The organism is Moorena sp. SIO3H5 (genome assembly GCF_010692395.1).
In the GTDB taxonomy this organism is placed as follows: domain Bacteria; phylum Cyanobacteriota; class Cyanobacteriia; order Cyanobacteriales; family Coleofasciculaceae; genus Moorena.
In genome coordinates this window covers 1-42,298 of the sequence record NZ_JAAHHS010000033.1, presented here as the reverse complement: position 1 = coordinate 42,298, position 42,298 = coordinate 1, and the positions used below count along the sequence as shown (strand labels likewise).

General features: G+C 43.6%; 29 protein-coding genes. 15 read left to right on the top strand and 14 right to left on the bottom strand.

The genetic code is table 11. The annotated features are described in order from the left end of the window. The first annotated feature begins 109 nt into the window (after positions 1-109). On the top strand, positions 110-931 hold the full coding sequence (locus F6K52_RS06070) for a tetratricopeptide repeat protein (protein ID WP_293075372.1): 822 nt from the start codon (positions 110-112) through the stop codon (positions 929-931). A 138-nt stretch (positions 932-1,069) separates the two neighbouring features. Here F6K52_RS06070 and F6K52_RS06065 read toward each other — a convergent pair whose 3' ends face one another. Then, a complete protein-coding gene (locus F6K52_RS06065; protein WP_293075370.1) occupies positions 1,070-2,512 on the bottom strand; it encodes an MFS transporter in 1,443 nt (480 codons plus the stop codon). 1,283 nt (positions 2,513-3,795) lie between these two features. Between F6K52_RS06065 and F6K52_RS06060 the strand changes: the two genes are divergently transcribed. From F6K52_RS06060 to F6K52_RS06050, 3 genes are all read left to right on the top strand, one after another. Further along, positions 3,796-5,052: an ABC transporter substrate-binding protein gene (locus tag F6K52_RS06060; RefSeq protein WP_293075367.1), complete on the top strand. Its 1,257-nt coding sequence runs from the start codon at positions 3,796-3,798 to the stop codon at positions 5,050-5,052. Between the two features lie 63 nt (positions 5,053-5,115). After that, complete coding sequence (locus F6K52_RS06055; protein WP_293075365.1) at positions 5,116-6,012, top strand: sugar ABC transporter permease; 897 nt, start codon at positions 5,116-5,118, stop codon at positions 6,010-6,012. Positions 6,013-6,026: 14 nt separating this feature from the next. After that, on the top strand, positions 6,027-6,854 hold the full coding sequence (locus F6K52_RS06050; RefSeq protein WP_075897831.1) for a carbohydrate ABC transporter permease: 828 nt from the start codon (positions 6,027-6,029) through the stop codon (positions 6,852-6,854). 182 nt (positions 6,855-7,036) lie between these two features. Here F6K52_RS06050 and F6K52_RS06045 read toward each other — a convergent pair whose 3' ends face one another. After that, on the bottom strand, positions 7,037-7,849 hold the full coding sequence (locus tag F6K52_RS06045; RefSeq protein WP_293075376.1) for a TIGR01548 family HAD-type hydrolase: 813 nt from the start codon (positions 7,847-7,849) through the stop codon (positions 7,037-7,039). A gap of 174 nt (positions 7,850-8,023) precedes the next feature. Here F6K52_RS06045 and F6K52_RS06040 point away from each other — a divergent pair, with 174 nt between their 5' ends. Continuing rightward, the gene (locus F6K52_RS06040; RefSeq protein ID WP_293075362.1) at positions 8,024-8,323 is read left to right on the top strand and encodes a 30S ribosomal protein PSRP-3; all 300 of its coding nucleotides are present in this window, start codon (positions 8,024-8,026) and stop codon (positions 8,321-8,323) included. Positions 8,324-8,584: 261 nt separating this feature from the next. On the opposite strand, the gene atpC is transcribed toward F6K52_RS06040, so the two are convergent. The 6 genes from atpC to F6K52_RS06010 all read right to left on the bottom strand — a co-directional run bounded on the left by atpC (position 8,585) and on the right by F6K52_RS06010 (position 14,389). Continuing rightward, a complete protein-coding gene (gene atpC, locus F6K52_RS06035; protein ID WP_293075360.1) occupies positions 8,585-8,995 on the bottom strand; it encodes an ATP synthase F1 subunit epsilon in 411 nt (136 codons plus the stop codon). Between the two features lie 130 nt (positions 8,996-9,125). Next, entirely contained in the window at positions 9,126-10,574 is a 1,449-nt protein-coding gene (atpD, locus tag F6K52_RS06030; RefSeq protein WP_293075358.1) for a F0F1 ATP synthase subunit beta, read from the bottom strand. A 323-nt stretch (positions 10,575-10,897) separates the two neighbouring features. Further along, positions 10,898-11,215 carry a cell division topological specificity factor MinE gene (minE, locus tag F6K52_RS06025; protein ID WP_293075356.1) on the bottom strand — a complete coding sequence of 106 codons (318 nt, stop codon included), beginning with the start codon at positions 11,213-11,215 and terminating at the stop codon, positions 10,898-10,900. A 76-nt stretch (positions 11,216-11,291) separates the two neighbouring features. Further along, positions 11,292-12,086: a septum site-determining protein MinD gene (gene minD, locus F6K52_RS06020; RefSeq protein ID WP_293075354.1), complete on the bottom strand. Its 795-nt coding sequence runs from the start codon at positions 12,084-12,086 to the stop codon at positions 11,292-11,294. Continuing rightward, entirely contained in the window at positions 12,083-13,060 is a 978-nt protein-coding gene (minC, locus tag F6K52_RS06015; protein WP_364416255.1) for a septum site-determining protein MinC, read from the bottom strand. The genes minD and minC overlap by 4 nt, the downstream gene beginning before the upstream one ends. Positions 13,061-13,066: 6 nt before the next feature. Next, positions 13,067-14,389 carry a four-carbon acid sugar kinase family protein gene (locus F6K52_RS06010; protein ID WP_293075352.1) on the bottom strand — a complete coding sequence of 441 codons (1,323 nt, stop codon included), beginning with the start codon at positions 14,387-14,389 and terminating at the stop codon, positions 13,067-13,069. Between the two features lie 511 nt (positions 14,390-14,900). Between F6K52_RS06010 and lysS the strand changes: the two genes are divergently transcribed. Further along, a complete protein-coding gene (lysS, locus tag F6K52_RS06005) occupies positions 14,901-16,619 on the top strand; it encodes a lysine--tRNA ligase (protein ID WP_293075350.1) in 1,719 nt (572 codons plus the stop codon). 312 nt (positions 16,620-16,931) lie between these two features. After that, positions 16,932-18,566, top strand: a complete 1,635-nt coding sequence (locus F6K52_RS06000; protein WP_293075347.1) for an alpha-D-glucose phosphate-specific phosphoglucomutase — start codon at positions 16,932-16,934, stop codon at positions 18,564-18,566. Between the two features lie 477 nt (positions 18,567-19,043). Here the strand turns inward: F6K52_RS06000 and F6K52_RS05995 are convergent, their stop codons facing one another. Next, on the bottom strand, positions 19,044-19,250 hold the full coding sequence (locus F6K52_RS05995) for a hypothetical protein (protein ID WP_293075345.1): 207 nt from the start codon (positions 19,248-19,250) through the stop codon (positions 19,044-19,046). Positions 19,251-20,473: 1,223 nt separating this feature from the next. Here F6K52_RS05995 and F6K52_RS05990 point away from each other — a divergent pair. From F6K52_RS05990 to F6K52_RS05970, 5 genes are all read left to right on the top strand, one after another. Continuing rightward, on the top strand, positions 20,474-21,790 hold the full coding sequence (locus tag F6K52_RS05990) for a hypothetical protein (RefSeq protein ID WP_293075343.1): 1,317 nt from the start codon (positions 20,474-20,476) through the stop codon (positions 21,788-21,790). 821 nt (positions 21,791-22,611) lie between these two features. Beyond that, positions 22,612-23,910: a hypothetical protein gene (locus tag F6K52_RS05985; RefSeq protein WP_293075341.1), complete on the top strand. Its 1,299-nt coding sequence runs from the start codon at positions 22,612-22,614 to the stop codon at positions 23,908-23,910. A 1,297-nt stretch (positions 23,911-25,207) separates the two neighbouring features. After that, positions 25,208-26,650 (top strand): VCBS repeat-containing protein, encoded by a 1,443-nt coding sequence (locus F6K52_RS05980; RefSeq protein WP_293075339.1) that lies wholly within the window; start codon positions 25,208-25,210, stop codon positions 26,648-26,650. A gap of 1,084 nt (positions 26,651-27,734) precedes the next feature. Next, positions 27,735-29,075: an FG-GAP-like repeat-containing protein gene (locus F6K52_RS05975; RefSeq protein WP_293075337.1), complete on the top strand. Its 1,341-nt coding sequence runs from the start codon at positions 27,735-27,737 to the stop codon at positions 29,073-29,075. Positions 29,076-29,265: 190 nt separating this feature from the next. Next, positions 29,266-29,757 (top strand): thioesterase family protein, encoded by a 492-nt coding sequence (locus F6K52_RS05970; protein WP_293075335.1) that lies wholly within the window; start codon positions 29,266-29,268, stop codon positions 29,755-29,757. A gap of 16 nt (positions 29,758-29,773) precedes the next feature. Here F6K52_RS05970 and F6K52_RS05965 read toward each other — a convergent pair whose 3' ends face one another. From F6K52_RS05965 to F6K52_RS05955, 3 genes are all read right to left on the bottom strand, one after another. Beyond that, positions 29,774-31,450, bottom strand: a complete 1,677-nt coding sequence (locus F6K52_RS05965; protein ID WP_293075333.1) for a hypothetical protein — start codon at positions 31,448-31,450, stop codon at positions 29,774-29,776. A 164-nt stretch (positions 31,451-31,614) separates the two neighbouring features. After that, positions 31,615-32,262, bottom strand: a complete 648-nt coding sequence (msrA, locus tag F6K52_RS05960; RefSeq protein ID WP_293075331.1) for a peptide-methionine (S)-S-oxide reductase MsrA — start codon at positions 32,260-32,262, stop codon at positions 31,615-31,617. A 159-nt stretch (positions 32,263-32,421) separates the two neighbouring features. Further along, positions 32,422-33,021: a thermonuclease family protein gene (locus F6K52_RS05955; RefSeq protein WP_293028170.1), complete on the bottom strand. Its 600-nt coding sequence runs from the start codon at positions 33,019-33,021 to the stop codon at positions 32,422-32,424. Positions 33,022-33,352: 331 nt separating this feature from the next. Between F6K52_RS05955 and F6K52_RS05950 the strand changes: the two genes are divergently transcribed. Both F6K52_RS05950 and F6K52_RS05945 read left to right on the top strand, forming a co-directional pair. Beyond that, on the top strand, positions 33,353-34,090 hold the full coding sequence (locus F6K52_RS05950; RefSeq protein WP_293075329.1) for a pentapeptide repeat-containing protein: 738 nt from the start codon (positions 33,353-33,355) through the stop codon (positions 34,088-34,090). 29 nt (positions 34,091-34,119) lie between these two features. Next, entirely contained in the window at positions 34,120-34,986 is an 867-nt protein-coding gene (locus F6K52_RS05945; RefSeq protein WP_293075327.1) for an SAM-dependent methyltransferase, read from the top strand. Positions 34,987-35,011: 25 nt separating this feature from the next. On the opposite strand, the gene F6K52_RS05940 is transcribed toward F6K52_RS05945, so the two are convergent. Both F6K52_RS05940 and F6K52_RS05935 read right to left on the bottom strand, forming a co-directional pair. After that, entirely contained in the window at positions 35,012-37,513 is a 2,502-nt protein-coding gene (locus tag F6K52_RS05940) for an alpha/beta fold hydrolase (RefSeq protein WP_293075325.1), read from the bottom strand. A gap of 362 nt (positions 37,514-37,875) precedes the next feature. Continuing rightward, positions 37,876-38,208 (bottom strand): DUF433 domain-containing protein, encoded by a 333-nt coding sequence (locus F6K52_RS05935; RefSeq protein WP_293075323.1) that lies wholly within the window; start codon positions 38,206-38,208, stop codon positions 37,876-37,878. A gap of 431 nt (positions 38,209-38,639) precedes the next feature. Between F6K52_RS05935 and F6K52_RS05930 the strand changes: the two genes are divergently transcribed. Further along, positions 38,640-42,298 (top strand): hydantoinase B/oxoprolinase family protein (locus tag F6K52_RS05930; protein ID WP_293075321.1); only part of this gene is annotated, 3,659 nt, incomplete at its 3' end.

Genomic DNA, 42,298 nt, shown 5'->3' with positions numbered 1-42,298 from the left:
CAGCGGCTCGGAAACATTTGGGCTATGAGTAGTTGTTAGTAGTTAGTAATTAGTAGTTAATAGTCAGTAGCAAGGAATATCAAGATTGCGGTCTCAGTTCAAATAATATATGAAACGCTTGATTCGGATTTTACTGATTTTACTGCTTGTCGTTGTATCGGCTGCTACGATAATCACACCCCCAGCAATGGCGCAAACCCAATTCCCAGAATTGACTAAGGCTCAGATCAAACAAATTAACCAGTTAAGGAAAAAGGCATTTGCTGCTACGAATCAGGGGAAATTCCCAACTGCTGAAAATTACTGGACTCAGCTAATAGAGCTGTTGCCAGATAATCCCGTCGGTTGGAGTAATCGGGGTAACCTTAGAGTCAGCCAGAATAAATTAGACGATGCGATCGCAGACTTTACTCACGCCATTGAGTTAGCACCAGAAGCCACTGACCCTTATCTAAATCGCGGTACCGCCTATGAAGGACAAGGGCGATGGGAAGATGCGATAGCTGACTATGAGCGATTGCTAAAACTTGATCCCAATGATGCCATGGCTTACAACAACTTGGGGAATGCTAAGGCAGGACTAGGCCAATGGACAGAAGCGATCGCAAATTACCAAAAATCCATCGAGTTAGCGCCCAAGTTTGCCTTTGCCTATGCTAACTATGCTCTGGCGCTCTATCAAATTGGTGAAACCAAAGAAGCCACGCGCATCATGCGCAACACCATAAGAAAATACCCCCAATTTCCCGATCTCCGAGCTGCTTTAACAGCTGTGTTGTGGGCTGACGGAAAACGGGGGGAAGCTGAGAGTAATTGGGTGGCAGCCGTTGGTCTCGACAAGCGCTACCAGGACTTAGACTGGGTAGAGCATGTCCGCCGTTGGCCACCAATGATGGTTGAGGCGTTAGCAAATTTCTTCAACCTCAAATGAAATTAACCTAATCAACCTTAGCTTTTCTCAAGAGTCATTACTTCAGGACTTACGCAATAATTTTAGGTCTTAAGCATAAGTTTAGGGTGCGTTATTAACGCACCCTAAACTCATAACACTTGACTAAACTATTGCTGTTCAAGCACGGTTACGAAGCAGCAGTTGTTTGAGGTTCCGACCCCGTGGCTCCCGGACAAATGCCAAAGGTAAAAGGGTAGCCAATCGCACCACTGCTGATAGGGCAAATAATGTTGGCAAACCACCGAAGTTAGGCAACTCGGCTAAAAAGCCACCAAACATACTACCTATAGCACCCCCTAATCCGGCTGACGCTGCTGCTGCTGCAAAATAGGTGGAGGGTTTGTGGGCTGGTGATATCTCGATTTGGATGTTATTGGCACACAGGTCAATGGCTGCTGCAGCTGAACCTGTCCCGAAGAATAAAAGCGGTAGCCAAACCCAAAGAGCGAGAGTTGTTGCGCTGCCGATCCCAAGCCAAAGTAAAGGAATCACGGATAGGAGAATCCCAACCATCACTAGTACTGGACGATTTCCGATCAGGTCAGACAACTTACCCCAGTAGATCAGGGTCAATAAACTTGCCCCAGCCATCAGACTAGTATATAGAGTTACCCAACCCACATCTAAGCCCAAATTGTCAAGCAGATAAACATTGAAAAACGGATTGCTGAGGGTGAAGGCAAACATCCACAATCCAAAGTAGAGTACAAAGATTAGGAAGTTTGAGTCTTTCAATAGGGCAGCATAATCAGAGGGCGTCGGCTCCTCAGACTCTAAGGTTTCATCAGTAGTCTCATCAGTCTTCGCAGTCTTCTTTGAGGGTATCTGAGGAGTGATATCTACCATGAAGAACTGAAAGACTAGACTCAGTATTCCAGCTAGGATAGCCAAAATCAAAATTACGCCATAGCCTTGAACTTGGCCACCTTGCCAGTTAGAAACAATGTATCCCAGTAGGGGAACACAAAGTAGGTTGGTTAAATTAGTAAAGCTATTGCGCAGTCCAAAATAGCGCCCTCGCAGGCGAACAGGAACTAACACCGCCATCCAGCTAGACCAAGAGGGACTACCCAAAGCTCCAAAAATGTGAGTGATGAGGTTAATCGCCAGTGTACACAACACTAGATGATGAGCTGGAGCCAGACCAGTGCAGAACATCCCAATGCCTACTAGGACAAATAACCATAGTAGTCGCGAAGGAATGAAGGTTTTGATGATAAACCAGTGGCGACTGTAGGATCGGTCAGATAAATAAGCACCAATAGGCTGTAGAAAATTCGCCAGTAGAGGTATCCCTGAAAGAATACCGATTTCAAAGTTGCTAGCCCCCAGTTGCAGCAAGAAGTTAGTGAGGAAAACCTCAGCTGTGATACAGGAAAAGAAGGTGGAAAACACGCCGTCAAGGGTTGCAGCCCTCAGGCTAGAGCGAATCTCTCCCTTGGGAATTTTTTCAGTAGGGCTAAGCGGCGGTCGTGCTTCCTTGTTTAGGGGCTTGAGCAACTCTGGCAATCGCGGTAAAGACGGAGCTTCTGGGGCGGCATCGGATATGAGTCTGAGCATAGCGGTTCAGGTAGCTAGATAGAGAGGACTTAAATGGCGAATTTGATGGAGACGAGTAAATCGTATGGGCTCAGGTAGCACCTGTACTGGATCGGCAGGCAGGTAGAATCTCCTATGCCATATCCTCCCTTTAGCATCCCCCTTCTTGATGGGCGTAGCGTGCCCATAGCGTAACCCTCTTGGCTTGCTCTTAAATCCCCCCTATACCCTCTTGTAAAACCTCCTTCGGCTAAAAGGGGTTTTACAAGAGGAGTCTATGCCATTTACATCACTAGGGAAGTAAGACTTGCTTACTCTCGCAGAAGACCTACCATAGCCTTCCTTACTCCTGGTAGAGTCCGGGAAGGTCTAGCTCCTGCGACATCTGCTATACACTCCGTTAACCCTTACTTTTCGAGAAGGGCTACTTTTCAATAACACTTATTCTCTAGCCTTCACCCAACCCCTTAGAAATACGAAAAGTAGTACTTTTCAATCATCCCTAAGGGTTACTTCCTAAGGGCTATGCCCTATGGGGAGAGCTATGGTCATGACGGGGTATAGCAGCGGAGGCTACGCTATTCAATTAACGGGGGAGCAAGGGGGATAGACATGGATCATGAGGAAAAATCATGGCCAATGCCTTATTCCCTTGTTTAGGAATCCCGATGTAGCCAGAACCGATATCTATATACCAATATCTGCATATCGATATCTACATATCAATACTGACCTAAGTACAGCTGTTGCCTTTTTTATCCCTGGGGCAACAGGTACCTTAAGAATAATATCTCAAAAAAAGTAAGATATTGCAACAAAAATACAATTAAGTATATTCACTGAAATCTTTCATCTGACGGATCGAGCCAAGAGGTACCACGACCTGGCTAGCGAAAAAAAAAAGGCGGAATCGCCTTCATAGTCTTGATCTCAGGTTTACGTAGTTCAGTTAGTCAAGAGTGTAGCCAGGATGAGGAGCATGGATAATCATAATTAAAGCTAAAGATAAGTGGTGGTATAATAAAGATAAGCAATAATAAAGTTGGCTACTAACAGCTAGCTTTACCCCCATAAATATGGCTAGTAACAGCTTTACACCTTAAGAAATAAGGACACCTTAAGAAATAAGCTGTAGAAAGCCATCTTGGACACCTTAAGAAATAAGCTGTAGAAAGCCATCTTGGATGTCGAGTTATCTCAACAACCATATCTTCTGTATTTACTAATTATTTCTAGGTACATAGCCACCTCCTCAGACGGGAAATAAGTTTTCCAGGGGAGGTGCCCAAGCGTCCTTACTTATCATGAAGCAAATCCTTTCGAGATGCCTAATCTTAGTATCTCTAATTGTGTTCCTAACTGGCTGTAGCCGCAGTATCGCCAGTGACATTTCCACTGTGACCCTGAGCGGGTGGCAGAGCAACCCAGCAGAAAAACAGCTCCTTGAGCAGGTACTGAAAGAGTTTGAAGCATCACATCCTGGTATAAAAGTCAAGTTTGAAGTGATCACTGACCAATATATGGATGTCATTAAGACTCGCTTGATTGGTGATGCTGCTCCTGATGTCTTCTATGTAGATGCCCTAGATGCTCCCTTACTCATGACTCACGGAGTCTTGGAACCTCTTGATGATTACATCACTGAGGACCTAGATTTAGATGACTTTGCTCCCCATCTTTCCGAAGCCTTCCAATCCGATGGCAAAACCTATGGATTGCCTAAGGATTTTACAACCCTTGCCCTTTTCTACAATAAAAAATATTTCGATCAACTCAGTATAACCGAGCCCCCCCAAACCTGGGAAGAGTTAGAAGACTATGCCAATAAATTGACTAGGGATAGAAATCACAATGGCAGAGTTGACCTATATGGGTTGGGCATGACCCCAGAACTCTCTCGTCACTACTTCATGATCAAAGCCTTTGGTGGTGATTTAGTTGACCAGAAAGGCAAGGCTGTCTTTGCGACTCGCCAAAGCCTATCAGGTCTAACCCCTTTGATGGATATGTATCGGCAAAACCATTCTGCTGCCATACCGTCAGACGTTGGAGCCAGTTCTGGGAGCGAAATGTTTGGTCAAGGGAAGGCAGCAATGGTTATTGAAGGTAGCTTTGCAATTCCTTACCTACAACAGACATTTCCCAAGATTGAATTTGCCACTGCTGAAGTTCCCAGTATCGGTAACCGAAAAGGAAGCATGGTTTATACCGTTGCTTATGTCATGAACAAGCAAGCTAAAAATAAAGAGGCTGCCTGGGAACTGATTTCCTATTTGACTGGCAAGGAAGGGATGAAAGCTTGGGCGAATGGAGGACTGGCAATCCCGGCTCGCAAATCGGTCATATCAGAACTTGGCTATGAAAATAATCCTCTGTATACCCCTTTTATCAGTGGTGCTGAGTACGCCACGATTTGGCAAGGGGATGAACAATTGCCAACATTTATGACCCATTTCGACAATCAGTTTCTTAGTGCTTTACTTGGTGAGCAATCCTTGAAGTCAGCCATGAAAAAAGCACAACAAACTGCTAACAAAGAAATTCAAGCAAGTAACTACTAACAAATGTCACTAGCTAACGCTAAACTTGAAGTTGACCAAAACGTCAAATCGAGGGATGTCAAATTGAAGGGATTTTGGCAGAAAGCCAAAGTTAGGGAAGCTATTTCTGGCTACCTCTTCATGGCTCCTACTATTCTAGTTTTAGGAACGTTTTTGATTGCACCAATTATCTATGCAATCTTCCTTTCCTTCCATAAGGTTGAAATTTTAGGAGGGCTGAGTTATCGATTTGTTGAGTTCAAAAATTTCCTTCGTACCTTTGAGGATGAGCGAGTTTGGATTGCCCTAAAAAATACAATTGAGTATGTCCTTATTGTTGTTCCTTGTCAAACAATCCTTGCTCTGGTTTTAGCTCTAGTCCTAAATAAAGAAATTAAAGGAAAAAAATGGTTTAGGATTATTTTCTTTCTCCCGACTGTCACTTCTTCAGCAGTTTTAACCCTAATATTTATCTGGATTTATAATTCTAATGGTCTACTTAATGGATTACTAGACTTCTTTGGTTTACCAACCTATAACTGGCTAGGAGACCCAAGCGTGGCTCTCAAATCCATTATGATTATGAATATTTGGTCTACAGCACCGTTTTTCATGGTGATTTACCTGGCTGCGCTGCAAGATATACCTAGATCCGTTTATGAGGCGGCAAGACTTGATGGTGCCAATGAGTTCGATCAGTTCATAAATATTACCGTTCCTTTACTCAAACCCGTGACATTTTTCGTTATGGTTATGGGTGTCATCGGTACTTTTCAGTTATTCGACCAGTCTTACATCTTCTCCGGTGGCACCGGTGGTCCAAACAACTCAACCCTGACGGTTGTGCTTCTTATCTACCAGTATGCGTTTAGAAGTCTGGATATGGGTTATGCCGCTGCACTAGCATTAATGTTAGCTGGTGTAATTCTAGTGACAACACTGATTCAACGCGGCTTCTTTAGAGAAGAAAAAGCGAATTAGGAGATCAAAGAAGAGTGAATAATTTTCGTTGGATCAGAGGGATATTTTATAGCATTCTTATCCTCTATGCCATTATTACGTTTTTGCCTTTTGCTTGGGCTTTATCAGCCTCCTTTAAACCCCTTGAGGAAATTATCGCTGGCGGGTTGAATTTTATACCCCATGATTTTACCTTCGATAACTACCGGAATATTTTTATTGAATCCCCTTTGTTTGGGCGCTGGTTTTTAAACAGTGTCTTGGTTGGCGTTTTTGTAACAGGATTGAATATTATATTTAACTCAATGGCAGGTTATGCCTTGGCCAGAGTTAAGTTTCCAGGTAATTCATTATTGTTGGGAATAATCTTAGCAGTTTTGATGATTCCTGGACAAGTCACCCTAATTCCTGGTTATTTAATCTTAAAGTCTTTGGGATGGCTCAATACCTACCAAGGATTGATTATACCGAGTGCAGTGAATGCCACCTTTATTTTCATGATGCGGCAGTTCTTTATCAATTTTCCTAAGGAACTTGAAGAGGCTGCTGCCTTGGATGGATTAAGTCGCTGGGAAACGTTTTGGCAGGTTGTCCTACCTTTAGCCAAGCCAGCTTTGGCAGCACAAGCTATCTTTATTTTTATGGGGTCTTGGAATAATTTCTTAATGCCCCTAATGATTACTTCTGACCCAGGAATGTTTACCCTTCCCTTAGGTTTAAATACCTTTAAGGGGCAATACATTAGTTATTGGAACTACATTATGGCAGCCTCAATGGTCTTTACTATACCGGCTTTGGGGATTTACGCCTTCTTCAATCGTTACTTTATCTCTGGGGTAACATTTACTGGCTCTAAAGGATGAGCTGATCAAAGGGTAAAGGGTCAAGTCTCACTACACACACACAGAAAACTTATACACAAATGCCAAGGTCAAGACAAGGAAGCTCTTGACCTTGTCTTTCTTTTTTTGGTGACGCTCTGTATTGTTTAAAGGTTGACTATTGAGCTTGAAGCTCAAGGGCTTTGAATCTTAAAGCATTAACCCTAATGTAGTATTTCCTGAATCTGTTCAGGAGTCAGCTGCTCAACATTATTAAAAACCGCTGTTGCACCAGCAGCTTTTAGCCTCTCTCCATAAGCCTCCCGGTGTTCTGGTATCTCCTGCACATGAGGGGGTAAAATCCCTACCCCAACCCAAACTCGTTCTGGATGAGAGTCTCTAGCTTTTTCAACAGTGTACATGTCAGCAACTGTGTCACCAACGTAGATAACTGGCAATTTCACCTTAACTTGGTGGTTCTGTTCTAGTTGTAGAACTACAGCAAACAGTCCTGTAGGGTCAGGCTTACCAGGAGCATCCTCCATCGCAATTAAAACAGGCCGTTCGAGACCAAGTCGTCCTTCTAGGGCATAGTTCGCTTCCTGTCGTGTTGCGCCACTGAAAAAACCCCAAGGAATCCCTGCTGTTGTCAAACTCTGTAAATAACTGGGTTGTAACAATAACGGTTCGTCACAAATGTAACCAGTCCAATGGTTGGGATCTGTTCCTCGATAGCGAGAATTGAAAAAATCAACAAGGGCTTCATAGTCGAGAGGTAAATGCGAACGCATTTTTCCTTGAGCCTCAAAGTATCGATAAACTAATTCTCGCGATGCCTCCCAGTCGTTATTCCATAGCCCTTCTGATTTAAGTTGGTCAATCTCTACCATAGTCGGTCGATAGGCACCACCAGTGTAATGGTCTACTGTATCTGCGATCGCTCTACGGTAAGAACCACTAACGTCACGCACCACGCCGTCAATGTCGAACACCACTATGGCATTAAAGTTAGGAATAAATGTTTCTGAACTAGGCATCATGCACGCTTGGGCTAGTTGAGCCAATATTGCTGATCAGCACCAATAGTACCAACAATTTGATCACAAACCTATCCCTGAATCTTGATCAAGAACAGTCTTCTTGCGCTAAAATTATCAATTGTACAATAGATTATAGTTAAAAATAACCTGGGATATCTGAGGGAGGCCTGATTGTCAAAATTTCTATTAAAAGTTCTCTGGCTAGATGAGAATGTAGCCTTGGCAGTTGATCAAATTGTCGGCAAAGGCACCAGCCCATTAACTTGTTACTTTTTCTGGCCCCGGAACGATGCCTGGGAACAGCTCAAGGATGAGATGGAAGCCAAACACTGGATTACTGAATCGGATCGCATTGAAATCCTCAACAAAGCCACTGAAGTAATTAACTACTGGCAAGAGGAAGGTAGGCGTAGACCTATGTCTGAGGCTCAGGCTAAGTTCCCGGAAGTCGTTTTTACTGGTAGTGCTTAATCCAGCCTTGCTGATTAATCTAATGATTGAGGGGAATTGGGAGTTGCTAACTGACCACTCATCCGACCTTAGTTGAGATGATTCCTTAGTTGAATAACATCCTTAATTCAACCCCCTTAATCCAACTGAAAGACTGACCGTGACCAACTCCAGAAGCTCCCCTACCCCCCCTGTTCCGGGGGGGTTTGGAGAGCTCGGAGCTTATAGGGTTTACATCCCTTGTTTACTTCGTTTATGGGGTTGGAATATACCCTTGTGTTACTAAACCATGCCACCAGCAGCTTGAAAGCGAGCACGGGCTTTCTTATAGGCTTGAGTTGCTTGGATTTTTTCTTGGGTATTTTCCTCGCTTTGAAGTTCTTCTAGACGAGCTTGTGCTTCGTTGAACTCAGCACCTGCAGCATCCTTGTCAATTTCATCTCCGGACTCAGCACCATTGACAAGAATCGTCACTTCATTATCTTCAACTTCCACAAATCCACCCATAAGAGCAATTGGTATCCACTCTTTGTCCGAGCGAATTCGCATCACACCAGTATCCAGCGCTGATAACAGAGGAGCATGATCACTCAATATACCAAGCTGACCGGTAGTGCTGGGTAAAATTATTTCCTGTGCTTGGTCATCCCAGACGGTTTTGTCGGGAGCAATAATACGAACAGTTAAAGCCATCAGCAGAATGAATTGTGTTTGTTGGACCTTGGAAGTTTAGCAGCTTGAAAGTTACAGGTTACAGGTTGAAGGTTACAGGTTAACAGGTTAACCTTCAACCTTGATAACCTGGCTTTGCATCAAACTTGACTTAACTCTTTAGTTTTTCAGCTTTAGCCATCGCTTGGTCAATACTGCCCACCATGTAGAAGGCTTGCTCAGGAAGGTCATCCAATTCGCCCTTCAGAATCATTTGGAAGCCTTTGATAGTATCGTCCAAGGTAACATACTGACCAGGAGAACCAGTGAAGACCTCCGCTACAAAAAACGGCTGAGACAAGAAGCGCTCAATCTTGCGGGCGCGAGCCACCGTTAGTCTGTCATCCTCGGACAATTCATCCAAGCCCAAAATCGCGATAATGTCTTGGAGTTCCTTGTAACGCTGTAGAGTTGCCTGCACAGAACGAGCTGTTCCGTAGTGGTCTTCTCCCACAATGCTTGGTTGCAGCATGGTTGAATTAGAATCGAGGGGGTCCACAGCCGGGTAAATTCCCTTAGATGCTAGGCCACGGGACAACACTGTTGTACCATCTAAGTGAGCAAATGTAGTTGCTGGCGCTGGGTCGGTCAAGTCGTCAGCTGGTACATATACTGCCTGAATGGAAGTAATTGAACCCTCGTTAGTGGAGGTAATCCGTTCTTGCAGAGCACCTACGTCTGTTGCCAGAGTAGGTTGATATCCTACAGCAGAAGGCATTCTTCCCAAAAGAGCAGACACTTCCGAACCCGCTTGTACAAACCTGAAGATGTTATCGATAAACAGCAACACGTCCTGCTTGTTCACATCCCGGAAGTACTCAGCCATGGTCAAAGCTGACAGACCGACCCGCATCCTAGCACCGGGGGGTTCATTCATCTGACCATAAACTAGGGCAATTTTCGACTCGCTTAAATTATCCGCGTTGATCACGTTGGATTCCATCATTTCGTTGTAGAGGTCGTTCCCTTCACGGGTACGCTCTCCCACACCGCCAAATACTGATACTCCACCGTGTTTCGTGGCGATGTTGTTGATCAACTCCATCATGATCACGGTTTTGCCGACTCCAGCGCCGCCAAAAAGACCAATCTTACCACCACGTCGATAGGGAGTCAGCAGGTCGATTACTTTAATACCGGTCTCGAATACTGAGGGCTTGGTTTCCAGCTCAGTTAACTTGGGAGCAGGCCGGTGAATGGGGAAGCGATCCTCAGATTCTGCCGGTCCTCTGTTATCTACTGGTTCACCCAAGACATTGAAAATCCGTCCTAAGGTAGCCTTGCCGACAGGTACACTAATGGGGGCACCAGTATCAATAACTTCCATACCCCGCACCAGACCGTCTGTACCACTCATGGCAACAGAGCGCACTTGGTTATCCCCGAGAAGCTGCTGCACTTCGCAGGTCACAGCAACATCTTGTCCAGCTTCATTTTTGCCTTCAATTCTCAAGGCATTGTAAATCTGCGGCATTTTGCCGCTGGGAAACTCTACGTCAACAACCGGACCGATAATTTGGGCAATAGCGCCCGTGTTTGTTTGTTCTGCGGTGCCTACCATATTGCGCTTATTTAGTCAAGCTATTGTTACAGATTTTGGAAAACAGTCTTAACATTTAGTAATGCCACTCTCCAGATTACCACTGTTGGGGTTCAACCGTATCAGAATCAGAAGTTGATCCCAAATTAAATATAAACACGACTAATGGTCCGATCGTGGCGGGGTGATCAGGCTAGTATCCCTTCGTTAATAATCACCTTCAGAGGTGATCCGATAATCAAGTCAAGTAATCGGGTCAATTTAAAACAGACACCACACACCCGTTCGCCTAGTCAACTGATCTATTTTTCACGTAGCTTCTAAACCTTTCAGCTACTAGACACTTACTCTTCTTCTTCGTCTTGAGTCAAGGGTTGGGATTCTTCCTTTCGTAGCTTTTCCTTAACTCGTCGGATGGGTAGATTCGCAATTAGTGCTGTTGCCCGTTGGTTGCTTTCTAAGGAAAACTCTGACCCATCGGGATCAATCTCAACGTAGCGAGAGACCACCTCCAGGATGTCTTGCCGCATCGACTCCACCATTGTAGGACTCAGGTCAGAGCGGTCGTGGGCAATTACCAGTTGGAGGCGGCGCTTAGCCTCTTCACGGCTACTTTGAGCACTCCTCCAGGAAAAAAGTTGTTCTAGAATTTCGCTAATCATGGGGATTTTTGGAGTAGTGAATAAGTCACACAGGGAGAGAAGGAAGAGGCTCTTTGGCAATTCACAATGTAAAACCTTATCTGAACAGGCGGCGTAAGCGGCTGATTAGGTTGTCGTGTTCTGCCATCAGGTCGAGGAAGGAAATATTTGCACCTTCTAAGCGTGCAGCAATGTTTTCAATGGCAATTCCAGGCAGGGTTTTCTTTTCTGATAAGATCAAGGGTTCCCCCTGATTACTGGAGACAATCACCCGTTCGTCATCGGGGATCACACCAATTAGCGGAATAGCAAGAATTTCTTGGACATCTTGAACTGACATCATCTGATCCGCTTTTACCATTGTGGCTTTTAGGCGGTTGACAATTAAGCGGGTCTGCTTGATTCCTTCCGCTTCCAGTAAGCCAATAACTCGGTCAGCATCCCGCACAGAGGTAATCTCTGGTGTAGCAACAATTAGGGCTTCAGTAGCTGCCGTAACTGCATTTTTAAACCCGCTTTCGATTCCTGCTGGAGAGTCCACCAAGATGTACTCGTAATTCTTGGCTAACACCCCCAACAACTTTTTCATTTGGTTGGGGTTAACGGCTTCTTTGTTACGGCTTTGGGCTGCGGGTAACAAGACTAGTCCTTCCTGCCGTTTGTCTTTGACCAAAGCCTGGTCTAAGCGGCACTGACCTGTTAAGACTTCAATAGCGGTGTATACTACCCGATTTTCTAGTCCCAACAGCAGGTCTAAGTTTCTCAAACCAAAATCTGCATCCACTAAAGCAACTCGACGACCCAAACGAGCTAGGGCTAAACCTAGATTGGCGGTAATGGTAGTTTTCCCCACCCCTCCTTTGCCAGAGGTGATAACAATAATTCGACTCATGAATTCAACGACAAGTGGGTTTTAGCAACATCAGCAGCTCTAGCAATACGAATCCCAAGGGAAGTCACGTAAGCTACTTCAGGATAGTACTGAAGCGGCGGTGTCTCCGGTGCCCTAGCTACAGCATCAGCAATCCGCAACTGGGTGGGTTCCATTTTTAATGCCATAATCCGACATTTTCGATTACCATTTGCACCGGCGTGGGCAATGCCTCGTAGATGCCCCCAAACAAATATATCCCCAGCTGCGATCAATGCACCACCAGGGTTCAAGTCTCCTATTATAACAATAGTGCCAGGGTGACGAATCTCTATACCAGAACGCACGGTCATTTGTAAGTACAGAGGTTCTGCGAGTAATTCGGCAGGTTGATCAATCTTCTGATTCAAAGAGTACTTAGGAGTTTCTTGTTCTACTGAGTAGCCAGCAGCTGCAGCAGCCACAGCAGTTTGTCTGCGCGTGGTGTAAACTCGCTTTAGCCTTAACTGGACTGCCCCAAGGGCATCAGCGATCGCTTGTAGCTTCATCCCATCCAGCAATTGATCCCCAGCCATCAGATGGACACTGGATTCAGGCTGCCAAAAGCGCTCTCCAGCATTGAGGCGATGCTTAAATTGTTCCCATAGGTCTAACCAATTGGCAATACTAGGGTTTTTAGTGGCTGGTGGCAAAATCAACAACAGTCGTTTCCCTTCACTTTTTAAGCGAACTTGCCCTTGGCAGTTAACTACCGAGTTACGGTCGTCGGAAACCGTTGAAACTTGTGATGGTTGGGCAGAATCAGAAGTCATGCAACAAGGAGCTAGATTGGTTAACGCACCGAAGAAAGATTCTTTCGTGATCATACCTTCTTCAGCAAGTTCTAGTGGATAAGTGTTGAGAATTGTAGCTAATGGTGGTATGGGGGAAAAGGGGAATATACTTAAGAATGCTATTGCTCTGTTACCCCACACCCACAACCGATATCCTGTCAAACATTCTTAGTTTGCACTCAATCGACGGTAAACCGTCACCAAGCCATTCACATCTCCCACATTGCCAGGAAATAGCACCACAGGTAAATTAGGAAACTGGGGATGGTCAGCAGAGGTTAGCACCATTGAGCATCCAGGAAGGATCTGACCCAATAGTCGTGCTGACCTCAAAGCCAAGCCAGTACTTAAGACATCATTAGAGGTAATACCCCCTTTACTGATTAAAAACCCAATATCTTTAGGTAATCCCCTCACGATATCCATCAATAAGCCTGAAACTACTGTTCCAAAGGCCAGCCGTTTCTGGACATCCTCAAAAACCAATTCCTGACGAGAGGTATAAACCACCGGTGTCTTACCAGCACTGTGAATTTCCTGAACCCGATCGAGAATACTTGCCAAAAGTTTTGCCCGTTGCTGTTCGGATTCATCTAGTAAATTGGCTACATTGACCTCAATACCGCCAATCCCAGATGCTCCCAATAGCTGCTCCAGCTGTTGGGTAGTCTTTTTAACATGGGAACCCACAATCACAGCTCCTGGTTTCCCCTCTCGGACATACTGAGCCATATCCATAGCGGCCACGGGTTGGGGGCCAAGACTAGCAAGGGAGGTTAAAATACTAGCAGCAGAGCGAAACAAAAAGCGTTTACCTTGGCCAGCCGCCTTCAGGACATCTGCCGCAAATTGATCTAAATCCCCTTGGGTTTCCCCATCCACAACGCCACACTGGTTATTGGAAAGTTTTACAAGGCGCTCCAAGCTACCGTTACGAATATCTGCTAGTAAAAACCGCTCGACCGCATCAGCCTTGATCTGACCTTTGGTCTTTTCTTGGACATAATCGGGTAAATAACTATGGCGATATCCAAATACCGAGTCACGGGCAAACTCCGTTTCATGCACTGGGGTTCTAATACCATCAATGATTAGGTAATGGACACTATCGACAGTGACTCGTCCGCCCTCAAAGAATGCCGGGACTAAGAAATGGGCATCAAATGGTCCTACTTCCTGAGCAATTACATCAGTTTCGACAGGATAATGCCCCCGCAAGGTGGAGTCAGAGCGACTGACTACCATAAAATCTTTTATTCCTTCAGCGTCTATGGCCATTTTGAGGTTATGGCAAACTTCCCGAGTCACAGTTGCTGCTTGCTCTGGGTTAAGAGCTCTGGTATTAGTAAGAATAAAAAAGATTGGGGAGTTATCCCTTAGTCCCAGCCGCAATGTATCCACATCCCAGTGCATCAGCAACAAGCAGCTGTGAACGGTTTGGGAGCCAGTCGGATCATCATCGAGGACAATAATTTTTGGTTTTTTGCTCATTTCCTAAGCCTGTTATTGAAATCAGTTATTTACGATGGTAATCGGGAATGGGTAATCGGGAATGGGTAATTGCTGATTGTGATAGCAATGGTTCTAATGATTAGGACATAAAGCTAAATTAATCGGGATATTCATATTAAAAATATTAGCACAATGCCATTCCATTAAAACAAAATTACAACCAATAATCAAAATTATTTACTAGGCAAAATCGTGTCCTAATATTTAGTAGCAACTTTCGCTTATATGTTACCAATATTTAGCAATAATTAAAAATATCTATAAAGTTATTTATAGTTGATAAGCTTTCAACAAAATCAGCTATAATTAGAGGTATAGAGCAGTGGTAACTGATTCTTGATAACTAGTTATACTTCCCTGATATTACCCATTACCTATTTTAACGAGGATGTTAACGTTTAAATTATAATTGCTATCTAATAAGGGGTCATCCGGCAGCTATAACTCAAAGTTTATCCAATATTTGTACACTAGATTCTTGCTATCAATTATGTCAGACCAATCCCGTCCAGAACCACAAAGCACTTCAACTTTAGAAGAAATTCGCGCCACACGGCTTGAAAAAGTTGAACAACTCAAAGCAGAAGGATTAATTCCCTATGCCTATAATTGGGAATCTACAGCTCAGGCTGCCGAATTGCAGCAAAACTATGCTGACCTAGGCAATGGCGAAGAAGTAGATGTGGAAGTGGCTGTTGCTGGTCGGATTATAGCTCGTCGTGTTTTTGGTAAATTAGCTTTCTTCAACATTCAGGATGAGACTGGTACAATTCAGCTTTACCTGGATAAAAAAAGAATCACTGCTAAAATGGCGGACCTTCCCAATGCTTTCAATATTCTCAAAAAACTCACTGATACTGGCGATATTATTGGGGCAAAAGGAACCATCAAGCGCACGGAGAAAGGAGAACTTTCGATCTATGTCAAGGAGTATGATATCCTGACTAAATCTCTGTTACCTTTACCAGATAAATGGCATGGTTTGACGGATACAGAAAAGCGCTATCGTCAACGTTATGTTGACCTAATTGTTAATCCTGATGTGCGGGAAACCTTTCGTCGTCGTGCCAAAATAACTGCTTCTATTCGGCACTATTTAAACCAACAGGATTTTATTGAAATTGAAACTCCGGTACTTCAGAGTGAGGCTGGTGGTGCAGATGCCCGTCCTTTTATCACCTACCACAACACCTTACAAATGGACTTGTATCTGCGTATTGCTACGGAGTTGCATCTGAAGCGACTAATTGTTGGTGGTTTTGAAAAGGTGTATGAGTTGGGGCGTGTATTCCGCAATGAAGGAATTTCGACTCGTCACAATCCGGAATTCACCATGATTGAAATCTATCAGGCTTACGCCGATTATAATCAGATGATGGTGTTGACGGAAAATCTGATCAGTAATGCTGCTAAGGAAGTGTTAGGTACACTAACCATTAACTACCAAGGTGAAGTAATTGATCTAACTCCCCCTTGGCGTAAAGTAACGATGCACGAGTTAGTCAAAGAGCAAACCGGTTTAGATTTTGAGCAATTTACCAATATTGAGCAGGCAAAAGCAGCAGCCAAAGATGCTGGTGTGGAGGTTCCCAATGATTGCTATTCTATTGGTAAATTGCTCAATGAAGCCTTTGAGCAGAAGGTAGAAGAAACGTTAATCCAACCGACTTTTGTTCTGGATTATCCTGTGGAAATCTCTCCCCTTACTAAACCCCATCGCTCAAAATCTGGTTTAGTAGAACGGTTTGAATTGTTTATAGTGGGAAGAGAAACAGCAAACAGTTATTCTGAGTTAACTGATCCTATAGATCAACGGCAACGACTAGAAGCACAAGCAGCAAGGAAAGCAGCAGGAGATTTGGAAGCTCAAGATGTTGATGAAGACTTTCTTGCTGCTCTGGAGTATGGGATGCCTCCCACTGGTGGTTTAGGTATTGGTATTGATCGTTTAATTATGCTACTCACTAATTCACCTAGTATTCGGGATGTGATTGCTTTCCCATTGCTGAAAAGTACCAGCGCTGTGATTAAATCCTGCGACTACGACGTAGACAAAAAAATTCTTCGGGTTGAATTCAATAATGGTAGTATCTATAAGTATCGAGATGTACCAGAGGAGATCTACAAGGGTTTGAAAGATAATGCTTCTATCGGTCAGTATTTTAATACCCATATCCGAGAAAAATATGGCTTTGACCGAGAAATTTAGTATAAGGATTCAGCCCAAGGCTCATCAGCCATAATCTAGTCACTTGGTCTTGGATTATAAGTTGAAAGGTCAGATTACAATTTAGTTATTAATCAGCGATTAGCTAACCTTGTGCAAAGCTAATCGCTTCTAGCTTAGATAGATTAAGGTGAAGCATTGACAAATAAACAAAAATGTGAATAGGTAAGGATTGATAGTGCGATCGCTAAAAGTCATCAGTCATTTGTCAAAGACTTTTGAATTTTTCATTAACAATGAACAGGTAACAGTTAACAATAAAGAATTAGCAGTACAACCTGTAGCTAGCTTGTAATGAACATACGCACTGTCTCTACTAAGCCCTTTACAGACCAAAAGCCCGGTACTTCCGGACTCCGTAAGTCGGTCACCGTTTTTCAGGAGCCCCATTACCTGGAAAACTTTATCCAGTCTATCTTTGACTCCCTAGAAGGGTGTGAAGGCCAAACCCTAGTTGTAGGGGGTGATGGTCGCTACTACAATCGGCAAGCAATTCAGACCATTCTCAAAATGGCAGCCGCCAATGGGTTAGGTCGGTTGTTAGTCGGTTGTGGTGGTATTCTGTCTACCCCAGCAGCATCTTGTCTTATTCGCAAGCATAAGGCATTAGGTGGCATTATCCTCTCGGCTAGCCACAATCCTGGGGGTCCAAAGGGTGACTTCGGTGTCAAGTATAACACCAGTAATGGTGGACCAGCACCAGAAAAGGTGACGGAAGCTATCTATGATCGGAGTAAAGTCATCGATAGTTACAAAATCCTGGAGGCTGCGGATGTCAATCTAGACCGACCAGGTGCATTTACTCTGGGAACCTTGAGCGTTGAGGTGATTGACCCAGTTGAGCCTTATACTCAATTAATGGAGTCCCTGTTTGACTTTGAGCGCATTAACCAGCTACTAACCTCTGGGAAATTCCGGATGTCTATGGACTCATTACATGCGGTAACTGGTCCCTATGCCCATGCTATTTTTGAAAAACGCTTAGGGGCACCAGAAGGTACAGTACTTAATGGTATACCGTTAGAAGATTTTGGCGGTGGTCATCCTGACCCTAATTTAGTCTATGCTAAGGACTTGGTGGATATTCTCTATGGTGAGAATGCACCGGACTTTGGGGCTGCTTCCGATGGGGATGGCGATCGCAATATGATCCTAGGAAGCTCGTTCTTCGTTACCCCCAGTGATAGCATAGCCGTGTTAACCGCCAATGCCCATCTCGTACCTGGTTATAGTCAAGGTTTAGCAGGGGTAGCCCGTTCCATGCCCACTAGTGCTGCTGTAGACCGAGTGGCCGCTCAGTTGGGTATTGATTGCTATGAGACCCCAACAGGTTGGAAGTTTTTTGGCAACTTATTAGATGCAGGTAAAGCCACTTTGTGCGGTGAAGAAAGTTTCGGCACTGGTTCTAACCATGTACGGGAAAAAGATGGGCTTTGGGCAGTGCTATTCTGGCTCAATATCCTGGCTGTGCGGGGTGAATCAGTGGAGCAGATTGTCCGTAGCCACTGGCAAACCTATGGTCGTAATTTCTATTCCCGCCATGACTATGAAGAGGTAGATGGGGCACGAGCTCAGGAACTGATGGAGCGTCTGCGTTCAAGTGTCCCAGACCTGAAAGGACAGCAATTCGGCTCTTACCAGGTAGAGTATGGTGATGACTTTAGTTACACAGACCCAGTAGATGGGAGCGTCAGCCAGAAGCAGGGGATTCGGATTGGCTTTACTGATGGCTCTAGGATTGTATTTCGCTTATCTGGTACTGGTACAAAAGGGGCAACCCTACGCCTCTATTTAGAGAGCTATGAGCCAGATTCCACTAAGCATGACGTGGATACTCAACAAGCATTGGAACCATTGATTTCCCTTGCCCATGAAATTGCCCAAATTCGGAAGTTTACAGAGCGGGAGGTTCCCACTGTAATTACCTAAGGTTTTGATGGTAACGTTTGCCTTTAAAGTTTGAAGGGAAATCCTCAAACCCAGTTAAACAAAGCAACACGGGTAATAGGTAATTAGGTAAGCATTCAGCCGTCAGCCTTGGCAGCCAGCCATTCGCGTAGCGTGGCCAACTGCCAAGGCTGACGGCTGGACGCGCACGCGTGAGCTTTTAGCTCACGGCTGAACGCGCACGCGTGGCCAAAGGCCTTCGGCACCTCAAGTAGCGCATATGCTTACTTGGTATAGCACTACGCATTAAAGTGTTTGACATTGATACAAGCTGAAAACGTTGTGTAGTAAACTTTTGCCTCTTGCCTCTTGCCTTGCGCGTAGCGCTATACAACCCCGAGCAGTTACCTATTACCTATTATCCGTAACCAATGAATAACTGTATCGGTAATAGTGGTTCGCCTAGATTTAAATAGCAACAAATTTTTATTCCTAGAAAAATTTTGATCATTGTTTCATTTAGCTGATCTCAACAGATATAGCAATCCGTGTAGGAATTGAGAGAATTTTGATGCGATATTCCCTACTGCCGTCTTGATGCAAAGCGCGAGTGGGGGAAACCAACGGCAGTCGCTCATGGCGCATGGGTCTGTGTGCGGAACCTGCGTCCGCACCTGTCTTGATGCAGTCGCTCATGGGGGAAACCCCCGCATGAAGGCGCTGCATCGCTCTCCAGCCCCGTGGGAACCCCCGCATGAAGGCGCTGCCTCCCCAAGACCGCGCTGCATCGCTACTTCCTACTCCCTGTTCCCTGTTCCCAGATCCGCTGTTCCCTTTGCTATAGTTTTTGGATATTTCTTCAAGTAAAGAAATAGCTGGCTACATTTCAACATTATTTATTGTAAATTAGTTAATTTTTAAACTAATCTTAAATACTCTTGTGTTAACCCTTTTTGCCACACAGTAAATTGATTGGGGCAAAAACTTGCTTGCACACCTCAATGACTGAATGAAAGAGAGACTGAATGAAAAAGATTATTCTTTAACCCAGATTTAGTATAACCCCTAACTGCTCTGAGGGAGGGTAAAATTCTTCATTCATAATTCTTAGCTGATTGATGTTATATAATAATCAATTTTTGATCAGGATCAACTCAGTAAATTTTTCATAAACTTTTATGAAAATTTCATTAAAATCGCTGAATTAATAGTGACATTTACGGATTTTTATGCAATTTATACTAATGGTAGGTTTTTTTTTCAGTCAAAACGCCAAGAAAAATATGAAGCCTAGAAGCAAACTAGTTTTTTGACTAGGTCATCTGTTAGGGGTGAGATGTTATCAGGGAATCGTTAGCCAGTCAAACTCTAGAAAAGGCTTCAAAACATTTATCTAGTTAAACTGGATAAATTTGAACAGGGCATCTTTGAACTATTAAAGGGGGTGTTTTACCCTTACTGATGTATCTAGAAACATGTATCTAGAAAGGTACTTTACCCTAGATACATCAATAAGCATGATTAAATATGCCCCAAAAGTTCACAGATAAAGTGCACAGACTCTTATCCCATCTCATATCAGGGACGTTGAGTAATGCCAGTGTCTTAATGCAGTTGCTCATAGCGCATGGGTCTGTCTGCGGAACACCGCGATTCTCCTTTGGAGACACTACGTGAAAGCACCTGTGTTGATGCAGTTGCTGATGGGGGAGACCCCCGCCTGAAGGCGCTGCCTCCCGAATACCGCGCTGCCTCTCCAAGACTGCTTAGGTGCGTTTGACCCGTAATTAAATTCGCCACGGGTCGCACCTCTGCATCGCTTTTGTAAGTTACACATTCCGTGATTTACTGAGTTGGGATGGAATACTTAAAAATTTTTTGGTGCATCAGGACTGAAAAGAAAAGCCAACCACTGTAAACACAGATAACTTTTGGGAAAAAACCATCTTATGGTTCTGATTGAAGCAGAAAGCGATCGCGTAACGCGAATAAACTACGAGACAACCAGTGCAAACAATATTGATACCGTTGCTTCAGGGGGTCGAGCCGTCCAGATATCAAACTTTAATGACCCGGTTGGAGAACCCGGTATACTTAGATTTGAATGGACAGCAGAGGATGGAGCGGCTGGTAAGTACGATATTAGTATTGCCTACTTTGACGAAGTGGATGGTAACTCTCCACTAACATTTAGTGTCAACGGACAGGAAGTTGGTACATATGTTTATAATCTAAACTTACCTGGGATTACCGCTTTTCCTGAGAATTATGTCCCTCTGAGCGGTGCCAATTCCAGTGGCACACTAACTGCTGAGGCTAATCCCAATGCCATTTTTAAGGACGTAGACCTTGCTCCAGGAGATGAAATAGAAATCTCGGTACTGGCAGATAGCCTTAATAATGATGCTAATTTCGAGCTAGGACGACTTGATGCCATTGAAATTACTCCAGCTGAAGAGATTATCCCCAGTTTGGATCTGTTCTGGCATAATCCTGTCACTGGAGACGTTGCTGCGTGGACTCTAAATGAGGAAGGCACTAGCGTCGAGACGACAGCGTTCATTACCAATCAAAGTGGTGAGGACGTATTGTTACCAGCAGACAGTCCATTGAACCCCCGTGGTGTTGTGGATTTAGGCGATGGTAACAGGAGTCCTCTGTTGCGTAATACCGAAACCGGCGGTGTTGCCATTTGGAAAATGGAAGGCTCTGAGTTCCAGGAGGAAATAATTATTGACCCACCAGCAGATGGCCCAGGTTCAAACCTCGACTGGGAAATCCGTGGCACCGGAGATGTTAACAGTGGTGGTGGAGAAGAAATCTTCTGGTACAACACATCTACTGGAGAAATTGCTGTTTCAGAGATAGATGAAACGGGGCTTGGGAATGCTACGTTTATTACGAATACTAATGGTGACAGGTTGGTCATACCATCTGACAATGACTGGCAGTTACTTGCGGCTGGAGACATGGATGGCGATGGTGATGCAGATGCTATCTGGGAAAATATGACTACCAAACAGTTTGCCTACTGGAACCTCGAAGGTACTGTTTACCAGAACGCAGTGCTGATCGATTCACCAGCGGCAGACGGTGGTTGGGAATTCCGTGGTGCCTATGACGCTAACAACGATAATATTGATGATTTCTTCTTCCGTAATTCCATGACTGGAGACAATGGCATCTGGATGATCCAGAATGACTCAGTGGATCAATTTGTTTCTATCACTCCGGTCGAAGATACTAACTTCTCCTTCTACGTGTAGGATAGTCAACAGCTAGCTTTACTGTTGTAATTAACGTCAAGAAAAACCCACCCCTTCTGCTTAAGTTCAAGGGGTGGGCTTTTTGTTCACTTAAATCTGAGTCTAATCTTTCCGAGTGTCAGCGACATTCCCATCTAATTATCAGAAACCAGATCTCGAAGGCATTTACCCTTCTGTTAAGCCTTTTTGCCCCACAGTAAATTGAATGGGGCAAAAACTTGGATCGACACCTCAATGACTTATAGCAAGTCTTATACCCATGAGGTACAAATCTTTGGGTTTTAGGGACTTCGGAGCAGGGAGCAGGGAAGAGGAACCCACCCCTAACCCCTCCCAGGAGGGGAAGAGAATGAAGAGGGAAAAATAATGTGTACCTCATAGCTACGAGAAACGTTATATCTCTGACTTGAAAGAAACGGCTGAACAAAAGCCCAAGCGGATTCGAGACTATTGGGGCGATTCGAACAAAGTTCATTATGTCTGTTGATGTCACTCACCGGTGTTGATAAATCTCGTATCAGGACAACTCCTCTGGTACTTTGAAGGGCGATCGCTCGTAATTTAGCTCTGAATCTTTATGGAGATGCAGGGTTTGACAACATGGCTCAGGCACAAAGAAAATGCCAATTTGGGCTTAATAATATTTTGGCACTTTTTAGAATGAAATAGCCCTAATGCCAACTTAGTAAGTTACGGGATGTGTAACTTACTAAGTTGGGACTGAATTGGGATGGAGTAATTAAAAATTTTTTGGTGCATTACGACAGAAAAGAAAAGCCAAGCACTGTAAACACAGATAACTTTTGGGAGAAAACTATCTTATGGTTCTGATTGAAGCTGAAAGCAATCGCGTAAGGCGAGTAAACTACGAAATAATCTCTGACGACGATATTCCTGCGGTTGCTTCAGGCGGTCAAGCCGTCAGGATTAAAGATACTAATATAGCCGGTGTGCTTAAATTTGAATGGACAGCAGAGGATGGACTGGCTGGTAAGTATGATATTCGTATTGCCCACTTTGATGAAAATGATGGGAACTCTCCACTGACATTTAGTGTCAATGAAAAAGTTTATGACTATACTTTCAATATAGATTTACCTGGGGCTGAAGGTTTCAAAGAGAATTTTGTCCCTCTTAGGGGTGCCAATTCCAGTGGCACTCTAAGTGTTGATGATAATCCAAATCCCATTTTTAAGGGCGTAGACCTTGCTCCAGATAATGTAATAGAAATCTCGGTACTGGCAAGTGGCAATAATAAGGATGATAATTTGGAGCTAGGGCGAATTGATGCCATTGAAATTACCCCAGCTGAAGAGATTATCCCCAGTTTGGATTTGTTCTGGCATCATTCTGTCAGCAGACAAGTTGGTGTGTGGACTCTAAATGAGGAAAGCACTAGCCTCGAGACCGCAGCGTTCATTACCGATCAAAGTGGTGAGGACGTATTAGTACCAGACGACAATCCATGGGAAGGCCGTGGTGTTTTGGATTTAGGTGATGGTAACAGGAATCTTCTGTGGCGTGATACGGTGACCGGCGGTGTTGCCATTTGGAAGATGAAAGGCTCTGAGTTCCAGGACGAGATAATTATTGACCCACCAGCAGATGGCCCAGGTTCAAACCTCGACTGGGAAATCCGTGGCACCGGAGATGTTAACGGTGGTGGTGCAGAAGAAATCTTCTGGTACAACACATCTACTGGAGAAATTGCTGTTTGGGAGATAGATGAAAGCGGGTTTGAGAATGCTACGTTTATTACGGATACCAGTAATGAGGCGATGATTATATCACCTGACAATGACTGGCAGTTACTTGCGGCTGGAGACATGGATGGCGATGGTGACGCAGATGCTATCTGGGAAAATATGACTACCAAACAGTTTGGCTACTGGAAGCTCGATGGTACTGTTTACCAGGAGGCAGTGCTGATTGATGCCCGACCAGCAGACGGTGGTTGGGAATTCCGTGGTGCCTATGACGCTAACCGAGATGGTGTTAATGATTTCTTCTTCCGTAATTCCCAAGGACAGAATGGCATGTGGATGATCGAGAATAACTCACTGGGTGAGATTGTCGGGATCGATACGGTCGAAGATACTAACTTCTCCTTCTACGTTTAGGATAATCAGCAGCTAGCTTTAATTTTGTAATTAAAGTGAACAAGCAGCCCACCCCTTCCGCTTAGGCTCAAGGGGTGGGTTGATTGTTCAGTTCAATCTGAGTCTAATCTTTCCGAGTGTCAGCGGCATTCCCATCTAATTTTCAGAAACCAGATCTCCAAGGCATTTACACTTCTGTTAAGCCTTTTTGCCTTCACGGGGTGACAAGCGAATTGAAAGTACAGGGGTTAGGGAACATTGTCAAGGAGGTATGGATTGATTAAAACTATCATTGACGTTGTCTGGTGAAAATTGCTTCAACTGCTGGGAAATACAACAAGACGAGTCGCTGTAATTTCCCCAATACCTAATACTTAATACCTAATACCTAATACTTAATACCTAATACTTAATACCTAATACTTAATACCTAATCCCTAATCCCTAATACTTAATACCTAATCCCTAATACTTAATACCTAATCCCTAATACCTAATACCTAATCCCTGCCTAGGTTTGAGCTTTGTTGTCACCCCGTGAGCTTTTTGCCCCACAGTAAATTGAATGGGGCAAAAACTTGGCTCAATACCTCAATGACTTAATCAAATAGGGACTTAATGAAATAGGGAATTATTTAACCTGGATTTGGTATAAACCCTAACGTAAGCATTCAGCCTATATTCTTAGGTGAATTGATGTTATATAATAATGAGTTTGTTATCAGTACCAACTCAGTAAAAATTCCATGAACTTTTATGAAGTTCTGATGAAAAGCGCTAATTTGATAGTGACATTTACGGATTTTTATGTCATTTATACTAATGGTAGGATTTTTTTTGAAGTCAAAACGCAAAAAAAAAAATAGGAAGCCTAAAACCAAACTAGTTTTTTGACTAGGTCATCTAGGGATGAAATTTTATCAGGGTATCGTTAGCGAGGAAAACTCTATAAAAGGCTTCAAAAAATTTATCCAGTGAAACTGGATAAGTTTGATCAGGGCATCTTTGAACTATTAAAAGGGGTGTTTTACCCTTATCGATATATCTAGAAGTACGTATCTATAAAGGGACTTTACTCTAGATACATCGATAAGCATGATTAAATTTTCCCCAAAAGTTCACAGACAAATTTCACAGACTCTTATTCCATCTCATGGCAGGGACTTTAAGTAATGCCAGTGTAGTAAGTTACACATCCCGTAACTTACTAATTTTGGACTGAATTGGGATGGAGTCATTAGAAATTTTTTGGTGCATCAGCACGGAAAAAAAAGCCAACCACTGTAAACACAAATAACTTTTGGGACAAAACTATCTTATGGGTAATATTCTTCAAGCAGAGGACATTTTACAAGAAATTTTAAACGATCCAAATAAAGATCAAAAAAGATACATTTTTGAGAATAAAACAGGAGGTATTGATGTTCTTATAAACGGTGAAGTTGTCAAAAAACAAGGTGTCAAAATAGACATTAGTGGCATTAACAACATTGACGACGTTATTAATGGAACGGAGGATCCTCCAGAAGGTGTGCTTACCTTTGATTGGAAAAAAGAGTATGGACCGCTTGGTAAGTACGATATTAGTATTGCCTACTTTGACGAAGCGGATGGGGAATCTGAACTGACATTTAAAGTCAACGGACAGGAAGTTGGTACCTATGTTTATGATCTAAACTTAATTGGTAATAATACAGTACGGCCAACAGCTGAGGCAAAGACTTATGTCCCTCTGGAGGGTGACAATTCAGCTGACACTTTAAGTGATGAGGATAATCCAAATCCCATTTTTAAGAACATAGACCTTGCTCCAGGGGATCAAATCGAAATTTCGGCACTGGCAAGTAGCAATGGTCAATTTCCCCCGAACCAGGAGGATGTAAGAACTTTCGAGCTAGGGCGAATTGATGAGATTGAATTTACCCGAGCCCCCAGTGTGGATCTGTTCTGGCATAATTCTGAAAGTGCAGAAAATGAAACAGTTGAGTTTTGGACTCTAACTGAGCAAGACACTAACGAGAAGCCGACCAAATTAATGAAAGATCAACACTTCATTAAAGATAGTCCGGAGAAGTTGGTACCAGACAACGCTGGATTGAAAGCCTATGGTGTTATAGATTTAGGCGATGGTAACAGGAGTCCTCTGTGGCGTGATAACGTAACCGGTGCTGTTTCGGTTTGGAAGATGAAAGGCTCTGAGTTCGAGAAGGAAATAATTATTGACTCACTACCAGGTGGCCCAAAATTAGATTGGGAAATCCGTGGCACCGGAGATGTTAACGGTGATGGTGCAGAAGAAATTTTCTGGTACAACACATCCACAGGAGACATTGGTGTTTGGGAGATAGATGAAAACGGGCTTCAGAATTCTCAAAATATTACCAACACCAATGGTGAAAACATGATGAAAGCACCTGACAGTGACTGGAAGTTAGTTGCGGCTGGAGACATGGATAACGATGGTGACGCAGATGCTATTTGGGAACATAAGCAGGATAAAACGTTTGGCTACTGGGAGCTTGAGGGTACTGTTTTCCAGAAGTCAGAGGAGTTCGATTTAGTTCCAGGAAACGATGATTGGGAATTCCGTGGTGCCTATGACACTTACGGAGATGGTGTTAATGATTTCTACTTCCTTTCCGGAGATGGACAGACTGGCATGTGGATGATCGACGAAAACCCACTGAATGGTAATATTTTCCTTGAGGATATTGTCCTCATGGATACGTTCGAAGATACTAACTTCTCCTTCTACGTCTAGGATAGTCAGCAGCTAGCTTTAATTTTGTAATTAAAGTGAACAAGCAGCCCACTCCTTCTGCTTAGGCTCAAGGGGTGGGTTGATTGTTCACTTCAATCTGAGTCTAATATTACCAGGTGTCAGTAGCGTCCGCCGTTCCCGTAGCGTGGGCAATGGACAAAAGGGATAATTTAATAATATTGATAGATTAATGATGAAAATTGAAAGTCTGGATAAATGTTTTTAGCCTATGGCCACGGTATTTTAGGTGCTTTGTGGCACAGGCTTCTAGTTGTGGCACAGGCTTCGACGCTGTGATCCAAAAAAGATTAAACTTTTGCTTACCTCTTTTATTCAAAAGCACCTCAAGTAGCACAATCTGTAGCGCATTAGCTGATAGGCGATAGGTGATAGCTTACCCACTAACTACCCTGAGGCAGGGAAAAATTACTCATTTATAATTATTAGCTGACTTGATGTTATATAATATTTAGTTTTTACTCAGTACCAAGTCAGTAAAAATTTCATAAAAATTTCATTAATTTTTATAAAAATCCCTATTTTGATAGTGACATTTACGGATTTTTATGGCATTTATACTAATGGTAGGATTTTCTTTCAGTCAAAACACCAAAAAAAACATGAAGCCTGGAATAAAACTATTTTTGTGACTAAGTCATCTCTTAGGGGTGGAATTTTATCAGGGTATCGTTAGCCAGGAAAACTATAGAAAAGGCTTCAAACAATTTATCCAGTTTGACTCGATAAATTTGAGCAGGGCATCTTTGAACTATTAAAGGGGGTGTTTTACCCTTATCGATGTATCTATAAATAGGTATCTAGAAAGGTATTGTACCCTAGATACATCGATAAGCATGATTAAATTTTCCCCAAAAGTTCACAGACACAGACAAAGTTTACAGACTCTTGTGCCATTTCATGGCAGGGAGCTTGAGTAATGTCCGTGTTGTAAGTTACACATCCCGTCAATTAGTGAGTTGGGACTGAGTTGGGATGGAGTAATTAAAAATTTTTTGGTGCATCAGGACGGAAAAGAAAAGCCAACCACTGTAAACACAGATAACTTTTGGGAAAAAACTATCTTATGGTTCTTATTGAAGCAGAAGGCGATCGCGTAACGCGAGAAAACTACGGAATAACCGGTTTCAACAATATTGATCTCGTTGCTTCAGGGGGTCGAGCCGTCGAGATCATAGACTTTGATAACCCGGTTCCAGTTCCCGGTTTGCTGACATTTACATGGACAGCACAGGATGGACCGGCTGGTAAGTACGATATTAGTATTGCCTACTTTGACGAAGAAGATGGGGACTCTCCCCTGACATTTAGTGTCAACGGACAGGTAGTTGGTACATATGTTTATGATCTAAACTTACTTGCTAATAGACCTGAGCCAACAGCTGAGCCAAGAAATTATGTCCCTCTTAGCGGTGGCAATTCCAGTGGCACTTTAAGTGCTGAGGCTAATCCAAATGCCATTTTTCAAAACATAGACCTTGCTCCAGATGATGTAATACAAATCTCGGTACTAGCAAATAGCAATGGTAACTTTACCGACGAAAATGGTGACGGAACTTTCGAGCGAGGGCGACTCGATGCCATTGAAATTACCCGAATCCCCAGTGTGGATCTGTTCTGGCATAATCCTGTCAATGGACAAGTTGCTTTGTGGACTCTAAATGGCCAGGGCACTAGCGTCGAGACGACAGCGTTTATTACCGATCAAAGTGGTCAGGAGGTGTCGGTACTAGAGAACGATGGATTGAAAGCCAGTGGTGTTATAGATTTAGGTGATGGTATCAGGAATCCTCTGTGGCGTGATACGGTGACTGGCGGTATTGCGGTTTGGAACATGGAACGCTCCGAGTTCCAGGATGCAATCACTACTCAGGCACCAGCAGGTCAACCAGGATCAGACCTCAGCTGGGAAATCCGTGGCACGGGAGATGTTAACGGTGGTGGTGCAGAAGAAATCTTCTGGTACAACACATCCAGCGGAGAAATTGCTGTTTGGGAGATAGATGAAACCGGGTTTCAGAATGCTACCTTTATTACGGATAGCAATGGTGAACAAATGATAGAATCACCATTAAGTTCCTGGCGGTTAGTTGCGGCTGGAGACATGGATGGCGATGGTGACGCAGATGCTATCTGGGAAAATATGACTACCGAACAGTTTGCCTACTGGAGGCTCGATGGTACTGTTTACCAGGAGGCAGTACTGATCACTTCCCGACCAGCAGATGGTCCTTGGGAATTCCGTGGTGCCTATGACGCTAACCGAGATGGTATTGATGATTTCTTCTTCCGTAATTCTCAAGGACAGAATGGCCTGTGGATTATCGAGAATAACTCAGTGAGTGAGGAGAATATCTTAGGTATCACTCCTTCGGTTCCAGATATCGACTTCTCCTTCTACGTTTAGGATAGTCAGCAGGTAGCTTTAATTTTGTAATTAGAGTGAATTAGGATTTACGCAAATCCCTCAATTTAAAGCTACCTGTAGGGTGGGCAAGGTTTTGCCCACCCTACCCATGGATTCTGTGCGTAAGTCCTGTGAATGAAAACCCACCCCTTCTGCTTGCGCTCAAGGGTTGGGACTACTAAGTTGAACCATGTCAGAAACATCCCAAACCTCAGCTCAAGAACAGCTAGACAATACCATGCCAAGCGATGAGCTAATCGCCAGCAAAAAAAAATGGTTTGACTATCCAGTGCGAGTCCATCCCCACCACACTGACTATGCTGGTATAGTCTGGCATGGTACCTACCTTCGCTGGATGGAAGAAGCGAGGGTGGAGTACTTACGCTTGATGGGTATGGATTATAGTGATCTCGTCAGGCTAGGATGTGATTTACCGGTAGTAGAACTTTCTGTACGCTATCACCGGGCAATGCAAATGGGCACAGCGGCAGTTGTCAAGACAGCTATTGCCGAAATGAAAGATGTCCGTATGAACTGGAGTTATCGAATTCAATCCCATGATGGGACAGAACTTTACTTAACCGGTCGTGTGACTCTAGTACCCGTTGACCGAGAGCAGGGTAAGATTATGCGCAAATTACCACCAGCGCTAAAGGATGTATTAGAGAAGTTTTCTAGTTGACGCAATAGAACTGAGGTTATAAAGCTATATCAGCATATTGCCACGCTTGTTGATATTGCTGTTTTATAGTTTCTGCTTCTGCTGTTTTTCCTTGTGCTTGCAAACTTTGTGCTAAACCATGTAATGACCAACCATTTTCGGGATAAATATCTAAATCATCACGAAACGCTTGCTCTGCTTGCTCTGGCTGATTCCCTTGGAGCAGGATTGTGCCTAGCAAATTACGGGTAGGAGAATACCAATCTGGTGGTTCATTATAAACCAGCTTATCTTCTAGTGCGATCGCATTTTTTAAGTGACTAGTTGCTGTCGTGTAATCTTGCTCAAGAGTAGCAATTGAACCGGTTAAGACTTCAAGGGCAATTTTAAGAACACTAGGAGTAGAATTCAAACTCGATATTTTAAGTTCTTCTAAATCAGGATCAGCAACTAAACCTTGTAATTTAGCTAATTCTTGATTAGCTTCTTGTTTCTGACCTTGAGAGGTTAAAGCCATACCTCTAGCATAATGCCAAACACCCGTAGCATATTTCAGATCAGTTTTTGGTGCAGGTGTCTCTAGAATTTTATCCCATTTTCCAAAACGCACTTCCGTATAAAGTGGAACAACAGAAAAATGTTGAATTTTACCAGATAAAGCTGGATTAGCCATCATACTTGGATCAACTGCTGCTGTTTGTTGTGCTGCTTCCATTGCTATTTCACTTTGTCCACTCATTACCGCTGCAAACCAAAGGAAATGGTAGTTATGAGGAACATAAGCAATACTATAAATACTTTGAGGATGGGGGGATGCCAGATAGTTACGATCCGCCATCACTCCTTTTTGATTAGCAATAACAGCATCTTGGTAACGTCCCACTCGAATATAGATGTGAGAGGGCATATGGACTAAGTGTCCTGAAGCGGGAACGAGATTGCGGAGATTATCAGCAGCTTCTATGGCTAATTTGGGTTGTTCTTTCTCAGTGGCATGGATATAGAAGTGAGTAGCTCCGGGATGCTTAGGATTTCTTTCTAAGACTGATTCTAATGTTGCTAAAATTGGCTTGGCTTCTGGTTTGAGTTCCCCATTATCCTGCCAGTAGTCCCAAGGCATGGTATCCATTAGGGATTCTGCGTATAGAGTTGCGATATCTAAATCATCAGGATAATCTTGAACAACCTGCTTCATTGCTTGACCATAAGCTAGATCAAGGGAGGAACGATCTGCCATTGGTTGTTCTGAATAACGCTGTGCTAAAGCTTTAATATAAGCCTGTTCCTTTGGAGATGCCTTGTTACTTAGTGCGATCGCTTGTTGAATTGCTTGCCAAGCTTCTGCTACTTGTTCATCTGCCATGGGTGCATTGATATTTGGTCCTTGAACATAAGCTAATCCCCAATAGCACATGGCACAATTAGGATCTAGCCTACTTGCTTCTTTAAAAGCACGAGCAGCTTCAGCATGATTAAAACCGTAGGTAAGGATTAAACCTTGATCAAAATACTTTTGAGCTAAGTCTGAGGTAGTGGAAATAGGATAATGATAATTCCCAAGATTATCTCTTAGTTCTACTCGTTCAATATTTTCCTGGGCAGATGACGCTGAAACTGGATCATTAAACAGGAAAGGGGATAGTAAAATAGGAATAATGATTAATCCTAAACCGACTATAAAACTTATCATCAAAGTTTTAAGCTTTTGATTCATTTTGTTGTTCCTCATACAGTCCCCAATCCCCATCGCTGCTGCATCAGTTAGCCTCAGAAAACTGAATTGCTGCATTTAGTCATTAGTCATTTGTAATCCACCAAAGTCTGTTGGTAGTTACAAATGACCAATGACTAATGAGTGTTTACTACAAAAGTGATGACTTATGAAATTGCAGGGCAATTCACATTTGTGCCACCTAAACCACAATACCCATTAGGATTTTTAGCCAGGTACTGTTGGTGATAGCCCTCCGCGTAATAAAACTCAGGAGCATCTAGTATTTCTGTGGTGATATTACCATGACCGGCGGCCTTCAGAGCTTGCTGATAAGCGTTTTGTGAGGCTTCCGCTAGCTTCTTTTGGTCTTCGGAATAAGTATAAATTCCTGAACGGTACTGAGTACCAGTATCATTGCCTTGGCGCATGCCTTGGGTAGGATTGTGGCTTTCCCAGAAGACTTTCAAGAGTGCTTCGTAACTGATTAGTTTTGGGTCAAATACCACCAGCACTACTTCATTGTGACCGGTCATGCCTGTACAGACCTCTTGATAGGTGGGGTTAGGGGTGACTCCAGCAGCGTAACCTACTGCGGTAGTGAACACTCCCTCTTGTTGCCAGAATCGGCGTTCTGCTCCCCAAAAACATCCCATGCCAAACATCGCCATTTCCAATCCATCAGGATAAGGGGGTTTGAGAGGATTGCCATTGACGTAGTGACGCTCGGGTACTGGCATGACTTCTGAGCGTCCGGGTAAGGCTTCCTCAGGAGTAGGCACGGTAAGCTTTTTCTTAAATCCGAAGAGTACCATCAGTTTTAAATTTTAGTTTTGATCAATGTCTGGACTTACTTAACATTTTGCAACATTTATGACCAAATTACTCATTCGTTAGTGTTAACTACCAATAGAAGCTTTACTGGCTATTGGCTAACTACTAATAAAGACTAACAGGACTAAACACTCTCCGACTCAGGAAGAGGATGATTTAGTTTTTGCTAGACTACGATATTCCCAAGCTGGAACAAACTTAGGGTCTCGCCACAACCCTCGCCGATATCGTTTGGCATTGGCTTCAGCACTATCGACCATTTCCGCACTGGGGCAATCTTTCAGATAAGGCCGATATACCTGTGCTAGTCCTTCTTTTACTAGGACTTCCTGGACAAAGGTGCCATCGGTTAAGCGTACTTCACTGACGCTGCGCCCATAGCGGTCAGTATCAGTTACAGTCAAAACTACCTGATTATCGCTTTGTTTTACCAGTTCCTGAAGTCGCTCCTTGGCTTTATTTCCCCATTTGAATTGACTTTTGTCTACCAATTTGCGGCTTTGCTTCTCTTTTTTGGAATGGGCAATTTCTGGAGCGTCTATACAGGCAAACCGAACTTTGACATCTTTGCCAAACCTGTCAGCGACGAGAATGGTATCCCCGTCAGATACCCGTTTGACAGTGTAATTCCCGATTCCTAACTGGTCTAGAAGGGCAGCACATCCGAACAGACTCAGGATTAGGACGGAGGCTACTATCCATTTGAAAATGTTTTGGATTAGTTGGCGAGTTGGATTCATGGTCAATTACTGTTGACGAGTGTACAGCTTAGCTAAAAAACTCTACTTTTGCCCTATTCCCTGGTTCGACTTTCCGATCAATCCTACTCTCACATCGAAATTACTGTATACTATTATATCAATCCGAAGTCAAACCTCAGAAAAATCCGTGTTACTCTGGGTAACCTCTTCGCCATCTTGCGAGACTTCTAGATGTTTCCATACTTCCATTGGTTACATCCGTTAACCATCCGTTACTCCAACTGACTACTATCACAACTCCGACAGGGATGGCTATAGATTTGACTCTGTATTAATTGATGTTCTCAAGATTCAATCCTAACTACTCAATATGACTATGGTGCTTAAAACGATAACTCTAGTGTCTTCAACTCTAGTTTCTTCTCTCTTATGTCTCAGTTATCTAGGGTTGCCAGCTCAAGCCCAATCCAACACTTTTGCTAATTGCGATCTAGGCGATGATTTAAGTGGTCGTGATTTGAGCTTTGGGAATTTTAGTAACTGTAATTGGAGAAGTATTAATTTAAGAGGGGCTAATTTATCAGGGGCTTATCTCAATAGTATTTTACTCAACCCTAAACTTCAATCTTACCAACGACGGGCGACCGAAGAAGTCAGTTCTGATCTGACCAATGCGAATCTCCAGGGAGCAGATTTAACTCTCGCTAATTTAGAAAGAGCCATCCTGACAAATGCTAATTTAGTAGCTGCTCGTTTATTTGATGCTGACTTAACATCGGCTACATTAGAAAATGCTAAATTAGATAAGGTTTTTGCTCCTGTGGTTCTCTTATATGAGGCTAATTTAAAAGGAGCCACATTAAGTTTGGGGGATTTAACCGGTGCGAGCCTGGCTAGCTCTGATTTAAGTAATACCTATCTGTATAGAACCAAATTAAGCTATGCTGACTTACAAAATGCTAATCTAAGTGGGGCTAATTTAACGGAAGCTAACTTAATCGGTGCTAATTTAACGGGGGCTAATTTAACTGGGGCTAATTTGACTGGGGCTAATTTGTGTAATGCCACTATGCCTGATGGTAAAGTATCTCAGCAAGGTTGTCCTTAATGTCATGATCAAGCAGTAAATTGTAAATTATGGAAAACGAACTGGCAGCAAAAGCCGAAAAAATACCAGAAATCAAAAATGATGTCTGTCGTACCGCAGTAGTAATGGCGGCGAAACGTGCTATTGAATCGAAAAGGGCAGACCGACTTTTTGACGATCCTTTTGCTGCTCAGTTAGTTGGGTCTAAGCAAATACAGTCTTTGATGGATTATTGGGAAAAACAAGACGGTAAAGACCCGAAATCAAATACCCTTCGCATCCAGTTTGTGGCAGTGCGAACTAAATTTTTTGATGATTTTCTGATATCTGTAATACCAGAGGTACGTCAAATTGTAATTTTAGGGGTGGGGTACGATACTAGGGCATATCGCCTACCCTTACCACCTGAAATATCTATATACGAGATTGATTTACCAGAAATCATGTCTCGCAAAGAAGCAATTCTTAAGGATATTCCATCTAAATGTCATCGCCAGTCCATCGCCACAGATTTGCAAAAACCTTGGGTGCATTTATTAAAAAATCATGGATATAAATCTAATCAACCGACAGTTTGGTTGATGGAAGGTTTATTGATGTATCTGGATAAAAAAGAGATAGATACATTACTGCGAACAATTTCTGATATCAGTATCAAAGGTAGTTATTTGGGTGCAGATTTAATAAGTGTAAAGTCGTGGCAAATAGGCTCCAAAACTCAGAAGGGATTAATTAGTAAAAATTGGCGTTTTGGCACCGACGAACCAGAAGAATTATTTGCTAATTATGGGTGGAATGCGTCAGTTATCCAACCTGGAGAAATAAGAGCAAATTATGGACGTTACTCTGTCCAAATCGCACCCCGTTCAGTACCTGGAAGGCGACGTTCCTTTATGGTGACCGCTAAAAAAGAATGATGGATATCCTAGACTAAATTACATTTTACTTATCAATACAATACTCTAGATTTAATAAGACATAGGGAAACAAATTTGTAAACCATCCCCCCCATATTTCTTTAGCTTTTTCGCCTTCAATAAAGGAGTTGACAATACGTTGCCATTGCGGGTCACTCTTAGGGAGAATCATGCCATAGAAATCACAGGTCAGTGGCTGATCTGGAGATAAGGTGTACTGGGATGGGGAGAGTCCTTGTCTGGTGACTTCTCCAATTAATAAAATACCATCGCTTGCAAAGGCATCAATATCGCTATTGACTAATGCTTTGACTCCTTGAGACCTACCTATGTCTCCAGGAAAAACTATTTTCTGAGCATTAGGATAGGTTTGCTCAATAAATTTTTCTGTGAGGCTACTGGGAAGCACTCCAATTTTTAAACTGTCAAGGCTTTGGTAACGATTGAAGACTCTCGGTTGTTGAGAATCCACTAAAAAGTGTGTGCCAGTAATAAAAAATGGTGTCGAGAATTTTATCCCTTCAATATCACTTCTAATAGTATTAGGGCCACACTCCAAATTTACAGTTTCATCTCGGACAATAGCAAAGCGATTTTCCAAGGTTGATTGAATGGCAACAACGTCTAGTTCTATGGGTTTATTGAGTTGTTGGGCAACTTTGTCTTTTAAGGAATTGAGTAGGTCAAAGCAATACCCTTTCCATTCTCCGTTGGCATCAATGTATCCGAAAGGAGCAGCATCTTTTCTAATACCAACTTTTATGGTTCCAGTGCGTTTAATTTGGTCTAAAACTGTTTCTGAAGGCTTCCGTATTGGCTCAATGGCAAGTTGTGGTATGATACTTTGGGGAGGTTGACTGCCAAAGGATTCCTCTAGTTGTTCTGGAGTTAAAGATTTGACTAAATGTAGATCTAGGGAATTCTCAGAGAGGACTTTGGCATAGCTAACACTGAGGTAAGGTCGATAGTTTGGCAAATCCCGAATATGAGTATTAACAAAAGCTAAGCTTAAGGCTTTTAGGTAAGAAAGTCCGACCTGAGGATTGGAACCAAGTAATTCTCTAGGAAACAGGGCAAAATCGTCGTCCGATGCACCACTAGTGGAGAAGTGGTTGCCATCAACAATCATTGCCAGATATTTTTCTGGGGTATTGAGCCAGATGAAGGGGTGAATCTGTTCTGGGACAGTTGGTGCTACTATGTCGTGGCTACCTGCCATAATCATGACTGGCACTTGAATTTTACCCAAGCTAGCTGGACCAAGGGCTGTGCTGGTAATAGGATTAACAGCGATTACTGCTTTGACCCGTGGATCCTGCAAGTCATAATTAAACGGGGGTAAGCGATTGGCAAGGCATTGGAGCAGTACAGAGAGATTGAAGGTTGGGTCTTGATCAGGACACACTTGGCGCAGTCTTAAATCATTAATTTCTGCACCTGCTACGGCTAACGCTGTGTAACCCCCGAAGGAATGACCAATCACACCTACCTGTTCCAGATTCAGCTGATTAGCAAAATTAGGGTCAGATTTAGATAGGTCTTCCAGCTCATCGAGCACATATCTAATATCTAAGGGTCGTTCAATAAACTCTACTGGATTGATTCCATTGGCTAGTCCCTGTAGTACAGCTTGAGAATATTCAACATTACTCCCGACGTGTTCAGGCACCGCTACAGCAATGCCATGGGATGCTAAGTGTTCTGCTAAATAGGTGAAATGGTTGCGATCTGAGGCAAAGCCATGGGACATGACTACTAAGGGGGCTGGTTTGGGATTGCTTTGGGGTAAGTACAGAGCAACCTCAAACTTGGTTTCTCCGGATAACCCTAGAGGGGATTGACGGCGGCGACCGGAAAGGGTGATGATTTGCTCTGTGAAGTTATAAGGACCTGGTTGTTGTAAGTCTGTTAACTGGGAGACATCAATGGTATTCTCGGCAGCGGCTTCTCGGGTGGCTTGGTTTGCGATCGCATTCACGGCTGCATCTCGATATCGAAATAGAGTAGCTAGCTCTTTTCGGACATCGAAGATATAGTCAGTATCAATCAACATCCCCTCGGTAGGAAACTGGCGCACTATATTCATTAGAGTTAGACCTTCCGAGTCAGCTGCTGCCAAAACCAGCGCCCCCCTAAGACTATGTAAACCATTGCGACCAGGGTGGGTTTTGATCATCTTTCCCAAACCTTCCAGAAATGCTTCTCCCATGGGGGATTTACCTAAGCGGGAGATGGCCACAGGACTGATTTTAATCCGCTTTTGGAGTAGCATCCGCAACTGTTCCAAGGCTTCTGGGTTCAGCATTTGGGCGTAGAACTCAAATTCCTTAGTGATTCTGCCCTCATTGGCGAAAATTTCCAGGGATTCCCGGGAAAGGGACAATTTTAACGGACCATAGTTAAAGTAAATGTATTCTGCACTAAGGGCTGGTGTTGGTTTGACTACTGTGGGGAGTATCCCTAAACCAAGGAATAAGCAAGTATATAAAAAACCTAGTAGTTTCTTGGGTTTGGCTTTTGCTTTCACGAGTCTAGTCTTCTCAGTCTTAGGCTTGATGAGGAGGATTATAATACAAACGAAGAGCAATGTATTGTTGAGACTTCTAGTTATAATAATTAATTAATTCAAGTCATCAGCAGGTGAATAATTTGGTAAGCATTCAGCTATCAGCATTCAGCTATCAGTTATCAGCTAATGCGCTACGCGCACGCTACGCGAACAGCTATTAGTCATCAGTTTATGCGCTATACACACGCTACTTGATGTGCTTTTGAATAAAATAAGCTGACCGCTGACTACTGACCACTGACCGCTGATCGCTGAATGCTTACATAATTTGGTCTTGATATTTCTGATCATAATAGCATTGTGCAATTATAATTAACTTTTCAATTAGCTTTCAACTGGGCTTGTTTTTCTGCTTTGATTTTCCGGAGTCGAGCTACTGCAGGATGAGGATTCAAGGCTTGAGCTTTACGCTGTTGATGTCCCCACTCTAGCCAGTCAGCAATGTATTGACTGACTGTGTCTTTGTTCTGTAGATAATATAGAATTGTAGCGTAGACCTCTTCTAAGGTTAGAGTTGAGTATATTTTCGCAATTTCTTCAGCAGTACGCTCTTTAAATAAATACTCGTACAATACGGTTTCAATGCCAATTCGATGACCTTTAATGCGAATGTCATCAGGAGCCATAAAGTTAAAATAGTCTTCTAGTTGCATAATAAATTTGATGGCAATCGCGTGTTAAAATTAGATTTGCACAGAAGATTGATGGAAACAGTAAATAGGACATAGTGATGCATCTATTTTTGATAATTATACCAATAATAGTATCTATAATTTACCAAAATTAAACAGACATGACCACTAATAGTAAAGGTTTGGGATTGCCATAGGATAACTAATTTTAGTATAAATTAGAGTCAACTTGGGCTATGTTTGCTGAATCTCAGAAATAATTCCTGGCTCCCATTGAATGACCACACCGCGATCGGGTCAGACCTCAGCTTGGTGGCCCTGGAATGCTAAGTCACTCTGTCTTAAGGGAAAATATAGTTTGCTGGGACGTTGCTGATGGAGAAAGGAAACTATTGGACAATTCTCCGCCATCTTCCCCATCTTTTTAGTGTTTTATTACAAATCGGGCAAATATGACTACTACTTCCACTGGACGCTGGCAATTCTGGATTGATCGAGGTGGTACCTTTACGGACATTGTGGCCAAACGCCCGGATGGGCAGTTGATAATTCATAAGCTGCTGTCGGAAAATCCTGAACGGTACCAAGATGCTGGAGTACAGGGAATTAGAGAGATTTTAGACATCCCTGTTGGTAAGCCGATACCCAGTGATGCCATTGAAGCGATCAAGATGGGAACGACAGTAGCCACCAATGCGTTATTGGAACGGAAGGGCGATCGCACTGTCCTAGTAATTACTAAGGGCTTCCAAGATGCCTTGCGCATTGGTTATCAAAATCGCCCGAATATCTTTGCCCGTGAAATTGTGCTCCCTGAAATGCTCTATGAACGGGTGATTGAAATAGAAGAACGCTACAGTGCCCAGGGTGAAGAGCTAATCCCGATAAATCTGGTTGAAACCCGCCAATCCTTGCAAGCTGCTTATGATGACGGTATTCGTAGCTGCGCCATTGTGTTGATGCACGGCTATCGCTATCCCACTCATGAACAGCAGATAGCGACCATAGCATTAGAGATTGGTTTTACCCAAATTTCAGTATCTCATCAAGTGACCCCTTTGATGAAGTTAGTCAGTCGGGGGGATACCACAGTGGTTGATGCCTATTTATCACCGATTCTGCGTCGCTATGTAGATCAGGTAGAACAACAGTTGCAGCTTGGCGGGTTGACTAATGAAGCTTTGGAAAATAACCTTCAATCTACCCGGCCTGAAGGCTTACAGGGAAAAACCTCTGGACTATTGATGTTCATGCAGTCAAATGGAGGACTGGCGGACGCGCAACAGTTTCAAGGGAAGGATAGTATTTTATCAGGACCTGCTGGCGGTATTGTCGGAGCAGTACAGACTAGTCGAATTGCTGGTTTTGAGAAGATCATTACCTTTGACATGGGTGGCACCTCTACAGATGTCGCCCATTACAACGGGGAATACGAGCGTACCTTTGAAACTGAGATTGCTGGGGTACGGTTGCGCACGCCAATGATGGCAATTAATACAGTAGCTGCCGGTGGTGGCTCCATTGTCCAGTTTGATGGTGCCCGTTATCGGGTAGGACCAGAGTCAGCTGGGGCAAATCCAGGTCCTGCTTCCTACGGTAAGGGGGGTCCGTTGACGGTGACCGATTGCAATGTGATGGTAGGGAAGTTGCAGCCAGGGTTTTTTCCCAAGGTGTTTGGAGCGGATGGTAACTTGCCGTTAGATGCTGAGGTGGTAAGGCAGAGATTTGAAGGATTGGTAGAGCAGATTGGGGATAACCGCAAACCAGAGGAAGTAGCAGCAGGATTTTTAGCGATCGCAGTCGAGAAGATGGCCAATGCCATTAAACAGATTTCTCTACAACGGGGCTATGACGTTTCCGAGTATACCCTATGTTGCTTTGGCGGTGCTGGTGGGCAGCATGGGTGTTTAATTGCGGAAGCCTTAGGGATCAAGCGAGTGTTCATTCATCCCTTTGCTGGAGTATTGTCAGCTTATGGCATGGGTTTAGCCGATATCAGGGTATTGAAAGAACAGTCAGTTGAAGCTGAGTTACTAGAGGGGTTGGAGTTAGAGGGAATTTTAGCCAAGTTGGTGGCTCAGGGAATAGAAGAGTTGAACCACAACCATGCCCAGGATCGGAATAGTAACGAGATTGAAGTGATTCGCCGAGTCCATTTGCGCTATGAGGGCACCGATTCAGCTTTGGTTGTTGGGTTTGGTCGGATTGATCAGATCACGGAAGAGTTTGAGGGATTGCATCAACAGCGCTATGGATTTATCGTGCCAGGGAAAACCTTGATGGTCGAAGCGGTTTCGGTAGAGTTAGTAAAGCGGATGGCTATCCCAACAGAACCGATACGGTCTCGTCACAGTGGTGAAATGTGTGCTCCCGTTGCCACAGTGCAAATGTATACCGCTAATCGGTGGTGGGATACCCCTGTGTTTAGGCGAGAGGATTGGCAGCCAGGGGATTCGGTGCTGGGTCCGGCTTTAATTATTGAGGCAACTGGAACCAATGTGATTGAGCCTGGTTGGAAGGCAGAGGTGAGTGAACGGAATCATTTGATATTAGTTAAATCTGGTTTGGGAGAGCAGCAAGACAACCTGGAAATGTTGACTAATAGCACTATAGATCAGCTGCAACCAAATACTGTTCAAGCTTCACCCCATCCTGACCCGGTCATGCTGGAAATCTTTAACAATCTATTCCGTTCCATAGCAGAGCAAATGGGCACGACTCTCCAAAATACCAGTTATTCAGTCAATATCAAGGAACGGCTAGACTTTTCCTGTGCGATTTTTGACCAACAAGGGCAATTGGTAGCCAATGCGCCTCATATTCCAGTGCATTTGGGGTCAATGAGTGAAAGTGTCCGCAGCTTGATTGATGCCCATGGTGATAGTCTCAAACCTGGGGATGTCTATATTCTCAACAATCCCTATAACGGTGGCACTCATCTCCCAGATGTCACCCTTGTTACTCCAGTTTTCCTCAACTCTTCCCTAGGGCTAAAGGAACCTTCTCCCCTCTCCCCTTTATTCTTTGTAGCTTCCCGAGGACACCATGCTGACATCGGTGGTATCACTCCTGGTTCGATGCCTCCTAACAGTACCAGCGTGAAGGAAGAAGGGGTATTAATTGACAATTTTCTACTGGTTGAGAATGGTAAATTCCGAGAAAATGAAATCACCCAACTCCTGTTAGGGGGTCAATACCCAGTCCGGAATCTGACTCAGAATATAGCTGATTTACAGGCACAGATTGCTGCCAATGAGAAGGGTGTGCAAGAGTTACGGCAGATGGTAGCGCACTATGGATTAGAGACAGTGCAAGCCTATATGGGTTATGTCCAAGATAATGCTGAGGAGTCGGTGCGCCGAGTGATTGATGTGCTGACAGATGGTAATTTCAGCTATCAGTTAGATGGGGGTGCTAAGATTCAGGTCACCATTACTATTGACCGGAACAACCGTAGTGCCAAGATTGATTTTACGGGTACCTCGCCTCAGTTAGATAGTAATTTTAATGCACCGTCAGCGGTATGCAAAGCAGCAGTGCTATACGTCTTCCGCACCCTAGTGGATGATGATATTCCCCTGAATGCCGGTTGTCTGAAGCCTTTGGAGGTGATTATTCCCGAAGGTTCTATGCTCAATCCTCGTTATCCAGCAGCAGTGGTAGCGGGGAATGTGGAAACATCCCAAGCAATAAGCGATGCGCTCTATGGTGCCTTAGGAGTGATGGCCGCTTCTCAGAGTACTATGAATAATTTTACCTTTGGCAATAAGCGCTATCAATACTATGAAACCATTTGTGGAGGCTCTGGGGCAGGGGTTGATTTTGATGGAACAGATGCGGTACATACTCACATGACGAATTCTCGCTTAACTGACCCAGAAGTTTTGGAATGGCGATTTCCAGTACTGTTGGAAAGGTTTGGGATTCGCCCCGATAGTGGGGGTAAGGGCGTTCATTGTGGGGGTAATGGCGTGATTCGCCAGATTCGTTTCCTAGAACCTATGACTGCAGGCATTCTATCTGGACGTCGAGTGGTGAAGCCTTTTGGCCTAAATGGTGGTGAAGCCGGTGCTTTGGGAAAAAATTATGTGGAACGGAAGGATGGAACGCT

What these genes read in the sequence shown, in the direction of transcription:
- F6K52_RS06070 (WP_293075372.1), top strand. Translation starts at nt 110, where the DNA reads ATGAAACGCTTGATTCGGATTTTACTGATTTTACTGCTTGTCGTTGTA.
- F6K52_RS06065 (WP_293075370.1), bottom strand. Translation starts at nt 2,512, where the DNA reads ATGCTCAGACTCATATCCGATGCCGCCCCAGAAGCTCCGTCTTTACCG.
- F6K52_RS06060 (WP_293075367.1), top strand. Translation starts at nt 3,796, where the DNA reads ATGAAGCAAATCCTTTCGAGATGCCTAATCTTAGTATCTCTAATTGTG.
- F6K52_RS06045 (WP_293075376.1), bottom strand. Translation starts at nt 7,849, where the DNA reads ATGCCTAGTTCAGAAACATTTATTCCTAACTTTAATGCCATAGTGGTG.
- atpC (WP_293075360.1), bottom strand. Translation starts at nt 8,995, where the DNA reads ATGGCTTTAACTGTTCGTATTATTGCTCCCGACAAAACCGTCTGGGAT.
- atpD (WP_293075358.1), bottom strand. Translation starts at nt 10,574, where the DNA reads ATGGTAGGCACCGCAGAACAAACAAACACGGGCGCTATTGCCCAAATT.
- minE (WP_293075356.1), bottom strand. Translation starts at nt 11,215, where the DNA reads ATGATTAGCGAAATTCTAGAACAACTTTTTTCCTGGAGGAGTGCTCAA.
- minD (WP_293075354.1), bottom strand. Translation starts at nt 12,086, where the DNA reads ATGAGTCGAATTATTGTTATCACCTCTGGCAAAGGAGGGGTGGGGAAA.
- F6K52_RS06010 (WP_293075352.1), bottom strand. Translation starts at nt 14,389, where the DNA reads ATGAGCAAAAAACCAAAAATTATTGTCCTCGATGATGATCCGACTGGC.
- lysS (WP_293075350.1), top strand. Translation starts at nt 14,901, where the DNA reads ATGTCAGACCAATCCCGTCCAGAACCACAAAGCACTTCAACTTTAGAA.
- F6K52_RS06000 (WP_293075347.1), top strand. Translation starts at nt 16,932, where the DNA reads ATGAACATACGCACTGTCTCTACTAAGCCCTTTACAGACCAAAAGCCC.
- F6K52_RS05995 (WP_293075345.1), bottom strand. Translation starts at nt 19,250, where the DNA reads ATGCAGCGCCTTCATGCGGGGGTTTCCCCCATGAGCGACTGCATCAAG.
- F6K52_RS05990 (WP_293075343.1), top strand. Translation starts at nt 20,474, where the DNA reads ATGGTTCTGATTGAAGCAGAAAGCGATCGCGTAACGCGAATAAACTAC.
- F6K52_RS05985 (WP_293075341.1), top strand. Translation starts at nt 22,612, where the DNA reads ATGGTTCTGATTGAAGCTGAAAGCAATCGCGTAAGGCGAGTAAACTAC.
- F6K52_RS05980 (WP_293075339.1), top strand. Translation starts at nt 25,208, where the DNA reads ATGGGTAATATTCTTCAAGCAGAGGACATTTTACAAGAAATTTTAAAC.
- F6K52_RS05975 (WP_293075337.1), top strand. Translation starts at nt 27,735, where the DNA reads ATGGTTCTTATTGAAGCAGAAGGCGATCGCGTAACGCGAGAAAACTAC.
- F6K52_RS05970 (WP_293075335.1), top strand. Translation starts at nt 29,266, where the DNA reads ATGTCAGAAACATCCCAAACCTCAGCTCAAGAACAGCTAGACAATACC.
- F6K52_RS05965 (WP_293075333.1), bottom strand. Translation starts at nt 31,450, where the DNA reads ATGAATCAAAAGCTTAAAACTTTGATGATAAGTTTTATAGTCGGTTTA.
- msrA (WP_293075331.1), bottom strand. Translation starts at nt 32,262, where the DNA reads ATGGTACTCTTCGGATTTAAGAAAAAGCTTACCGTGCCTACTCCTGAG.
- F6K52_RS05955 (WP_293028170.1), bottom strand. Translation starts at nt 33,021, where the DNA reads ATGAATCCAACTCGCCAACTAATCCAAAACATTTTCAAATGGATAGTA.
- F6K52_RS05950 (WP_293075329.1), top strand. Translation starts at nt 33,353, where the DNA reads ATGACTATGGTGCTTAAAACGATAACTCTAGTGTCTTCAACTCTAGTT.
- F6K52_RS05945 (WP_293075327.1), top strand. Translation starts at nt 34,120, where the DNA reads ATGGAAAACGAACTGGCAGCAAAAGCCGAAAAAATACCAGAAATCAAA.
- F6K52_RS05935 (WP_293075323.1), bottom strand. Translation starts at nt 38,208, where the DNA reads ATGCAACTAGAAGACTATTTTAACTTTATGGCTCCTGATGACATTCGC.